The sequence below is a fragment of the Brenneria sp. g21c3 genome, assembly GCF_040240345.1.
GTDB lineage: Bacteria > Pseudomonadota > Gammaproteobacteria > Enterobacterales > Enterobacteriaceae > Brenneria.
On record NZ_JBEIAB010000012.1, the window covers coordinates 57672 to 114088 of the forward strand.

Annotated in this window: 57 protein-coding genes, 1 tRNA gene and 4 pseudogenes (1 of these 62 only partly in view); 29 read left to right on the forward strand and 33 right to left on the reverse strand. The window is 53.3% G+C overall.

All coding sequences use genetic code 11. The features are described from left to right. Positions 1-42: 42 nt before the first annotated feature. Complete coding sequence (locus ABRZ28_RS16725; RefSeq protein WP_319602274.1) at positions 43-2112, forward strand: carbon starvation CstA family protein; 2070 nt, start codon at positions 43-45, stop codon at positions 2110-2112. Between the two features lie 42 nt (positions 2113-2154). Here the strand turns inward: ABRZ28_RS16725 and araD are convergent, their stop codons facing one another. Next, positions 2155-2850 carry an L-ribulose-5-phosphate 4-epimerase gene (araD, locus tag ABRZ28_RS16730; protein WP_319602273.1) on the reverse strand — a complete coding sequence of 232 codons (696 nt, stop codon included), beginning with the start codon at positions 2848-2850 and terminating at the stop codon, positions 2155-2157. 334 nt (positions 2851-3184) lie between these two features. Here araD and osmB point away from each other — a divergent pair, with 334 nt between their 5' ends. Next, the gene (osmB, locus tag ABRZ28_RS16735) at positions 3185-3397 is read left to right on the forward strand and encodes an osmotically-inducible lipoprotein OsmB (RefSeq protein WP_319602272.1); all 213 of its coding nucleotides are present in this window, start codon (positions 3185-3187) and stop codon (positions 3395-3397) included. 59 nt (positions 3398-3456) lie between these two features. Here osmB and yciH read toward each other — a convergent pair whose 3' ends face one another. From yciH to pgpB, 5 genes are all read right to left on the reverse strand, one after another. Continuing rightward, entirely contained in the window at positions 3457-3786 is a 330-nt protein-coding gene (gene yciH / locus ABRZ28_RS16740; RefSeq protein WP_330520957.1) for a stress response translation initiation inhibitor YciH, read from the reverse strand. Positions 3787-3789: 3 nt separating this feature from the next. Then, entirely contained in the window at positions 3790-4527 is a 738-nt protein-coding gene (gene pyrF, locus ABRZ28_RS16745) for an orotidine-5'-phosphate decarboxylase (protein ID WP_330520958.1), read from the reverse strand. A 206-nt stretch (positions 4528-4733) separates the two neighbouring features. Then, positions 4734-5903, reverse strand: coding sequence for a lipopolysaccharide assembly protein LapB (gene lapB, locus ABRZ28_RS16750; protein WP_330520959.1), 1170 nt, complete (start codon positions 5901-5903; stop codon positions 4734-4736). 13 nt (positions 5904-5916) lie between these two features. After that, positions 5917-6222 (reverse strand): LapA family protein, encoded by a 306-nt coding sequence (locus tag ABRZ28_RS16755; RefSeq protein ID WP_319602268.1) that lies wholly within the window; start codon positions 6220-6222, stop codon positions 5917-5919. A gap of 198 nt (positions 6223-6420) precedes the next feature. Beyond that, entirely contained in the window at positions 6421-7191 is a 771-nt protein-coding gene (gene pgpB, locus ABRZ28_RS16760; RefSeq protein ID WP_319602258.1) for a phosphatidylglycerophosphatase B, read from the reverse strand. A 402-nt stretch (positions 7192-7593) separates the two neighbouring features. On the opposite strand from pgpB, the gene ribA reads away from it, so the two are divergent. Further along, complete coding sequence (gene ribA, locus ABRZ28_RS16765; RefSeq protein WP_319602257.1) at positions 7594-8187, forward strand: GTP cyclohydrolase II; 594 nt, start codon at positions 7594-7596, stop codon at positions 8185-8187. A 47-nt stretch (positions 8188-8234) separates the two neighbouring features. Here the strand turns inward: ribA and ABRZ28_RS16770 are convergent, their stop codons facing one another. From ABRZ28_RS16770 to acnA, 4 genes are all read right to left on the reverse strand, one after another. Further along, positions 8235-9872, reverse strand: a complete 1638-nt coding sequence (locus ABRZ28_RS16770) for an ABC transporter substrate-binding protein (protein WP_330520960.1) — start codon at positions 9870-9872, stop codon at positions 8235-8237. Between the two features lie 143 nt (positions 9873-10015). Next, positions 10016-11245 carry an OprD family outer membrane porin gene (locus ABRZ28_RS16775; RefSeq protein WP_330520961.1) on the reverse strand — a complete coding sequence of 410 codons (1230 nt, stop codon included), beginning with the start codon at positions 11243-11245 and terminating at the stop codon, positions 10016-10018. 110 nt (positions 11246-11355) lie between these two features. After that, a complete protein-coding gene (locus ABRZ28_RS16780) occupies positions 11356-12879 on the reverse strand; it encodes an FAD-dependent oxidoreductase (RefSeq protein WP_330520962.1) in 1524 nt (507 codons plus the stop codon). 569 nt (positions 12880-13448) lie between these two features. Next, entirely contained in the window at positions 13449-16124 is a 2676-nt protein-coding gene (gene acnA / locus ABRZ28_RS16785) for an aconitate hydratase AcnA (protein WP_330520963.1), read from the reverse strand. Between the two features lie 381 nt (positions 16125-16505). Between acnA and gstA the strand changes: the two genes are divergently transcribed. After that, entirely contained in the window at positions 16506-17114 is a 609-nt protein-coding gene (gstA, locus tag ABRZ28_RS16790; RefSeq protein ID WP_319602252.1) for a glutathione transferase GstA, read from the forward strand. 52 nt (positions 17115-17166) lie between these two features. On the opposite strand, the gene pdxY is transcribed toward gstA, so the two are convergent. From pdxY to anmK, 5 genes are all read right to left on the reverse strand, one after another. Further along, complete coding sequence (pdxY, locus tag ABRZ28_RS16795; protein WP_330520964.1) at positions 17167-18024, reverse strand: pyridoxal kinase PdxY; 858 nt, start codon at positions 18022-18024, stop codon at positions 17167-17169. A gap of 88 nt (positions 18025-18112) precedes the next feature. Continuing rightward, entirely contained in the window at positions 18113-19390 is a 1278-nt protein-coding gene (gene tyrS / locus ABRZ28_RS16800; protein WP_319602250.1) for a tyrosine--tRNA ligase, read from the reverse strand. A gap of 192 nt (positions 19391-19582) precedes the next feature. Continuing rightward, a complete protein-coding gene (gene pdxH / locus ABRZ28_RS16805; RefSeq protein ID WP_319602912.1) occupies positions 19583-20239 on the reverse strand; it encodes a pyridoxamine 5'-phosphate oxidase in 657 nt (218 codons plus the stop codon). A gap of 215 nt (positions 20240-20454) precedes the next feature. Beyond that, positions 20455-20763, reverse strand: coding sequence for an MliC family protein (locus ABRZ28_RS16810; protein ID WP_330520965.1), 309 nt, complete (start codon positions 20761-20763; stop codon positions 20455-20457). A 116-nt stretch (positions 20764-20879) separates the two neighbouring features. Next, positions 20880-21992 carry an anhydro-N-acetylmuramic acid kinase gene (anmK, locus tag ABRZ28_RS16815; protein WP_319602242.1) on the reverse strand — a complete coding sequence of 371 codons (1113 nt, stop codon included), beginning with the start codon at positions 21990-21992 and terminating at the stop codon, positions 20880-20882. Between the two features lie 322 nt (positions 21993-22314). On the opposite strand from anmK, the gene ABRZ28_RS16820 reads away from it, so the two are divergent. After that, the gene (locus ABRZ28_RS16820) at positions 22315-22782 is read left to right on the forward strand and encodes an outer membrane lipoprotein (RefSeq protein WP_319602241.1); all 468 of its coding nucleotides are present in this window, start codon (positions 22315-22317) and stop codon (positions 22780-22782) included. 135 nt (positions 22783-22917) lie between these two features. Here ABRZ28_RS16820 and slyA read toward each other — a convergent pair whose 3' ends face one another. Further along, a complete protein-coding gene (gene slyA, locus ABRZ28_RS16825; RefSeq protein ID WP_319602240.1) occupies positions 22918-23370 on the reverse strand; it encodes a transcriptional regulator SlyA in 453 nt (150 codons plus the stop codon). A gap of 161 nt (positions 23371-23531) precedes the next feature. Then, on the reverse strand, positions 23532-23771 hold the full coding sequence (locus tag ABRZ28_RS16830; RefSeq protein WP_319602239.1) for a DUF1289 domain-containing protein: 240 nt from the start codon (positions 23769-23771) through the stop codon (positions 23532-23534). Between the two features lie 331 nt (positions 23772-24102). Between ABRZ28_RS16830 and gloA the strand changes: the two genes are divergently transcribed. Together gloA and rnt are read left to right on the forward strand one after the other, a co-directional pair. Then, entirely contained in the window at positions 24103-24510 is a 408-nt protein-coding gene (gene gloA, locus ABRZ28_RS16835) for a lactoylglutathione lyase (protein ID WP_319602238.1), read from the forward strand. A gap of 180 nt (positions 24511-24690) precedes the next feature. Beyond that, positions 24691-25362 carry a ribonuclease T gene (gene rnt / locus ABRZ28_RS16840; RefSeq protein ID WP_319602237.1) on the forward strand — a complete coding sequence of 224 codons (672 nt, stop codon included), beginning with the start codon at positions 24691-24693 and terminating at the stop codon, positions 25360-25362. A gap of 81 nt (positions 25363-25443) precedes the next feature. Here rnt and ABRZ28_RS16845 read toward each other — a convergent pair whose 3' ends face one another. Further along, positions 25444-25794 (reverse strand): Grx4 family monothiol glutaredoxin, encoded by a 351-nt coding sequence (locus tag ABRZ28_RS16845; protein ID WP_319602236.1) that lies wholly within the window; start codon positions 25792-25794, stop codon positions 25444-25446. Positions 25795-26141: 347 nt separating this feature from the next. Between ABRZ28_RS16845 and ABRZ28_RS16850 the strand changes: the two genes are divergently transcribed. Beyond that, complete coding sequence (locus ABRZ28_RS16850; RefSeq protein WP_319602235.1) at positions 26142-26990, forward strand: C40 family peptidase; 849 nt, start codon at positions 26142-26144, stop codon at positions 26988-26990. A gap of 92 nt (positions 26991-27082) precedes the next feature. Here the strand turns inward: ABRZ28_RS16850 and cydH are convergent, their stop codons facing one another. Further along, positions 27083-27172, reverse strand: a complete 90-nt coding sequence (gene cydH, locus ABRZ28_RS16855) for a cytochrome bd-I oxidase subunit CydH (protein ID WP_319602234.1) — start codon at positions 27170-27172, stop codon at positions 27083-27085. A gap of 376 nt (positions 27173-27548) precedes the next feature. On the opposite strand from cydH, the gene purR reads away from it, so the two are divergent. Both purR and cfa read left to right on the forward strand, forming a co-directional pair. Further along, the gene (purR, locus tag ABRZ28_RS16860) at positions 27549-28580 is read left to right on the forward strand and encodes an HTH-type transcriptional repressor PurR (RefSeq protein ID WP_319602233.1); all 1032 of its coding nucleotides are present in this window, start codon (positions 27549-27551) and stop codon (positions 28578-28580) included. A gap of 350 nt (positions 28581-28930) precedes the next feature. Then, positions 28931-30091, forward strand: a complete 1161-nt coding sequence (gene cfa, locus ABRZ28_RS16865) for a cyclopropane fatty acyl phospholipid synthase (protein ID WP_319602232.1) — start codon at positions 28931-28933, stop codon at positions 30089-30091. 55 nt (positions 30092-30146) lie between these two features. Here the strand turns inward: cfa and ABRZ28_RS16870 are convergent, their stop codons facing one another. After that, positions 30147-30782 carry a riboflavin synthase subunit alpha gene (locus tag ABRZ28_RS16870; protein ID WP_330520968.1) on the reverse strand — a complete coding sequence of 212 codons (636 nt, stop codon included), beginning with the start codon at positions 30780-30782 and terminating at the stop codon, positions 30147-30149. Positions 30783-31214: 432 nt separating this feature from the next. Here ABRZ28_RS16870 and ABRZ28_RS16875 point away from each other — a divergent pair, with 432 nt between their 5' ends. Both ABRZ28_RS16875 and ABRZ28_RS16880 read left to right on the forward strand, forming a co-directional pair. Beyond that, the gene (locus tag ABRZ28_RS16875; protein ID WP_330520969.1) at positions 31215-32588 is read left to right on the forward strand and encodes an MATE family efflux transporter; all 1374 of its coding nucleotides are present in this window, start codon (positions 31215-31217) and stop codon (positions 32586-32588) included. Positions 32589-32775: 187 nt separating this feature from the next. Continuing rightward, a tRNA-Val gene (locus ABRZ28_RS16880) sits at positions 32776-32852 on the forward strand. Between the two features lie 196 nt (positions 32853-33048). Here ABRZ28_RS16880 and ABRZ28_RS16885 read toward each other — a convergent pair. Beyond that, positions 33049-33363 (reverse strand): hypothetical protein, encoded by a 315-nt coding sequence (locus ABRZ28_RS16885; RefSeq protein WP_330520970.1) that lies wholly within the window; start codon positions 33361-33363, stop codon positions 33049-33051. A gap of 257 nt (positions 33364-33620) precedes the next feature. Between ABRZ28_RS16885 and ABRZ28_RS16890 the strand changes: the two genes are divergently transcribed. Further along, positions 33621-34373, forward strand: a complete 753-nt coding sequence (locus tag ABRZ28_RS16890; protein ID WP_330520971.1) for a hypothetical protein — start codon at positions 33621-33623, stop codon at positions 34371-34373. Positions 34374-34539: 166 nt separating this feature from the next. On the opposite strand, the gene ABRZ28_RS16895 is transcribed toward ABRZ28_RS16890, so the two are convergent. From ABRZ28_RS16895 to ABRZ28_RS16915, 5 genes and pseudogenes are all read right to left on the reverse strand, one after another. Beyond that, positions 34540-35436, reverse strand: a complete 897-nt coding sequence (locus ABRZ28_RS16895) for a hypothetical protein (RefSeq protein ID WP_330520995.1) — start codon at positions 35434-35436, stop codon at positions 34540-34542. 6 nt (positions 35437-35442) lie between these two features. After that, a pseudogene (locus ABRZ28_RS16900) lies at positions 35443-35838 on the reverse strand (type VI lipase adapter Tla3 domain-containing protein); the annotation flags it as partial. A gap of 15 nt (positions 35839-35853) precedes the next feature. Beyond that, positions 35854-36201 carry a hypothetical protein gene (locus ABRZ28_RS16905; protein ID WP_330520973.1) on the reverse strand — a complete coding sequence of 116 codons (348 nt, stop codon included), beginning with the start codon at positions 36199-36201 and terminating at the stop codon, positions 35854-35856. 159 nt (positions 36202-36360) lie between these two features. Next, on the reverse strand, positions 36361-36555 hold the full coding sequence (locus ABRZ28_RS16910; protein WP_330520974.1) for a hypothetical protein: 195 nt from the start codon (positions 36553-36555) through the stop codon (positions 36361-36363). Positions 36556-36976: 421 nt separating this feature from the next. Continuing rightward, entirely contained in the window at positions 36977-37282 is a 306-nt protein-coding gene (locus tag ABRZ28_RS16915; RefSeq protein ID WP_330520975.1) for a hypothetical protein, read from the reverse strand. Between the two features lie 21 nt (positions 37283-37303). Between ABRZ28_RS16915 and ABRZ28_RS16920 the strand changes: the two are divergent. After that, positions 37304-37419, forward strand: a pseudogene (locus tag ABRZ28_RS16920) (SymE family type I addiction module toxin); the annotation flags it as partial. A gap of 685 nt (positions 37420-38104) precedes the next feature. Here the strand turns inward: ABRZ28_RS16920 and ABRZ28_RS16925 are convergent. The 3 genes and pseudogenes from ABRZ28_RS16925 to ABRZ28_RS16935 all read right to left on the reverse strand — a co-directional run. After that, positions 38105-38425 (reverse strand): type II toxin-antitoxin system RelE/ParE family toxin, encoded by a 321-nt coding sequence (locus ABRZ28_RS16925; RefSeq protein ID WP_330520976.1) that lies wholly within the window; start codon positions 38423-38425, stop codon positions 38105-38107. Further along, positions 38425-38703: a type II toxin-antitoxin system ParD family antitoxin gene (locus ABRZ28_RS16930; protein ID WP_330520978.1), complete on the reverse strand. Its 279-nt coding sequence runs from the start codon at positions 38701-38703 to the stop codon at positions 38425-38427. The genes ABRZ28_RS16925 and ABRZ28_RS16930 overlap by 1 nt, the downstream gene beginning before the upstream one ends. Beyond that, positions 38700-39020, reverse strand: a pseudogene (locus ABRZ28_RS16935) (hypothetical protein); the annotation flags it as partial. The pseudogene ABRZ28_RS16935 and the gene ABRZ28_RS16930, both read right to left, overlap by 4 nt. Positions 39021-39448: 428 nt before the next feature. Between ABRZ28_RS16935 and ABRZ28_RS16940 the strand changes: the two are divergent. The 15 genes from ABRZ28_RS16940 to ABRZ28_RS17010 all read left to right on the forward strand — a co-directional run bounded on the left by ABRZ28_RS16940 (position 39449) and on the right by ABRZ28_RS17010 (position 53291). Then, a complete protein-coding gene (locus ABRZ28_RS16940) occupies positions 39449-40564 on the forward strand; it encodes a 1-propanol dehydrogenase PduQ (RefSeq protein WP_319606423.1) in 1116 nt (371 codons plus the stop codon). A 127-nt stretch (positions 40565-40691) separates the two neighbouring features. Further along, a complete protein-coding gene (gene pduL / locus ABRZ28_RS16945; RefSeq protein WP_330520979.1) occupies positions 40692-41384 on the forward strand; it encodes a phosphate propanoyltransferase in 693 nt (230 codons plus the stop codon). Then, positions 41377-42195, forward strand: a complete 819-nt coding sequence (gene eutJ / locus ABRZ28_RS16950) for an ethanolamine utilization protein EutJ (RefSeq protein ID WP_330520980.1) — start codon at positions 41377-41379, stop codon at positions 42193-42195. The genes pduL and eutJ overlap by 8 nt, the downstream gene beginning before the upstream one ends. A 10-nt stretch (positions 42196-42205) precedes the next feature. Next, positions 42206-42952: a flavoprotein gene (locus tag ABRZ28_RS16955; RefSeq protein ID WP_330520981.1), complete on the forward strand. Its 747-nt coding sequence runs from the start codon at positions 42206-42208 to the stop codon at positions 42950-42952. Further along, positions 42939-43211, forward strand: a complete 273-nt coding sequence (locus ABRZ28_RS16960) for a EutN/CcmL family microcompartment protein (RefSeq protein WP_319606418.1) — start codon at positions 42939-42941, stop codon at positions 43209-43211. The genes ABRZ28_RS16955 and ABRZ28_RS16960 overlap by 14 nt, the downstream gene beginning before the upstream one ends. A 19-nt stretch (positions 43212-43230) precedes the next feature. Further along, on the forward strand, positions 43231-43731 hold the full coding sequence (locus ABRZ28_RS16965) for a GlcG/HbpS family heme-binding protein (RefSeq protein WP_330520982.1): 501 nt from the start codon (positions 43231-43233) through the stop codon (positions 43729-43731). A gap of 15 nt (positions 43732-43746) precedes the next feature. Next, complete coding sequence (gene tdcD / locus ABRZ28_RS16970) at positions 43747-44958, forward strand: propionate kinase (protein ID WP_319606416.1); 1212 nt, start codon at positions 43747-43749, stop codon at positions 44956-44958. A gap of 195 nt (positions 44959-45153) precedes the next feature. Next, on the forward strand, positions 45154-45435 hold the full coding sequence (gene grpH, locus ABRZ28_RS16975) for a propanediol utilization system shell hexameric protein GrpH (RefSeq protein WP_319606415.1): 282 nt from the start codon (positions 45154-45156) through the stop codon (positions 45433-45435). Positions 45436-45456: 21 nt separating this feature from the next. Next, positions 45457-46242, forward strand: a complete 786-nt coding sequence (gene pduB / locus ABRZ28_RS16980; RefSeq protein WP_319606414.1) for a propanediol utilization microcompartment protein PduB — start codon at positions 45457-45459, stop codon at positions 46240-46242. Positions 46243-46291: 49 nt separating this feature from the next. Next, positions 46292-47788 carry an aldehyde dehydrogenase family protein gene (locus ABRZ28_RS16985; RefSeq protein WP_319606413.1) on the forward strand — a complete coding sequence of 499 codons (1497 nt, stop codon included), beginning with the start codon at positions 46292-46294 and terminating at the stop codon, positions 47786-47788. A 25-nt stretch (positions 47789-47813) separates the two neighbouring features. Beyond that, positions 47814-48113: a BMC domain-containing protein gene (locus tag ABRZ28_RS16990; protein ID WP_319606412.1), complete on the forward strand. Its 300-nt coding sequence runs from the start codon at positions 47814-47816 to the stop codon at positions 48111-48113. A gap of 10 nt (positions 48114-48123) precedes the next feature. Beyond that, on the forward strand, positions 48124-48699 hold the full coding sequence (locus tag ABRZ28_RS16995) for a DJ-1/PfpI family protein (RefSeq protein ID WP_319606411.1): 576 nt from the start codon (positions 48124-48126) through the stop codon (positions 48697-48699). Positions 48700-48778: 79 nt separating this feature from the next. Then, positions 48779-51322: a glycyl radical diol dehydratase GrpM gene (gene grpM, locus ABRZ28_RS17000; protein WP_330520983.1), complete on the forward strand. Its 2544-nt coding sequence runs from the start codon at positions 48779-48781 to the stop codon at positions 51320-51322. Between the two features lie 111 nt (positions 51323-51433). Continuing rightward, complete coding sequence (locus ABRZ28_RS17005) at positions 51434-52351, forward strand: glycyl-radical enzyme activating protein (RefSeq protein ID WP_319606409.1); 918 nt, start codon at positions 51434-51436, stop codon at positions 52349-52351. A gap of 106 nt (positions 52352-52457) precedes the next feature. Further along, positions 52458-53291 carry an MIP/aquaporin family protein gene (locus ABRZ28_RS17010; protein ID WP_319606408.1) on the forward strand — a complete coding sequence of 278 codons (834 nt, stop codon included), beginning with the start codon at positions 52458-52460 and terminating at the stop codon, positions 53289-53291. A 430-nt stretch (positions 53292-53721) separates the two neighbouring features. On the opposite strand, the pseudogene ABRZ28_RS24310 reads toward ABRZ28_RS17010, so the two are convergent. The 4 genes and pseudogenes from ABRZ28_RS24310 to ABRZ28_RS17030 all read right to left on the reverse strand — a co-directional run. Then, a pseudogene (locus tag ABRZ28_RS24310) lies at positions 53722-53985 on the reverse strand (BMC domain-containing protein); the annotation flags it as partial. Positions 53986-54008: 23 nt separating this feature from the next. Beyond that, complete coding sequence (gene metK, locus ABRZ28_RS17020) at positions 54009-55187, reverse strand: methionine adenosyltransferase (protein ID WP_330520985.1); 1179 nt, start codon at positions 55185-55187, stop codon at positions 54009-54011. 132 nt (positions 55188-55319) lie between these two features. After that, complete coding sequence (locus tag ABRZ28_RS17025; RefSeq protein ID WP_330520986.1) at positions 55320-56372, reverse strand: response regulator transcription factor; 1053 nt, start codon at positions 56370-56372, stop codon at positions 55320-55322. Between the two features lie 15 nt (positions 56373-56387). Further along, positions 56388-56417, reverse strand: the 3' portion of a protein-coding gene (locus ABRZ28_RS17030; RefSeq protein WP_319606404.1) for a sensor histidine kinase. Its footprint extends 1200 nt past the window's final position; the window shows 30 of its 1230 coding nt (coding positions 1201-1230); its start codon lies off the right edge, out of view; it ends in the stop codon at positions 56388-56390.

Consider the following 56417-nt stretch of genomic DNA (forward strand, 5'->3'; position numbering starts at 1 on the left):
GTCGCGCTACACATCTTCCTGAGTAACGAAGGAGCCGTTGTTATGAATAACGTCAAGAGCATCGTGATCTGGCTATTGGTTGGTTTGGCGGGCGCCGTCGCGTTCGCCATGCTGGCCTTAAGCCGCGGTGAGCACGTGAATGCCGTATGGCTGGTTGTCGCATCCGTAGCTTGTTACAGCATTGCCTACCGTTTCTATAGTTTGTTTATCGCCAAAAAAGTCTTCGAACTGGATGACCGACGCTTAACACCGGCGGAACGTCACAATGACGGGCTGGACTATGTCCCGACCAATAAATGGGTGCTGTTCGGCCACCATTTTGCGGCCATTGCCGGCGCCGGGCCGCTGGTCGGCCCCATTCTCGCCGCGCAGATGGGCTTTCTGCCCGGCACCATCTGGATTTTGGTGGGCGTAATGCTGGCCGGCGCGGTGCAGGATTTCCTGGTGCTGTTTATTTCAACCCGGCGCGACGGACGTTCTTTGGGCGAAATGGCGAAACAGGAGCTGGGCGCCTTTGCCGGCGTGATCACCATGCTTGGCGCCCTGGGCGTGATGATCATTATCCTGTCGGCGTTGGCGCTGGTGGTGGTAAAAGCCCTGGCGGACAGTCCATGGGGATTATTCACCATCGCCGCCACCATTCCTATCGCACTGTTCATGGGCGTATACATGCGTTTCCTGCGTCCGGGGAAAATCGCGGAAGTGTCGATCATCGGTTTTGTGTTGATGATGCTGGCGATTGTCTATGGCGGCAATATCGCCGCGCACCCATACTGGGGTCCCTTCTTCACCTTAAAAGGCACCTCGCTGACCTGGGCGCTGGTGATTTACGGTTTTATCGCCTCCGTGCTGCCGGTCTGGTTGCTGCTGGCGCCGCGTGATTATCTCTCTACCTTCCTGAAAATCGGCGTGATCGTCGGGTTGGCGGTGGGGATCGTCTTTGCCATGCCGGAAATGAAAATGCCCGCCGTTTCACGCTTTATCGACGGCAGCGGGCCGGTGTTCTCCGGCAGCCTGTTCCCCTTCCTGTTTATTACTATCGCCTGCGGCGCGATTTCCGGCTTCCATGCGCTGGTTTCCAGCGGCACCACGCCGAAACTGGTGGAACGCGAGAGCCACATCCGTTTCATCGGTTACGGCGCCATGCTGATGGAGTCCTTTGTCGCCATTATGGCGTTGATTTGCGCATCGGTCATCGAACCCGGCGTTTATTTCGCCATGAACTCGCCGGCGGCGCTGATCGGCACCACGGTGGAAAACGCCTCGCAGGTCATTAATGGCTGGGGATTCGTCATCACGCCGGAAGCGCTTGCCGAGATTGCCCGAGACGTGGGCGAGGCCTCGGTGCTGTCGCGCGCGGGCGGCGCCCCGACCTTCGCGGTGGGAATGGCTTATATCATCACCGAAATCTTTAACAGCCGGGCGATGATGGCCTTCTGGTATCACTTCGCCATCCTTTTTGAAGCGCTGTTTATTCTGACCGCCGTTGACGCCGGCACCCGCGCCTGCCGCTTTATGGTGCAGGATCTGGTGGGCGTGGTGATCCCCAAACTGGCGAACAGTCATTCGTGGCTCGGCAATCTGGCGGGTACTACCGTGGCCGTCGCCGGCTGGGGATTCTTCGTTTATCAGGGCGTGATCGATCCGCTGGGCGGCATCAATACGCTGTGGCCGCTGTTTGGCATCGGCAACCAGATGCTGGCGTCCATGGCGTTGATTCTCGGCACCGTGGTGTTGTTCAAGATGAAGAAACAGCGTTATGCCTGGGTGACCATCCTGCCGACCATCTGGCTGTTTATCACCTCGATGACCGCCGGCTGGCAGAAGATTTTCCATGAACAGGCCAACATCGGCTTTCTGGCTCAGGCCAGACGTTTCTCCGCCGGTATTGAACAAGGCACGCTGATTGCCCCGGCCAAAACGATCAAGGATATGGAAACCATCGTGTTCAGCAATCAGATTAACGCTGCGCTGTGCGGTTTCTTTATGCTGGTCGCCGTGACGATGCTGATATCGGCGTTCTTCGTTATTCGGCGCGCGTTGAACAGCCAAACGCCGACGGCGCAGGAAACCGCGGTGGTTTTACGTGAGGAAACGCATACGGCCAAGTAAGCCGAGGTAACAGACTCCCCGCCGTCGCCGGCGGGGAGTTTTTTATTGTCCGTAGTACGCGTTTTTACCGTGTTTACGCAGGTAGTGTTTATCCAGCAAGGTTTGCTGCATAGCGCTGAGATCGGGAGCGAGTTGACGGGAAAAAAGCCCCATATAGGCGATTTCTTCCAATACCACGGCATTATGTACCGCATTATCTGCGTCTTTACCCCAGGCGAAGGGGCCGTGCGCATTGACTAACGCCGCCGGAATATCGGATGGCGAAAGATGCCGGGAATGAAAGGTTTCAACAATCACCTTACCGGTTTCCCACTCATAACGGCCGTTAATTTCCTCATCGGTCATTAAACGCGTGCATGGGATCGCGCCATAGAAATAATCGGCATGCGTGGTTCCCCAGGCGGGAATATCGTTGCCGGACTGCGCCCAGATGGTGGCATGGCGGGAATGGGTATGGACGATGCCGCCAATATCAGGGAACGCCTGATACAGCACGCGGTGGGTATCGGTATCCGAAGAGGGCTTTTTCGTTCCATCCATCACCTTCCCGCTCTCCAGCTCAACGACAACCATGTCATCCGCCGTCATAACGTCATACTCGACCCCGGACGGTTTAATCACCATCAGTCCGCGAGATCGGTCGACCGCGCTGACATTGCCCCAGGTAAATGTCACTAACTGATGCTGCGGCAGCGCCAGATTGGCTTTTAATACCTGTTTTTTCAGTTCGTCTAACATAGTCAGCTCCCGCGCAATGGTATGAAACCATTCTCCTTAGCGCCGACCGTCGCCGCTATGGGCTAAATCGCTAAAGATCCGGCAGGGTTCTGCTATCTGATACGCGTTTTATTTTACCGGCGCGTTTCAAAAAACCATCAATTTTACCAATTATTGCTATCAGTGTCGTAACGTAAGGGAATTAAGATTTTTTACCTGTTGCGGTTTTTCCCGAGGATTATACTACTCACCAAGCTACAGAGGCTCAGCACTATTATTTAATTTCGTAAAAAAGTCGCAGTACGATATTTCCTCACTAAAGAAAACGGTGAGGTCAGCGTGAAAAGGGGAAAATATGAAAGTGAACAAACAATTTGCCAGCGCAGCCTTAGCCATCGTCCTGACAGTTGCCTTAGCTGGCTGCTCAAATATGTCCAAGCGCGATCGCAACACCGCGATTGGCGCGGGCGCTGGGGCTGTCGGCGGCGCCATCTTAACCGACGGCGGCACATTAGGCACGCTGGGCGGCGCCGCCATCGGGGGGCTTATCGGCCGTCAGGTGGACTAATCATTCAGCGTTTTTGTGAAAATGGAGCTTCGGCTCCATTTTTACTTTCCATCATTGCCTTAACCGCCCGCCAGCTTCACCTTCATGCCTTTCGCTTCCAGCAGTTGCTTGAGCAAATCACGCTTGTCGCCCTGAATTTCAATGACGCCCTCTTTTACCGACCCGCCGCAGCCGCATTTTTTCTTCAATTCCGCGGCCAGTTTCGCCAGCGCGTCATCATCAAGTTCGACGCCGCTAATCACGCAAACGCCCTTGCCTTTGCGCCCGCTGGTCTGACGCTGGATACGGACGATGCCGTCGCCTCGCGGACGCGCAACCTTCTCTTCTTCCGGCTTGATGCGCCCGTTTTCCGTGGAATAAACCAGCCGGCTTTCATCATTACGGTTCATCGCTCACGCCTCCGCGGCCAGGGACGCCCGGATCTCACGCAGCGTTTGCGCCGGGTCGGCGGACTGGGTGATTGGACGACCGATCACCATATAATCCACCCCGGCCTGCTGGGCCTGAAGCGGCGTCATGATACGGCGCTGATCGCCGGCGTCGCTGCCCGCGGGACGAATTCCCGGCGTGACCAGCTTAAAATTCTCGTCGCACGCCTGCTTTAAACGTTCCGCTTCATGGGCGGAGCAGACCACGCCGTCAAGGCCGCAGTTATAGGTCAGCAACGCCAGCCTTTCCGCCTGCTCGGCCGGGCTGGCCGTAATGCCGAGATCGCGCAGGTCTTCCGCTTCCAGGCTGGTCAGTACCGTAACGGCGATCAAGAGCGGCGCGTCGTCGCCGAATGGCAGCAACGCGTCTTTCGCCGCCATCATCATCCGCGCGCCGCCGCCGGCATGCACATTCACCATCCAGACCCCCAGATCGGCGGCGGCGGCGACCGCATGGGCGGTGGTATTCGGAATATCGTGAAATTTCAGATCGAGGAAAACATCAAAACCACGCTGCTGGAGCGATTTTACAAACTGGGGGCCGAACAGGGTGAACATCTCTTTGCCCACTTTCAGCCGACAATCCTGCGGAGAAATGCGATCAACAAACGACAACGCGGCGCGCTGATCGGCATAATCCAGAGCCACAATGATTGGGGATGATGCAGCCAGGTTATTTTCTGTTAGATTTTCGTTTTTCACTCTTGTCACCCCTTGATTTAACAAAGCCGGTATTCGCGACTAAAATGCCCGCCGCATTCTACATGCCCCGCCGTTGAAATCCCAGCCGCCTGTCAGGCTAATGGCATCACCGTTAGCTGCTGGAACCGTATGGGTAGCTAAACATAGAGTATGTTGTAACTAAATCGGCTGTTTCTCAAACCGGCGACGGCTTCAATCGGTATTGATTATTGTCCATCTAATCCACGAATAGGTTTCATGCTGGCCCAACTGCGGCAGGAAGGACAATGCCAATATAAAGACTGCGAGGTAAAACCACATTTGCGGCAGCTATAGCGCGGTTTGGTGCGGATTTGCTCGCCGACCATATCGCGCAGAACCAACAGGCTCTCTTTCGCCCGGCCGTCTTCCGCTTCATTCAGGTGGTAATCCATCAGGCGATGGAATACGCGCATGGTCGGATGCCGCTGGAGCTGACGATTGATATAGACCTGGGCCGCTTCCGTACCCTGCTCCTGTTCAATGATGTCGGCCAGCATCAGTTCCGCCGCGGCGCCGGTATTTTCCTCGACGCAGCGCGTCAGAAACGCCGCCCAGTCCTGAGGCTGCTGTAAATACTGATAGCACTCTTGCAGCATCGACAGCGTTTCGCTGACCAGCTCTTTATCCTGTTCAAGCACCTGTTGCAGCGCGTCCACCGCGCGGGCGTATTGCTGCTGCGCCATATAGATACGCCCCATCATGATCGAGACGCGGGCGCACTGTTTATCGGCGGCGGCCCCCTTCTTCAACAGGGCCAGCGCCTTATCCAGATCGTCACTGCCCATGGCCAGCAACGCCTGCTCGCAGTAAAAGTGGGCGATGTCGGCCTTGAGCGAATCTTCCCCCATTTTAACCAGCGTTTCCGCCACATCGATGGCGTTTAACCAGTCGCTGGTCGCCTGATGGATCAGCAACAACTGTTGCAGGGCGCTGCGGCGGAAATCCTCTTCGTCCACCAGTTGTTTGAGAATTTCTTCCGCGCGGTCATACAGGCCGGCGGCCATGTAGTCGCGGCCAAGCTGTTGCACCGCCAGCAAACGTTGCTCAAAGGAAAGCGAGGTGCTTTCGGTCAACGCCTGATGAATACGGATAGCGCGATCGACTTCGCCGCGCGAACGGAACAGATTGCCGAGGGTGAGATGTGCTTCAAAGGTATTGCTGTCGTCTTTGAGCATATCGAGAAACAATTCAACCGCTTTATCCTGCTGGTTGGAGAGCAGGAAGTTTACCCCGGTGACATACTCGCGCGACAGACGGTTGGATTCTTGCTCTTTGTCCTGCTGCGCACTTCTGCGGCCCATGTACCAACCATAAGCGGCGGCCACAGGCAGCAACAGAAACAGCAGTTCTAGCATAGAAAATGATTCCTTAGTGGGTGGCAGGCTGCGCTGGCGTCAGGCTTTCTTCATTTGAGGCAGAAAGTTGTTGTTCCAGACGCTTGATTTTACGTTGCGCGCGGCCTAACGCAATGCGCTGACGCAGATAAAACAGACCGCAAATTACCCAACCAAGGACAAACCCGGTGGCAAACAGTGTGGCGAGCAGCGTCGATATACGATAATCCCCTTGCGCCAGCAGATAATTAAACGTAATCGTCTGATCGTTGTGCGCACCCAGTGTGACAGAAATGATGAATATCGCCAGCACGAGTAAAAAAATCAGCAAGTATTTCACGCTCTATTTCCTGTGGTATCCCATTAACCAAATGAATTATGCCAAATTTTGGCGATAAACCCCATAAAATTCCCATTTCCCCGGCAGACAGGGAAAGTTTAGCGTCCCGATCCCGGTGTTCATTCATTGATTTTGTCAACAGCCTGACGGATGACATAACGTCATCCGCAGGAAAAAATAAGGCAGGCGAGTATTAAGTCAGTTGCGGGCCGCGTCGTCTTCCGCGGCCTGCTGTTGAATCTCTTCGCGTTGCAATGTCAGCGGACCGCACCAGCGCTGCGCCAGCCAGCAGGCGACCACCACCAGCAGCCAGCTTATCAAGGTCGCCACAACCAGATCGCGCGGCCAGTGCATGCCCAGCACCAGACGGCTGCCCATCACCGATGTCGCCCACAGCATTAATACCGCGACGGTTTTGTAATGCCGGCGCGACCACAACAGCCCTACCCCCAGTAACGCCCAGGTGGCGGCGAACATGGTATGCCCGGACGGAAACGCGAATCCGGTTTCCGCCTGCCAGTGACTGCGCAGCCAGCCGGGGATCTGCGCCTCATCGTGCAACTGCTTTTTGACCAGTTCGGCGCGTTCTTTACGCGGCAAAGAATAAAAGTAGCTATCGTCAATCTGGTGATTCTTATCCAGCCAGACGACGAACGGACGGGGTTCCTGCACCAGGCCTTTAATCGCCGATTTCGTTCCCTGACCAATCATGACCGTAATGATCATGATGACCAGCACCCCAAGCGCGGGTTTGACCCGGAAACGCAGGCACCAGAGAAACCAGAGGCCCAATATCGCGCTGGTTAAAATACCCCATGGCGATGTCACGGTTTCGGTTGTCCAGAACAACATGCGCAGCCATAGCCCCTGCGATCCCGGTTGCCATTGCCAGCCGCTGGCCCAAATAATCAATGGCATGATCAGTAAAATTACCGCGCCGATAGCGGTTCGTTTGACGATGTCGTACATCTTTTCTTCCTATAATTCAGCGTGCTGACTGCAACAATATTGTCACAATGCTAGCAAAAAAAACGACATAAGGAGTCAGTATGGCGTAAAATAGCTCTCGTTTCAGTCAATGAGCGGCCGATCGTATCAAGACGTCAGAAGCCGTGAGACGCGCTCGGCAAGTGCAATAACCTGATTTTGTTATGCCGCGGATCCGCCCGTTCACCGCGATGTCCGCCTGCTTAAGTTACCCGACCGGGTTTTGGCGTCGCGGCAGGCAGGTTTGCCGCGCTTACCGCTCGCCCTGGCAACCTGTCGGCCGCCCGGTGAAATCGTTGGGATGCGGCAATGTTTTTTGCTGGTCAAGGCCCGTTTACGGCAGTAGGATGCGCGTCAGCATTTTTGTTTTTTTTGGAGAATAACATGCAGCTAAAACGGGTGGCGGAAGCCAAATTACCCACCCTCTGGGGCGATTTTCTGATGGTGGGATTTGAAGAATTAGCCACAGGACATGATCATCTCGCATTGGTTTATGGTGATATTTCCGGCCCGACGCCAGTTCTGGCGCGTGTTCACTCTGAATGTTTGACCGGCGACGCCTTATTTAGCCTGCGTTGCGACTGTGGGTTTCAGTTGGAAGCCGCGCTACGGCATATCGCCGAAGAAGGACGCGGCGTGCTGCTGTATCACCGACAGGAAGGCCGTAACATCGGTTTGCTGAATAAAATTCGCGCTTATGCGTTGCAGGATCTGGGCGCCGACACGGTCGAAGCCAACCATCAGTTGGGCTTCGCCGCGGACGAACGCGACTTCACGCTCTGTGCGGACATGTTCAAACTGCTGGGCGTGAATGAAGTCCGGCTGCTGACCAATAATCCGCAAAAAGTAAAAATCCTGAATGAAGCGGGCATCAATATCGTTGAGCGGGTGCCGCTGATCGTCGGCCGCAACCCGCAGAATGAACGCTATCTGGAAACCAAAGAAGCCAAGCTGGGACATCTGCTGAATATGAAGTAACGCCCCATCATGGTGAATGCCAGGCGCCCCCTGGCGTTCATCCCCTCTTAATGCTTAATGATATACATATCCTTGCTGTATATATCCGCCTTCTGGTCGGGCTTGAACCCGCCGACATAAGGTTTCACCAGCTGCGCGCGCACATAATAGTAGATGGGTATCAGCGGAGCCTGCTGTTGAAGAATGTTTTCCGCCTGATGATAGTCGCTGTTACGCGCCGCCGCCGAATCCGCGTTGACCGCGCGATCCAGCAAGGCGTCGTATTCGGCATGGGTGAATTTACCCTGATTATTGCTGTTGCCGCTGCGTAGCATATCAAAATAGGTGGAAGGCTCGTTATAATCCGCCGCCCAGGACGATCTCACCAGCTCGAAATCGCCGGTCCGCATGGTGTCCAGCATGGTCTTCCATTCCTGATTTTTCAGCCGCGCCTCCACGCCCAGCGCCTGCTTCCACATGGAGCCGGCGGCGATGGCAACCCGCTGATGCGACTCGGACGTGTTGTACAACAGGTCGAACTTTAACGGCCGCTGCGCGCTGAACCCCGCCTCGGCCAGCAGCTTTTTCGCCTCGGCGTTTCTCTGCTGCTGGCTCCAGGCCGCCCATTCGGGCTGTTGGCTGGTATAACCCGCCATACCCGGCGGCAAAATGCTATAGGCGGGTACTTGTCCCATGCCCAGCACCTTTTCGGCAATCACCGTTTTGTCCAGCGCCAGATCCAGCGCCCGTCTGACGCGCGGATCGTTGAACGGCGGTTTTTGCGTGTTGAATTTATAGTAGTAGGCGGACAACTGCGGGTTCACCTTAACCTGTTCGGGCAATTCCGTTTTGAGCGCTTTGAACAGATGCGGCGGCAGCGTAAAAGTCACCTCCACCTCGCCGGCCTTGTAGCGATTCACCTCCGCCGTGTTTGACACGATGGGCAGATAGGTCACCTTGTTGAGTAGAGTATGGGCATTATCCCAATAATAAGGGTTGCGTTTAGCGACAATGCGCTCGTTGACCACCCACTCGTCGAGGGTAAAAGGACCGCTGCCGACGAAATGGCCGGGCTGGGTCCATTTATCGCCGTACTTTGCAATCGCCGCTTGCGGCAGAGTGACGACGGCGAAATGGTCGACCATCGCCAGAAAATAGGACAACGGCCGATCCAGCTCGATTTGTACCGTGCGTTTATCCAGCGCCCTGATGCCCAGCTCGCTGGCGGGCTTCTTCCCTGCCGCGATATCCGCCGCGTTGCGCACATGCATATTGGGGATATAGGACTGATAGGGAGAAAGGGTTTGCGGATCGACCAGACGCCGCCAGCTAAAGACGACATCGTCGGCGGTGAGCGGCGTGCCGTCGGACCACTTCAGATCCGCACGCAAATGAAACGTCCAGATCTGATGGTTCTGCTGTTCCCACTTTTCGGCCAGGCCGCCGGAAATGCTGCCGTCATCATGCACCGCAATCAGTTTTTCAAAAAAATCATGAATAATATTGGCTTCGACATCGCTTTCCACTTTATGCGCATCAAGCGAGGCGGGTTCGGAACCGTTGCCGCGCACCAGTTCCTGTTTTTCCGCCAGTTGCACTCCCGCAGGGACTTGCGCCGCATACAGGGCGACCGGCGTTATTGAACAAAGTGGAAACAGCAACGCGGACAAGACTTTTTTACTGCCGACGTTCACCATGAAATTCATACCCTCTCCTTATGCATCGCAGCGTTTAATTTCTGGTGAGTAATACCGCGCAAAGACCCTGCATGGCAAGGCGATCTCGGGTTAATCGCAATATAAAACCCGGCGCGGACATCCGGCGCCGGGTTTTCATCGGTAAACCGTTATTAAGTATTTCCGCCGAGAGTAAAGCGATAGCGGAGATAAACCCGCAGGTCGTCGAAATTCTCGCCTTTCTCCGCATCGATAAACGCGTAGCGCAGACGCACGCTGAATCCGTCCAGCGCGCCGGAAAAATCGTACTGCACGCTGAAATCGGTCTCGCTGACGTCTTTTGCCTGCTGGGTGGAGTACTGAAGCCGGTCGGTATCGTAATAGGCATGGAACAGATAAGCGTTAAGTCCTTTAACGCCTATCTGCGCGAAATCATAAGCGACTCTCAGCGCATAGGCCGTTTCATTGGCCCGTCCGGCGGCATTAATCTGCTGTATGATGACTTTTTCATCGCCCCACGGCACATAGAGTTCATCGTCGCCGGTTTTAGCGTAGAACGCCGTGACATGGAAACCCTGAGCCTTGAAGCCGGTATTGAAACCATATTGGTAGGTGTCGAATTCCCTGCCGCCCAGTTCCTTGCCGATCGACTTCTGAAACAACACCGACGGCGCGAAAAACAGTTGGTAATCGCCGACGTCCTTCGTGACCTGCGCTTTGAAAAAGCCGGTGTCGAAGACATCGTCCATGTGATAAAGCCAGCTTTGGAGACGAACATCGGCGAAATCGACGGGGAGTCGGTATTTCACCCCGCCGGCGACCAGATCCCGGTTAACCTCTTTGCCATTCACCGAGATCAGCGAGGTGAATCGATCGTCCCACCAGCCTTCGAACGCCGTAATATAGTAGACGGACAACGCCAGATTCTCGATGCCGTTATTCACCACGGAGAGTCCCCGATAGGTCTTAGGCAGCAGCCTGATATCATGACCGCTCATAAACGGGGTATTTATCTCCTGCGCGCCGAATTTTATGCGGGTATCGAACCAGTCGCCCTGAAGATAATATTCCTGAAGACGCGAGAAACTCTGATGCTTATTGGTGCCGACGCCCTGAACCAGACCGTAGACCTGATGACGGTCGTTGCTGCCGATATCGTTGGCGCTGGCGAAAGCGGCGCCGGCGCTTAATCCATTAACCGCAGCGGTGTTGTAGTAAAATAAAGCGCCGGCGGCCAGATCGGCTCTTTTTTCGCTTTTATCAAAATCCCTTTCGAAATAATAGCCTCGCAATTCGCCTTTCAGCGTTCCCTGTTCAAAGGCCTGTTGCAGATTGTCCGCGGCAAATGCGGCAGGATTTGATATTAATAATATCGATGATAGAAATAGCGCAAAATTTTTCATTTTGCTTCCCTCTAAAAAAGAGAAAATACCCGCCGTATACCCGCCATACTTCAAGCTGCAACTCGAATTATTTAGGGTATATATAAATACGGCGAGAGAATCGCGGATATTTATTTTATATACTTAACCGCATTTTCCGCGGCGATCCGACCCGCGTTCAGCGCGAAGGCGAAGCTGGCGCCGCCCATTTCCAGGTCGTAGCTGTCGCCGTACATACCGCCCGCATCAAGCCCGCCCGCGTATAGTCCGGCAATGGTTTTTCCCTGCGCGGTCACGACCTCCGTTTTCTCGTTGATTCTTATGCCGCCGAACGTCCCCAGCGCCCGCGGCCGCAGTTTCGTCACATAGAACGGGCCTTTTTCCACCGGACGCAAAAAGTCGGCGTTTTTAAAGAACTGTTCGTCCTTGTGGATGGCCGCCGCGTGGTTGTTATCGGCAATGGTTGCTTTCAGCACCGCGGGGTCCGCGCCGATTTTTTGCGCCACCTCATCCAGGGTGTCGCATTTGAAAACGTTGCCGTTGCTTTTGGCCAGTTCTTTATTGAACTCCTCGTCAAGTTTATCCAGCTTAGTGCCATAGGTGACCCATTCGCCTAAAGCCATCTGAATCCCCTCATTAAGAAACAGCTGTCGTGTCTGCTCGTCATAGATGGAGTAAGCCACGCCGCCGATACGCTCCAGCGCGTTGCCGGAGAACGGCCACTCGGCGATATTGTGCTCATCGGTATACCTTCTGCCGTTGGGGTCGACATAAAGATAGGGCTGAACCGCGGCTGCAATAAGGTGCGAGGTGGTGGAAAAATCAGGCAGGCCGGGCCGATAAGAGATCATGATCTCCGCCCCCTCTTCGCCCGCGCCGGCCTCCCAGGCCATCTGAATGCCGTCGCCGTCCTTACCCACCTGACCGACCATGATCACGTCGGGGAATCGGGAGTATTTCTTCAGCATTTCCTTGTTGTTGCCGTATCCGCCGGTGCCGATGATCACCGCCTTGGCGTTGACGATGACTTTTTCGCCCGCTTTATTGACCCCTTCAACGCCGACAATACGGTCATCCTTTATAATCAGCTTTTTACCCGGCGTCTGTAGCAGAATCGTGCCGCCCAGATCGCGAAATTTCTTGCTCAACGCGGCCATTACCGCACTACCGTGGTGGTAACGTTTGCCGTCAATCTCAAGCTCGCCCACCACGTGCCAGGTCAGCGGGCCGCCGAAACCGCCCACGCCGATAAACTCATAATTGACGCCGAACTGTTGCAGCCATGCCAGAGTTTCGGCGGATTTGAGCACAATCGCGCTGACCAGCGGCGCGTTGGCCCGCCAGTGGCTGTAATTCATGATCGCCTGGAAAGCGAATTTCCTGGATACATCAATGCCCTGCCTTTTCTGCATCGCGCTTTCGGCGGCGAAAATACCTTCGGCGAAATTAGCCGAACCGCCGGTAATGGCCTGTTTTTCCAGTATAATGACCTCAGCGCCGAGCATTTTTGCCTGTACGCCCGCGGCAAGGCCGGTTCCTCCTGCGCCGACGACGACAATATCGGTGTCGTACACCTTGTCCGCATAAGCCGGGAGCGAGAGCAACGCGCCAATCAGCGCGGCAAGCCATGTCCTGATAGACAATAAATGTTTCATGAGACGACCTCTCTTGATAGATATGATGTAGCTTCCTGTTACCGGCGCTTGACGCCTGTTCAGCCTTTATTTTTCAGCCGCTGCGGCGTTGGTTTATTTCATTAACCCTGCAAACGTCATGGAAATATATCCGGCGCCATATCGTGATATGTCGAAGTCTATTGCCGTAGTTATTGATGGTTTGTGGTGTAAAAAGAATGAGATTTATATCTGGCTGGCATCAAAAGGAAATGGACGATTGAGAGCGGAGACATCCCTGTTAAGTGGTGTACAGGCGCGCTATCGTCCTAAGACTATCCTGCCGACATCCGACAGCCAGTGCGCCGAGAGGCTTCAGGCCCCGCATCAGCGTGAGAACAGACTCGCCGCGCTATCACGCAAGATAACCAACTCTCGTCGGGGATCACCTTAGCGCAGCGCAAAAAGGGGAACTGTGAACAGGGTCATTAACCCCGTGAAATACCCGACACGAAATGATCGGAATTTGATCCAACGCGGATGTTCCCGCATTGTCTGCCCGCCTGCGCCGCGCTAGCGGGCCTAACCGCCAGCGCAGTCTGAACACGCATTCACAGCATATTGCGGATCACATAATGCAGAATGCCGTCATTCTGGTAATAGGTCAGTTCATTGCGGGTATCGATGCGGCAGCGGGTGTTAATCACCTGACTTTGCCCTGCATTATTCGTCATAACGACCGCCACCGTCGCGCCTGGGGTTAACTGCGTCAATCCGCTAATGGATATTTGTTCCTCTCCGGTCAGCATCAGCGTCTTACGGGTTACGCCTGGCGGAAACTCCAGCGGCAGGATGCCCATGCCGATAAGATTGGAACGGTGAATACGCTCAAAGGATTCGGCGATAACCACGCGCACGCCCAGCAAGCGCGGCCCTTTCGCCGCCCAGTCGCGGCTGGAGCCCGAACCGTATTCTTTCCCCGCCACCAATGCCAGCGGCACGTTTTCATCCTGATAGCGCATGGCGGCGTCATAGATCGTCATTTCATTTTGCGACGGCATATGCCGGGTATAGCCGCCTTCCTTGCCCGGCACCATCTCATTGCGAATACGAATATTGGCAAAGGTGCCGCGCATCATCACTTCGTGATTGCCGCGCCGGGAGCCGTACGAGTTGAACTCCTTGGTTTCCACGCCGCGATCCAGCAGGTAACGCCCCGCCGGACTATCGCGTTTGATATTTCCCGCGGGCGAGATATGGTCGGTGGTGACCGAATCGCCCAGCATCGCCAGAATGCGCGCGTGATGAATATCCCGCACCGGTTCCGGCTCTTTTTTCATATCGAGAAAAAACGGCGTATGGCGGATATAGGTCGACTCCTGCGGCCATTGATAGGTGGGGTTGTCATCGACCTCAATCTCTTTCCACTCCTGCGTTCCTTCGAATACGCCGGCGTATTGTTTATGAAACATATCGGCGCTGACGTTCAGGACGGCCTCGGCCACCTCTTTTGCCGAAGGCCAGATATCCCGCAGGAAAACCGGATGCCCCAGCCGATCCTCGCCCAGGGGCTCACGGGTAAGATCGATATTCATATTCCCCGCCAGCGCATAGGCCACCACCAGCGGCGGCGAGGCCAGCCAGTTGGTTTTTACCAGCGGATGAATGCGCCCTTCAAAATTGCGATTGCCCGATAGCACCGCGCCGACCGTCAAATCACCGGCCTTAATCGCCGCTTCGATCGGTTCAGGCAACGGCCCTGAATTACCGATACAGGTGGTGCAGCCGTAGCCCACCAGATCAAAACCCAGCTCGTCAAGATACGGCGTGAGCCCGGCTTTGGCGTAATAATCGGTGACCACCCGCGATCCCGGCGCCAGCGAGGTTTTCACCCAGGGTTTGCTCTTCAACCCGCGTTTTACCGCATTTTTCGCCAGTAACCCGGCGGTCATCAGCACGCTGGGATTGGAGGTATTGGTACAGGAAGTGATGGCCGCGATAACCACCGCGCCCTGATACAAACGATGCGTCTCGTCGTCCAGCGTAAACGCTTCATACTCCGAACGGTTTTTCACCGCATTGATATCCAGTTCCCGGCTGGCCTCGAATGCCTGCGGCACGCCGGCCAACGGCACCCGATCCTGCGGGCGCTTAGGGCCGGCCAGGCTGGTTTCGACGCTATCCAGATCCAGCGCCAACTGGCTGGTGAAAACCGGTTCATCGCCGGTATTGCGCCACAGACCCTGCCGCTTGCTGTAGGACTCCACCAGCGCAATCTGCTCATCGCTGCGGTTGGTCAGGCGCATATAATCCAGCGTGATTTGATCGATGGGGAAAAAACCGCAGGTCGCGCCGTATTCCGGCGCCATATTGGCGATAGTGGCCCGATCGGCCAGAGGTAAGTGATCCAGACCGTCGCCGTAGAACTCGACGAATTTGCCGACCACGCCGTGCTTGCGCAGCATCTGAGTCACCGTCAGCACCAAATCGGTCGCGGTGATCCCCTCGCGCATTTTACCGGTCAGTTTCACGCCCACCACATCCGGGATCAGCATGGAGATGGGCTGGCCCAGCATCGCGGCTTCGGCTTCGATCCCGCCGACGCCCCAACCCAGCACGCCGAGACCATTAATCATCGTGGTATGCGAATCCGTGCCGACCAGCGTATCAGGATAGGCCATCAGCTTATCCTGCCGCTGTTCAAACCACACCGCTTTCGCCAGGTACTCAAGGTTAACCTGATGGCATATGCCGGTTCCCGGCGGCACTACCCGGAAGTGACTAAACGCGGATTGCCCCCAGCGCAGGAACTGATAGCGTTCGTAGTTGCGCGCCATTTCCAACTGGGTGTTGTCCGACAGCGCCTGGTCGTCGCCAAAGCGGTCGACCGTCACCGAGTGGTCGATAACCAGGTCGACCGGCGACAGCGGATTCACTTTATTCACATCGCCGCCCAGGCGATCCACCGCCGCGCGCATCGCGGCAAGATCGACGACGGCGGGTACGCCGGTGAAATCCTGCATCAGTACGCGCGCCGGACGATAGGCGATCTCGCGCTCGATGTGTCCGGTTTTCAACCAGTCGGCCACGGCCTGCAAATCGTCTTGCCGGACGGTCTCGTCATCCAGATAACGCAGCAGGTTTTCCAACAATACTTTTAATGACTTGGGTAAGTTATCAATCTCGCCTAGCTGACGGGCCGCCAGGGACAAACTGTAATAGTGATAGGTTTGTTGCCCTACTTTCAGCGTATCCAGACACGTATCGCGAAGAAAATGAGATGGCATGCTTCCTCCCAAAGTGAGCTGATTAATCATTATTTTTGTCGATCCGCTGTTCAATACCCGGTCTGAACATGCGGTCTTGTTTAAAGATAACACAAACAAAAAATAACGTTTTTGTAACAACAGAGATAAACGTAATGATAGCTATAGGCTATTGATCAGGGCCTGGAAGAGGAGTTTTAGCTGGTGATAAATTAAGTAAAGTTAGCGGCCGTTTTGGCCGATAATAAAAAGGCTAACCGTTAGCTGTTTGCGGCAACGAATGTTTAGCTGAACGCCTCACAACCTGATATTGCGATATGTAGTCAACGCCAACGAACCGTTTATTTTATAAACTACAGCCCATTCTTGGGTGGATAAAATAATAATATCAAGGGGTTATGTATGAAGCTGTTTTACAAGCCTGAAAGCAGTTCTCTCTTTGCTCATATTGTCTTACTGGAGTCCAAGTTGGACTTCAAACTTGAAAAGGTGGACCTCAAATCCAAGAAGACCGAGCGCGGTACGGATTACCTGTCAATCAACCCCAAAGGGCTTGTACCGGCTCTACAGCTTGACGATGGGAGCGTGCTGACGGAAGGCGTCGCCATTGCTTTGTATGTGGCCGATAAGGTTCCGCACTGTAATCTTATCGCGCCGGTGGGCAGCATGGCCCGCTATCACACTATCGAATGGCTGAATTACATCTCGGCCGAGCTGCATAAAAGTTTTTCCCCGATCTTCCGACGCAGCACGCCTGAAACCTATAAAGAACTGATTATTGAGTACTTGCAGGTAAAATTCCGCTATATCAATCTCGTGCTGAGCGAACAGAAGTATCTGACGGCCAATCGTTTCAGTATTGCCGACGCCTATTTGTTCACCGTGATGCGCTGGGCGCAGTCATTGAAGCTGGACATGTTCCGCTATCCCGCCCTGTCCGCTTATCTTGAGCATATCGCGGAACGGCCTTCGGTAGTGACGGCGCTGAAGGTGGAGAGACTGAAAGGCTAAACATAAAGAGCGCGGTAACGCCGCGCTCTCTTTTGTTCTCATCGCTGAGCGCTTATAAGCGCACCGCCTGGAAATGATGGCGCGGATGCGCAATACCGTCCTGAGCCGCCACCAATTGCAGCTCGTATTCATTCATTTCTTTCGTCATCAGCATCACGTCGTAAACCGCTGCGGTGGTATGCTCCAGCGCTTTATCCAACGCGACCCCTTTCAGTAAATTCACCAGCAATAACCCGCTGGTCAGATCGCCAACGCCGACGGGCTGACGATCAAACTCAATCAGGGGACGGCTAATGTGCCAGGCATCCGTCGGCGTCACCAGCAGCATTTCAAAACTGTCATCACGATAAGCCGCGCGGCTCAGGTGTTTAACCAGTACGATTTTCGGTCCTTGCGCGCACAAGGCTCTCGCCGTTTCCACGGCTTCCTGTACATTATGTACCGCATGGCCGCTGAGCTGCTCTAATTCGGGTAAATTCGGCGCAATCACATCCGCCGCCTGCAAGGACTGACGGCAATGAAAGTCCGATACCCCCGGCGCGACGATACAGCCTTTCTCCGGCGATCCCATAACCGGATCGCAGAAATACAGCGCCTGCGGGTTCGCCGCTTTAACCTGACGAACGATGCCCAAAATATGTTCGCCCTGTTCAGGCGAGCCGATATAACCGCTCAGCACCGCATCGCAGCTGTTCAATTTACCGATATCCGCAATCCCCTGCACAATCTCGGTCAAATGCGCGGCCGGCATGACGCATCCCGTCCAGTGACCGTACTGCGTATGGTTGGAAAACTGAACCGTATTCAGCGGCCAAACGTTTGCGCCCATCCGCCGCATGGGAAACTCCGCCGCGCTATTCCCCGCGTGTCCAAAAACAACATGTGACTGAATGGATAGTATATTTTTCATTAGATATGACTCAAATCCTTGCCGGCGCAGTTGCGCGTCAATAACCGCTAAACGAAACAGGGCGCTGGCGCGCCCTGCATATCTGAACTTAGGCTTTCCAGCAAATCAGGCAGTAGTGCTTTTTACCCCGACGCAGCAGGGTGTAACGCCCGAACAGGCGATCGCCGTCGCTAAAGGTATATTCCGCGTTGGCCTGTTTTTCACCGTTGACCGTCACCGCGTTGGAGGAAATCATGGTGCGGGCCTGGCCCCGTGACGGCACCAGCTCCGCGCTGACCAGCGCCTGCTGCAAGTCCGCGTTTCGCTCCAGCTCCACCATCGGCACGCCATCCTGCGCCAATTGGGCGAAATCATCCTCGGTCATAGCCTGCAATGAACCGGAGAACAGGCTCTGCGTAATGCGGCGAGCCGCGGCCAATCCCGCTTCGCCGTGAACCATACGGGTCACTTCCTCAGCCAGCACATATTGGGCGCGCGGCGCCTTGCCGCTGTTTTTATCCTCGTCTTCCAGCGCGTCAATCTCGTCCAGACTCAGGAACGTGAAGAATTTCAGGAAGCGGTAAACGTCGGCATCCGCGGTATTAATCCAGAACTGATAGAACTTGTAAGGACTGGTTTTACTGGCATCCAGCCAGATTGCCCCGCCTTCGGTTTTACCGAATTTAGTGCCGTCGGACTTGGTGATCAGCGGCACGGTCATACCGTAAACCTGCTTCTGGTTCATTCTGCGGGTTAAATCAATACCCGAGGTAATGTTGCCCCACTGATCGGAACCGCCGATTTGCAGTTCGACATTATGCTGTTTGTTCAGGCAGGTGAAATCATAACCCTGCAACAGGTTGTATGAAAATTCGGTGAAGGAGATGCCGACATCGTCACGGTTCAGACGCTGCTTAACCGCTTCCTTATTAATCATCTGGTTAACAGAGAAGTGCTTGCCGATGTCACGCAGGAATGTCAGCACATTCATTTCACCGAACCAATCATAGTTGTTGGCGGCGACGGCGCTGTTTTCACCACAGTTAAAATCGAGGAAGGGCGAAACCTGACGACGGATCTTCTCAACCCATTCCTTGACGGTGTCGGTGGTGTTCAGTTTACGTTCCGTCGCCTTGAAGCTGGGATCGCCAATCAGACCGGTGGCACCCCCGACCAACGCCACAGGCTTATGCCCCTCAAGCTGGAAACGTTTCAGGCAAAGCAGCGGAACCAGATGCCCCAAATGCAAGCTGTCAGCGGTGGGATCGAAACCGCAATACAAAGCAATTGGCCCTTGCGCCAGTCGCTCCGCTAACGCTTCCTCATCCGTCACCTGGGCGATCAAGCCCCGCTCTTGCAATTGTTTAACCAGGTTACTACTCGCCATCGATAACTCCATTTGTATGCAAAATATCGTGTTATATGCAAGGCAAGCTAACTTGCAGTTGCACTTAAAATTGTTTTGTACCCGTCATCTTGGCGATTGCAGCATGGTTGTCCGCAACGCAGATGGCGCGAAATGACATAGGATAAAGCGCTCACCGCGGGAGCGCCAGAGTTTAACGAGGATAATTCAAGATTAGGGCGCTAAACGATCAACTTGCCAGCCGTCGCCCTGTCGTTGGTAGAAAAACCGGTCATGCAGGCGGTGTTCCCCGCCCTGCCAGAATTCCATGGAGTCGATGGCGACGCGAAAACCGCCCCAGAAACTCGGCAGCGGCACCTCGCCGCTTTGGAATTTCTGTTTTAGCTCGAGAAATTTGCTTTCCAGAATGCCCCGGGTCGAAATACGACTCGACTGTTTGGAAACCCAGGCGCCGATCTGGCTGTCTTTCGGCCGGCTATGAAAATACTTCAGCACATCCAACGCGGGCAGCTTTTCGGCTCGTCCCGATACCATCACCTGCCGATCCAGCATATGCCAGGGAAACAGCAGGCTGATTTTCGGATTATGCATCAGATGCCGCGCCTTACGACTGCCCATATTGGTGTAAAACACCATGCCTTTTTCATCATAATGTTTTAACAGCACAATGCGCTGATACGGCTGGCCCTGTTCATCCACGGTCGCGACCGACATGGCCGTCGGATCCGCCAGTTTCGCTTCGCAAGCCTGTTTAAGCCAGCGCTCAAACAAATCCAGCGGATTATCCGTCAGGTCGCTGCGGCGCAGTCCTCCACGGGTATACTCGCGGCGCAGATCGGCGATATCGGTTTCCTGCAAGGGAGGGGTCATATTTGAAGGGGTGCTTTCCTGTGTCATAGTGTCATGATGTCCTGCGGTGGCGATAACGAGTCCGAAAAGAAAGAGAATGATATTATTCTGCTCCCCTCCCTGGAAAATCTCAATCAACGGCGACGCGAATAACCCATTGTCAGGTCAGCGACAATTCATGCGCCAGCGAGGAAAGTCATGGGCTGAAACCCGGTCGCCCTCACGCCAGAGCGGCCCTAGCGCAAAATACAATCATCCACAATCACCCGCTCCCCGCGCTGAATAAAAGCTCGGTCGCCTTTGCTCCAGAAGGTATAGGCGCCATCGCTGTATTTCGCCCCTGAAGCGGAAACCGTCTGCGGCAAAACATGGCGATCGCCATCAAGAAGAAAACTGACCTGAGAGGACGATTTGCCGTCCTGTTGCATCGTTACCGTAAGCGGCATCGTGCCGCACTGGTAAGACAAGATTTTAACCGGCTGTTGATGACTGAAATAACCGCAGCCGCTTAATAACAGCGCCGCCCCTGCCAGCAGTGGTTTCATTATTTTTCTCCCGTTGTTCCGATATCCGCGAAATCCGCTTCGCCTGACTCGCGTCATACCCTTCCCTGACATCAGTTTAACAACGGGTTGATTAATCAAATGTAAGTAAAATCCGATTAGTCCGTTATTACCGGATAGATAGCGCCCAGCACGGTCTCCTGGCTCGCCCCCGTTACCGACGGCAAATTCCCCGGTAAACCGGACAGCGTACGCGCCGCCAACCAGGCGAAAGCCAATGCTTCCATGTCATCGCCGCTGACGCCGAACTCATCCGTCGTGCTGACCTCAATACCCGGCAGCAATGCCGAAAGTCGCGACATGATCAGCGGGTTGCGCGCGCCGCCGCCGCATACCAGCAAACGTTCGCAGCCGCCGATTAACAGCACCTGATCGGCGATGCTGCGCGCCGTCAGCTCAACCAGCGTCGCCTGCACATCCTGCGGCGCTATCGAAGGCAGGCCGGCCAGCATGTTCTCCAACCAAGCCAGGTTAAAATATTCACGCCCGGTGCTTTTCGGCGCGCGCTGCGAGAAATAGGGATCGGCCAGCATACGGCGCAACAGCGGCGGATTCACCTGCCCGGATAGCGCCCATTGGGCATCCCGATCATAGGGTTGGGCGCAATGACGCCAAATCCAGGCGTCAGATAACATGTTGCCTGGTCCGGTATCATAGCCGCGCGGCACGACGCCCGGCACCAACAGCGACAAATTGGCGATGCCGCCGATGTTAAGCACGATGCGCCGCTCAACCGGATGCAGCAATAACGCATGGTGAAATGCCGGCACCAAAGGCGCGCCCTGCCCGCCATAAGCCAGATCGCGGCGGCGAAAATCCCCCACGGTGGTAATCCCGGTCATCGCCGCAACACGATTGTTATCGCCAATCTGTAGCGTACAAGGCGCCTCGCCATTCGGCTCATGCCAGACGGTCTGCCCGTGGCAGCCGATCGCCGTGATATCGCGCGCGCTCAGTCCCGTTTCTTTCAGCAACGCCAGAACCGCTTGCGCGAACAGTATGCCCAATTGCGTATCTAAACGCCCGAATGCGGACAGCGTGACCTTCTGTCCCTGGCACATGCCCAGTACGGCCTGTTTGATTGCTTGCGGTATCGGGTGACTGTAGCTGGCCTGCTGCGCAACCGTATGATCATCAATCGCCGCCATCACCACATCAATACCGTCGAGGCTGGTGCCTGACATTACGCCAATGTATCTGCCTGATCTCATCTCACGACCTTTTCCGCTGAGGGATAAATAATACGGTCACCTGAAAAGCCGACCAAAATCAAAATAGCATTTTAAGGCACTGAAATATTATATTTTTTGTGTTTTGTTATCGCGGTTGTCATTTTGTTAAAATATGACCCGTGGTTGCGATTTAAACAAATCCGCTTCTCTGTTTATGGTCTATGTAAGAACACTATTATATTCTGCAAAAAAGAGTAAAAAGAGTGGAATGGAACGTCAAGCCAGACCATACTTTATAGGTATATATTCGTCGGCCGAGGGTGAACCAACCCGACATATCGCCATTACAGGAGTGTTAATTATGATGAAGCGTTTGCTTGTGGTTACGCTAGCGGGTGTCACACTGGCTGGCTGCGCCAATACCAGTACGCTTTCAGGAGATGTTTACAGTGCCTCCGAAGCCAAACAGGTCCAGACCGTTACCTACGGTACGATTGTTTCAACGCGTCCGGTACAGATTCAGGCGGGTGAGGATTCCAACGTGATTGGCGCGCTGGGCGGCGCGGTTCTGGGGGGATTCCTGGGTAATACCATCGGCGGGGGCAGCGGTCGCGGACTGGCGACGGCGGCGGGCGCCGTTGCGGGCGGCGTCGCGGGTCAAAGCGCGACGGGCGCGCTAAATCGGACTCAGGGTGTCGAGCTGGAAATTCGCCGGGATGACGGCACCACCATCATGGTCGTGCAAAAACAAGGCGACACGAAATTCAGCGCCGGCCAACGTGTGGCGATGGCGAACAACGGCCGCAGCATTACGGTCTCCCCACGCTGATACGTAATAATAATCACCACCCGCGCGGTGGTGATTACTATCAATAATCAGACCTCTTCCCCAATAGCCATCAGCCATCAACTGAATAATAATACTGGGATTTATTATTTTGCCTCAACGCGACCCAGGTCGCCGTCAAGGTTGACTCTCTGTCGTCTGGCTCTCATGTAATGCCAGTATATTGTGCTCCAGGCGCGAGATCAGCAAAGCTAATTCATCGACCTGCTCCGGCGTAATGCCGAATAGAATTTCGTTGCGCGTATGGTTAATTACGCCATTGACCGCTTTCATTATCGGCTCTGCCGCATCGGTAAGCACGATGCGCTTTGCGCGCCTGTCGTGTGAGCATATGTGCCTGGTAATCAATCCCTTATCTTCCAGTTGATCCAATGTTCGGACTAATGACGGCTGCTCGATCCCTATAGCTTTAGCCAGCTGAATCTGTGATTGTCCCGGCGGGAGGTGATAGATGTAGTGTAGAGTCACCCAATGCGTCTGCGTCAATTCCAGTGGTTTTAACCGATGATCAATCAAGGCACGCCACACGCGCACTAGACGAGCTAAATCAGATCCTAATGGCAATTCCATAAACTCTCCTTATAATTAGCATGCTAAGTTATATCCCTGGATTGCAATCAATTCTGATTTATAAAAAATAGAAAAGTGTCTTTTATTATTTTGAAAAAAAGGATTCTACCAAATTAAATTCTTTTAAAAATGATCTTAATACTTATTTTATTCAGCCAACGTTAAAATAAAGTCGGCTGTTGAGGTTCTACCGGCTGCGTTGTCTTCTCCATACGCTGCTGACGCCTCATTCTTTGCCTGCACAAGCGTAGGACATCCTGTTTCTGCGCATCGCTCATTTGCCCCCAGGTAAAGCGCTCGTTTCGGCTGCGAAAACAACCACGGCAAAAGCCGCGATCGTCAGCCTGACAAACGCCACGACATGGGTTAGGAACAGCAAAGAGTTCAAGTTGCTCAGGCACTGTACCTCCGTCTAGCTCTGTTTATTGAAGCCTTGTTCTTCCCCGCTGGCAAGCCTTTGCTAAAGCGAACGACAAAAATATCAGCTAATCTTTGTAATTTCAGATGATTCTCCTGCGCTATCCGCTAATGTCTCCTTATAGATTTGTCTATTTTTAATCCACTGGGGTCAAATTCGCTCATGTTTACACCCATTCGGCATCAAAACCTACTGGCGTGACCGCGCGGCCAATAACTTGGACTCGCTATAAGCGCAACGTTATAATTACATTCTGACAGATTTTTTCACCCGGTTTGCAGTCAACCACAGTAGCCAATGAGGAAATTGAAATTATGCGCTTACTTCACACCATGCTGCGTGTTGGTAATTTACAACGCTCTATCGATTTTTATACCAACGTATTGGGTATGCGTCTGCTGCGTACCAGCGAAAATACCGAATATAAATATACGCTGGCTTTCGTCGGTTATACCGAAGAAAGCGAAGGCGCCGTCATAGAATTAACTTATAACTGGGGAGTGGAGAGTTACGATTTAGGCAACGCCTATGGCCATATCGCGCTGGCCGTGGAGGATGTCGCCGCAACCTGCGAGAGCATTCGCCAGGCGGGCGGCAACGTGACCCGCGAGGCAGGGCCGGTAAAAGGCGGCACCACCATCATTGCATTCGTTGAGGATCCGGATGGTTATAAAATCGAACTGATTGAAAAATCACAGTCCGGTCAGGGGCTTGGTCATTAATGTGCTTCGGGCGGCCTGATTGATGCCGTTAGCGCAAAGATCAGGAGAAAGATGGTGAGAGATTCCACCGCGGCGCCTCTCACCGCGGATGCGGGAAGCGGCGGCTTTTCTCCGCTTACTGCATCTCCCGCCAAAATTTGCCATAATACGCGCTGCATTTTGCTAAAGATTAAGAGACTAATGGCTGATAAAAATGACCTGAACGCCCTGAGTGGTCGTTTCCGTGGGTTTTATCCGGTGGTGATAGATGTCGAGACCGCCGGGTTTAATGCTAAAACCGATGCCTTACTGGAAGTTGCGGCAATAACATTAAAAATGGACGCTGATGGTTGGTTACAGCCAGATGAAACTCTACATTTTCATATTGAGCCGTTCGAAGGCGCCATATTGGAGCCCGCCGCGCTGGCGTTTAACGGTATTGACCCCAGCAATCCGCTGCGCGGCGCGGTCAGCGAATACGAAGCGCTGCATGAAATTTTCAAAGTGGTGCGCAAGGGCTTAAAAGATCAGGGATGTAACCGCGCCATCATCGTGGCGCATAACGCGACGTTTGATCACAGCTTTATGATGGCCGCAGCCGAACGTTGCAGCCTGAAGCGCAATCCTTTCCATCCTTTCGCCACTTTCGATACCGCCGCGCTGAGTGGTCTGGTATTGGGCCAAACCGTGCTGGCCAAAGCCTGTATCACCGCGGGCATCGATTTTGACTCCAGTCAGGCGCACTCCGCGCTTTACGATACCAACCAGACGGCGCTGCTTTTTTGTGAGTTGGTCAACCGTTGGAAACGCATGGGCGGCTGGCCTATCGTTTTTAATGAAAATCAATTAGAGAAAACGTCCACCGCGGACTAAGCCGAACGCGCAAAAAAAAGGGTGACTTTCGCCACCCTCTTTATTTCTCTTGCAGAAAACGGTTATCCGCTACGCGTCGGATTATTCCTGCCCTTCCTGCTGGGATTTGTATTTATCCGCCGTTTCTTTGATCAACTGCTGCAATTCGCCACGCTGATACATTTCAATAACGATATCACAGCCGCCGACCAATTCGCCGTCGACCCACAGTTGGGGGAATGTCGGCCAGTTGGCATATTTCGGCAGTTCGGCGCGGATATCCGGATTCTGTAGGATATCGACATAGGCAAAACGTTCGCCACAAGCAGACAACGCCTGTACCGCCTGAGCGGAAAATCCGCAGCTAGGCAATTTAGGTGAACCTTTCATATACAGCAGGATCGGGTTTTCAGCGATCTGGCGCTGAATTTTTTCAATTGTCGTTGTCGTCATTCTCTTGCTTCCTTAAACCTTTAGGATGGCTAACGTCATGTTCATTAACCACGAGCATCTATCAGATGAGCCACTACAGCGCCATCCACTCAATGATATTGTACCGATGGCGGCGACCACAAAAAAACGCTATTTTTTGTGTGGGTATGCCTTTACCCTATCACAAACGACAAATGATGAAACTCACAGTAGAAATCGATGACAAATCGAGCAGGGCAAAACCCCCCATTAACTTTTTTTCACTATTCTGTTCGAATAAAGAGGCCGCGCCCACTTTTTTATCATGTGGTTTTCGGGAATACTGTGCGCACTCAGTGAGTTAATAACGATGAACGACCACGGCTATCATGCGCTTGTTTATTACCCTTTTTATCCTGTTTTTCAGTAACCTATTCCTGAATATCGCCCAGGCGGCGCCGCATACGCCGAATTTACCGTCACGAAAGGCCAACGTAAACATTGAGGACGATCACAAAAAAAATCCGCAGGCGAAGAAAAATAACCAGAAAGCGTCCGGCGCGGCAAAAGTAAAAAAAACCAAAACGGATAGCGGCAAAACAAACGCCGCCACGAAAAAAGTTAAAGTCATCCACCTCGCCAGGCACAAACAGGCGCCGACCCCATCGCGCACGAAAAGCGACACGCCGGCGTTAGTCAGGAAAAATCTCAAAAAATTGCATTTGGCAAATGAAGCCCGTTATGCCTCCTCGCGCGCCAAAGTAAAAGTTGGTGTAAACGGCGACGGAACGGAAAAAGCGTTAACGCTGAGCGAGGCGCATAAGAAACGTTATCAGCACGCCAAATTAACCGCGATGAATAAGCTGATGGACCAAGTGGGTAAACCCTATCATTGGGGCGGCGCATCGCCCTTTACCGGATTCGACTGTAGCGGATTGGTTTATTACGCCTACAAGGACGTGGTAAAAATCCCCATCCCCCGCACCGCCAATGAGATGTACCATTTGCGCGACGCGGCCCCGATCAAGAAAAGCGAACTGGAAAGCGGCGATTTGGTTTTCTTCCGCATCAATAACCGCGGCGCGGCCGACCATGTCGGCGTGTATGTAGGTAACGGGAAATTCATTCAGTCGCCGCGTACCGGCTCAGATATTCGCATCAGCAAACTGAGCGAAGATTACTGGCAGGATCATTATGTCGGCGCGCGTCGCGTCGTCACCCCGCAAACCATTCGCTAAGCCGCAACGACGAAACGATCAGAAGGAAATCGGGCGCGTTTTCCGTTGAAAACGCGCCCGATCGGATGGCGAAAACGAACGCTTGGTTTCAATTAATTCAATACGGCGGCAAAACTAAATACGACAACCAGCAACAGCGCCCCAACGGTGGCCAGCAGCGAAATCTTCAGGTCGGCATCCATCGGTATCTCCTTTGCGTATAAGAATTATCAGAAGAAAATATTGACCCTCTTTAGCGCCTTGCATTCAACATCGGGCTAAAGCGGCATCTTGTATAACAATAGCCGCTGTTGCCGGGTTTGCCCGAAAAAACTGAGGGCGGCGTATCACTAATAATATAAATTACTGCTTTCACTTTTCTGTCAAATCGGACAAAATTCGCTGTTTGACGACACGCCGCGTATTGGTCGAGAAAGTCCGCCTTGCCCCTTCAGGTATAACATTCGGCATTCTCCTTCTAAAATTCTGTTTTTTTATCTGGAAAGAGAACGTTAAACGCAGGCAAACGATTAACAATATATATACGACTGTAATGAGTCGGTTAGGAGTCACTTTTACATGGCAACGATCAAAGATGTGGCAAAGCGCGCAGGCGTTTCGACCACAACCGTATCGCATGTGATAAATAAAACACGTTTCGTCGCCGAAGAAACCAAAGCCGCCGTCAGGGCCGCCATCAAAGAATTACACTATTCGCCCAGCGCCGTGGCCCGCAGTCTTAAAGTGAATAATACAAGGACTATCGGTCTGTTGGCGACCTCCAGCGAAGCGCCCTACTTTGCGGAAATCATTGAAGCCGTTGAAAACGGTTGCTACGCCAAAGGCTATACGATGATTTTGTGTAATTCGCATAACGACATCGATAAACAGCGCGCCTACCTTTCCATGCTGGCGCAAAAGCGCGTCGACGGATTGCTGGTGATGTGCGCGGAATATCCGCCCGAACTCCTTGCCATGCTGGAAGACTATCGCAGTATTCCGATGGTGGTGATGGATTGGGGACAGGCTCACAGCGATTTTACCGACACCATTATTGATAACGCGTTTGAAGGCGGTTATATGGCGGGCCGTTATCTTATCGAACGCGGTCACCGGGAAATCGGCGCCATTCATGGCATTCTTGAGCGCAATACCGGCAGCGGACGCTATCTTGGCTTTTTAAAAGCGCTGCACGACGCCGATATTCAGATTCACGATGAATGGATCGTACGGGGCGACTTTGAACCCGAATCCGGCTATAAGGCGATGCACCAGATTCTGGCGCAGAAACATCGTCCCACGGCGGTTTTCTGCGGCGGGGATATTATGGCCATGGGCGCTATCTGCGCGGCGGACGAACTGGGGCTACACGTTCCCCAGGATATCTCGGTCATTGGCTACGACAATGTTCGTCATGCCCGTTTTTTCACCCCGGCGCTGACCACCATCCACCAGCCGAAAGAACGGTTGGGACAATCGGCCTTATCGATGCTTTTGGACCGAATTACCAGTAAGCGCGAAGACGCCCAGGTTATTGAGGTTCATCCTTCGCTGATAGAACGTCGTTCCGTCGCCGATGGCCCATTCCGCGATTACCGGCGTTATTCCTGAGCACCCACGCATTTATCTGCCGCTATACCCTCTAGCCGCTACGCTGCTTCAGCCAATTTATGCTTGTACCCTGGCTGAAGCAGTCCTAAACTGATCAGCAATTCGACGACAACAACCATATTAATCTCTTTATTCACTATCCTTATATAGTGTGAGCGCATATTGGATGTGCGCGTTTATTTTAAGGATGAGTGCCTCTACGTATTTGCGTACCGGCTTTTTCTCTTCATTTTCCTCTTGTTATTCAGAGGGTAGACGATGGGTGATACCCACCGATGCCGATAATGGGTAAAAAATTGTCTATGCTTTCCTTGCAGTTTTCACCGTGAGCGGCAAGGTAGGGAGAAATTATGAGTTCATCGTGTATAGAGGATGTAGAAGGACTGGAGAGCCATGGCAACTCCTGGTTTCAAATTGTGCGTGAAATGCTGGACATGGCCGATATCAAAATCAACGGCTCCCGCCCTTTTGATATAAAGATTAAAAATCCCGATTTTTTCAAACGCGTGTTGCGTGAAGGCTCATTAGGATTGGGTGAAAGCTACATGGACGGATGGTGGGAATGCGAACGACTGGATATGTTCTTTCACCGCATATTACGCGCCGGTCTGGATAAAAAAGTCCCCCATCATATGAAAGACATTTTGCGCGTTGCCGCCGCAAGACTGATCAATCTGCAATCCAAAAGACGCGCCTGGATTGTCGGCAAAGAGCACTACGATTTGGGCAACGACCTGTTTTCGCTGATGCTGGATCCTTACATGCAATACTCCTGCGGCTACTGGAAACAGGCGACCACTCTGGAGCAGGCGCAGGAAGACAAGCTGCAAATGATCTGCGAAAAACTCCAGTTGCAACCAGGAATGAAGCTATTGGACATTGGCTGCGGTTGGGGCGGACTATCCGAATTCGCCGCACGTCGTTATGGCGTGTCCGTCATCGGCGTCACCATTTCCAAAGAACAGCAGAAACTGGCCCAGCAACGCTGTCAGGGTCTGGACGTCGAGATTTTATTACAGGACTATCGCGATTTGGATTTGCAATTCGATCGGGTGGTGTCCGTCGGCATGTTTGAACACGTGGGTCCCAAGAATTACAAGACCTATTTTCAGGTCGTTAATAAGAACCTTAAGTCCGACGGATTATTTTTACTGCACACCATCGGCGCGCAAAAAACCGACTCTAAAGTCGATCCCTGGATTGATAAATACATATTCCCCAACGGTTGCATTCCCTCCGTCCAGCATATCGCGCGCGCCAGCGAACCCTATATGGTGATGGAAGACTGGCACAATTTCGGCGCCGATTATGATCGCACGCTGATGGCCTGGTTCGAGCGTTTCCAGCAGCATTGGCCCGCGCTTGCCGACCGTTACTCCGCGCGTTTCCGCCGGATGTTCAGCTACTACCTGAATGCCTGCGCCGGCGCGTTCCGCGCGCGGGATATTCAGCTCTGGCAGGTACTTTTCAGTAAGGAAGGCGTTGAAGGCGGGATACGCGTTCCGCGTTAATCGTTTGGCCCTCGAACCGCCCGCGCAATACGCCGAGCGGTTTTTTGTTGAGCGCTTATTCTTCGCTGGACGGCTCGCTAACTCCTCGGTCGGCCAATACCCGTTCTACCGTATCCACCACGGCCTGAGTTTGCGGGTCGATTTCGATATTCACCCGCTGCCCCAGTTTCTTTTGTCCCAGCGTGGTGCGATTTAGCGTTTCGGGGATCAGATGAACGCAGAAACGGCTGCGGGTGACGTCACCGACAGTCAGACTGATGCCGTCAATGCCGATAAAACCTTTATGCAACACATACTTCATCAGCGACTCGTCCGCCAGGCGGAACCAGATCTGATGGTTGTTCTCCGACACCAGGATCTTCACCACTTCCGCCGTGCAGATGATATGACCCGACATAACGTGTCCGCCGATCTCGTCGCCAAACTTGGCCGCCCGCTCAAGGTTAACGCTGTCGCCTTCGGTAATATCGCCCAGGTTGGTCAACCGCAGCGTTTCCTTCATCAGGTCAAAACTAACGCGATCGCCATTGACCGACGTTACCGTCAGACAACAACCATTGTTGGCCACCGAAGCGCCAGGCACCAAGCCCGGCAATAACTCAGGCGGCAATTGAAGAACGTGTGTGCGAAAATTGACTTTTTCATCAATAGACACCACCGGCGCGGTGCCTTGAACAATACCGGTAAACATACGGCTTGCCTCTCAAAGAATGCTGTAAAAGAAATGAGTGCTAAGCGATACGGGTAACAACTCATTGCTGATTAATATTCACCCAATAAATTCAAGGTGCGGGCAGACGACCATCGAACGAATGCCTAGACGCTTACGCAAATAAACGCCGCGGGTGAGCGAGAGCAGTCAATACACCGGCAACCTGAAAAACGGCGGGTATAAATGGCTATGATGCAGTTTGCCCCATATTAAGAGGAAAACCAAACCTGATTGCCATCGCCGGTTCGCATTTAAACCATTCTTGAACCTTTGATTAATTTATTTTCCCGCAAGCTGATTTACCTCCGGCAAGCCGTTACAATGAGGCGCTTATTGCTATTCGTGATAGCAGCGCGTTTTTTATCCACGTTTAATCATCCCGCTAAGTTCGTCAATTCAAGGTAGGTGTTTGTGCAGAAGTATCTGTCAGAAGCGCGTAAATTATCAGCGCTCGCGATCCCTGTCATCATCGCGCAAGTGTCCCAGACCTCCATGGGGGTGGTTGATACCATCATGGCAGGCGCATACAGCGCAACGGATATGGCGGCCGTCGCCGTCGGCACGTCAATCTGGCTACCGGCCATTCTTTTCGGGCATGGTCTGTTGATTGCGCTTATTCCGGTTGTGGCGCAGTTAAATGGATCAGGCCGCCGAGACCGTATCGCACATCAAATTCGACAATCTTTCTTTCTGGCATTGATCGTTTCCGTGCTGACCATGCTGGCCCTCCATCAAGGGGAGCGGATTATCCGACTGATGAATGACGACTCGCCAGAGCTGGTGGAAAAAGCCGTCGGCTATCTGCAAGCGCTCCTTTGGGGCGTGCCAGGCTATCTTTTTTATCAGGTTTTACGCGGTCAAAACGAAGGGCTGTCAAAAACCCTGCCCGGCATGATCATTGGTTTCATCGGCTTAGTAATCAACATACCGATCAACTATATCCTGATTCACGGTAAATTCGGTATGCCGGAGCTAGGTGGGGTCGGCTGTGGCGTCGCTACCGCTTCCGTTTACTGGATCATGTTTCTGCTGATGGCGGCCTATAGCAAAAGAGCCGTCTGGCTGCGCGACATCAAGCTACAGCAGCCCGGATTTAAACCCGACTGGCCGGTGCTGAAACGGCTATTCACCCTGGGTTTGCCCATCGCTTTGGCGCTGCTGTTTGAAGTGACGCTATTTGCCGTGGTGGCGCTACTGGTGTTGCCGCTTGGCGTGGTTGATGTCGCCGGTCACCAGATTGCGCTCAACTTCAGCTCGCTGATGTTCGTGCTGCCGCTTTCTATTGGTATCGCGACCACCATCCGTGTCGGCCATCGTCTGGGCGAAGGGTCGGTCGAGAATGCGCGAATCGCCTCCTATACCGGCATTATGTGCGGCGTGGCGCTGGCATTTTGCACCGCGATGTTCACCGGCCTGCTGCGCGAACCGATCGCCCGGCTGTACAATCAGGAGCCCGCGGTTGTGGCAATGGCGTCGCAACTCATGTTGCTGGCCGCCGTCTATCAAATATCGGATGCCATACAGGTTATCGGCAGCGGCGTGCTGCGCGGTTATAAAGATACCCGCTCGATCTTCTATATCACCTTCGTCTCCTACTGGGTACTGGGGCTTCCCGGCGGCTACCTGCTGGCGTTGACCGATTATCTCGTTCCCCGCATGGGGCCGGCGGGATTCTGGTGCGGGTTCATCATCGGCTTAACCGCCTCCGCCATCATGATGGTCGCACGCATTCGTTTTCTTCAGCGCCAGCCGGCCGCGCTGATTTTAGCGCGATCAGCGCATTGATATCGCGCTGGCGCACGCCACGGACGGCGAAAACGGATGAAAAAAACAGCGGAATGCATAGAAGCGCAGCAATCGCACCGTACAGGGCCACAAATTTGCATTTTCCCCCTTGCCAGCGACAAGAGCGACCGTTAATATTCGTTCCCGTTGTCAGGCAGACAGCAAGTTTTAAAAACTTTTCCTGAATGCGTTCTTAGCTCAGTTGGTTAGAGCACCACCTTGACATGGTGGGGGTCGATGGTTCGAGTCCATTAGAACGCACCATTTATTGTTTCAAAAATGCCTACAGGTCTTTGAAATAACAGATAAAACCACCCTTTCGCATTTCAGCGGTTTCCTATTTATTTTCAATCAGCACAGATACCCGACTTCCAGCAAACATCTCCTTCAAGGCGCCACTTAGTGAAACTAATTCACCACTCAATTCTTCGGCTTTAATAAATGCTTGAAATGATAAAAATCAAGTAAACATATTTATATCATCAAGGGCATCTTCAGCTATTGATGCCAATGTTTTATTAGTGCTATTCATCTTTTCCTTCAAAAACGGAATAACAATTTCCTTACTAATTCGCCCATTGATTCTTGCTATGTGACCTAAGCAAGTCAATGCCAACCCACTAACATCTTCCTTTGGGTTATTAGCCATCTCCATGACTTTCTTTTCAGCCCATTCAACATCATTGATGTTGTGAGCGATATAGAGAAGCGCCTCCGATATCTTAGCAATATCATTAGATTTGAGCTGCGCTTCTAAATGAGATTTACTATCCACAAGCTTTTCCTTTTGACGAAATCAGCATCAACCAGCAAGAGGCCGTGCAAACAGCACATTACTGCCGACATGTTTTGGATGTAATTGTCATGAATCAATTCAATCAATTCAATCAATTCAATCAATTCAATCAATTCAATCAATTCAATCAATTCAATCACCGGTATTTTTCATCAAGTCTCATTTCAGCAATTAAAGTTTTCCCATCAGCTTGCCGATAGTAGATTAAAGTTTAATCAATACCATCGGAGAACGATATGGAAATCAATTCATTGAGTACATCAATAGCGACTTGGCAGAGCAGACTGGCTGCTGCCGGACAATCTGCCGACAAGCTTCAGCCTACGGTGCTGGAAGACAGCAGCGTGGCCAGCGCAACCATGGACGCCGAACGCCCCTCGGTAAAAGACACGTCTGTGCCGGCCGACCCAGGCAACTTTGATGTCTATCAGAAGGTCTCCAGGCCCGGGGCCGGCACTGTTGTTTACCGGCCGACCTCTGAGATTAGTAAAGATCTGGCAAATGCATTCGATGCTTTGACCGCGAGCTATGCTTCTTTTCAGAAAGAATTCGCCACCACTAATCCACAGTTAGCCGAGAAATCATTTGGCTTCAGTGTGGGGGAGAACGGTCGGCTTGTAGTCATCGACTCGCAAGGCACCTTGGATACGGCTCAGACAAAACTGGTGGAACAGTCATTAAATGCATCCAGTGCGTTGGTAAGCGCTGCCAATAAAGTTGCGCAGTTGCAAATGGAATACGTCGAAGCCAGCCCCGTCTATAGCTATGGGAAATTCCATCTGGACCTGGACAACTATGCCCAAACCATCGATCTCGGCCGTGCACTCGGCGTCGGCGTGAAAGACGGCCAAGAGAGGCAGAACAGCCATTGGGACGTTCAATTGTGGCAGAAAGGAGAGAAACGTTACGATGGCTGGGAAAAACTAGTGGATGGGAAGTGGGTTGCCGCGCCGGAATACCAACCTCAGAACATGACTACATATGCTTGAAAGCGGTGCCGGGCGCCACGGACGGCGCATCTTTTGCCGGCGCCGTACCCCGGGGATTGCCAACTATCTTGGGCTATGGAGATGCCGCCTATTCGCGCGGCGTACGCACCAACGATCACCTGGCCGCCATGACTGTAGCGGTCACCGACCACGACGAGTTTGCGGGTTATGGCATCTCACCCTCGCCACCTGGAACATGAGCAAGGAAGGGATTCTTACCGCGACGCTTCGTGTTTTCTTCCTTGCTTGCCGCATCCGGAGGGCTGACCATCACAATACCGGCGTAACCATCAGGCGTAAGGTTAACCGTAGCACTGGTGCGTCCGTCCTCGTAACCCCCCTGCACCGCCAGACCGATCTGGACGAGTGCTGAGCTGACGCCGGTATTGCCAAGACGTCGGCCGATGTCGTAACCCTCGTGCCTGTCGTCCAGATCGATGCCTTCACTATTGCCCTGCAAGGCCTGGGTGAGCGGGATCACCCATTCACGATCCTCGGTTGTATCGTAGAAGACCCGCGAAGGCTTGCCCGATTCCGGCAGCGTAGCCACCGATCGTTGCCAGCCTTCTCGCAATGCTGCAATCTGTGCGGTTCGCTTGAAAGGTTTGCCTTCCTTATCCGTTAGCGGCACCCGGACAGGGCGATGGATGTAACCCAGCAGAGGGGCGTCATCGAACTGCCTGACCTGCCAATCTGTCCAGCGCACAGGCAGATACGGGCTGGGCTTGAAGTCGCCGGGCCCCTTATTGCTGATTTGCTCCCACAGTTCAGGCAATTGAGCGATCCACCAGTCTGCTTTGGGAACACCCGGAGCGTAGGACATTTCGATGCCCTTCGCTTCCTGTTCCGCTTCGTATTGGTCGCCGAAAGCAGTGCGCTTCTCCCAGAAGAAGTTCCATAGCTTGATAATGTCGTACTGAGTGTCGTTCTTGTTGATGTTTTCGTCTACCTGGACGGCATAAGGACGAACCAGCTTATCCACTCTGTCACTACGTGACACGAGCAACGCCGTCATACTTTCTGCCACTAAAGGCACATGGACACCTTCTGGCCACGGAGGCATACCTGGCGTATTCCAAATCCGATAGCGAGTGCCCTCAGAATCGTTGCTAACCAGTAACACTTCAGGCACATCCGGATGTTCATCGAAAAATTTGAAAAGTCGTTCCAGGATTGGCTGCGCGCTCGCAGTATTTGCATCGTCCTGCCAGAGAAAGAGTGAAAGACCCAAACTTTCCTTCTGACGATAAAGGGCAATTCCAGACGCCATCGTGCCATCCTGGCGTGCCGTCGGTGGACCTATAATGATGACTGGGACAGGCCAGCGTTCTACTGCTTCCTTCGCAGCCGAACCAAATGAGTTGGAAGCGGCTAAAGTAGCTGATCCCATTCGTACGTTTGGATCGTAATAGGCAGGATCTTGAGGAAGAACCGATTTGAAAGGATCATCATCTTCGCGAATAGCCTGCCAAACTGTCTGCTAGTAGTCCCCTACCGCCAGGCCCAGCCCACGTACCTCAAGCACGAAACGCTCGTCATCGCCGGCAAGCATGGACTGCTTGGTATTAGCGGGAAAAGTCGATTTACCCTCTCCTGCAAGCGCAGATGACGCCTGTGCAGATGCTGAGACTGTGGGCATAGCACTTGCTGAAGCCACACTTCGAGCCTTCCACAACCAATGCCCGGAGAACGTCAACAATAGTAGACCTGTTATTACCAGCACGCCGTTTCGGATGTCTTTGTTCAAACCAACTGCCTCCAGACCGTTTGTATCCCACAACTGATAATACCCAAATACAACAAAGACACTCCACAATAAAGCAAGCATTATCCAAATTTTGACGTAAGACTAGACACTCGGCCGCAACACGCGAATCATTCGCTGGGCGCCTTTTCCGGCCTGCTGGATCTGGCGAAGATTACAGATAATAACTGATCGATAATAAAAAAGCCGGAAAAATGTTAGAGATCGCCCGCCGCCGGTTTTTTATAAAAGCACTAATGCTTTATTTATTTTTTCTTTCAATTCAACTAAATTATCAGCGTTACCGGAATATATTGGCGAATGCAAATCATAACCCTTAATTAATATGCCATGGAACTTATCATCAATTTCAAAACAGGGTATTAAACCGACATCTAATATATACTCTTCAGGGAATTCAACTTGCTTCGCATTCATATCCAATAATATTTATCTGTAATTTAACCTCATCGTTAAAAAACATCATTATTAAGCCCTCTTGGTTTAACTTCTCCTATCGCACTACATTCCGTCAGCCCCAGCGGATCGATCTACGTCAACGGATTCGGCTCATAAGCATACAGGCTCTGCCAGTGCTTTATAGTGCGTCACACGGTTGTGGTACTGGCAAAATTGCTCCTCGTCCAGCAGAATGATCGGTATCCAGCAGGGAATCTTTCTGTGCCAACAGTCGCCCGGCGGCATCGTAGTGATAGTGTGACGATAGGTAAACGGGTTGGCGTTGTGTTCCTCACTGCATAGAGATCTACTTGACAATACTTAGAACGGAGACACGACTCGTTTGAATAAGCGTATAATGTAAAATCCGGAAGAATTCCAGAGAACACTTCCAGCGTTATTACTTATCTCTTATTATGTAATCATCCGGTCCCCGCCACGAAATCTCTTTATATGTAAAGTTTATTTTCCCTTGTTCTTTTAAGTATTCCATTACTTGAGATGGAGCCCAACCTTGGCCATAAGAAAAAAAAGCACCAATACCAGCCAACTTTTCAATTAAAAATAATTGTCTTTCTTCATTTTCAATGAAAATGGAGTAAGAACCTCCGTTTCTGGAAAAACCGAGATTTAATAACTCTATATTATCTTTATCCTCATCGACTTCAACAACAATTCTGTTTGGATCTAAAATCGTCACTAACATTGTTTATTCCTATTTTCCTACAATAAAGCAGCTAAAACAGAACGTTACTACACTGTGGGATACGCCCCGCAAAACGGCAGGCCCAACGGCCGTCTGCCATCAACCTTAACAGCCGCTGGCTCGAAGAGCCAGGGTTTATCAAGCGGAATATATTCATCCTTTAATCCTAATATGTTATGAGTTCTTTTCAAATCCAGATCGTAATCTGAATTTAAGATAAACCAACCAAGCTGATATATTTCTTTCTGGCGACTATAAAAAGTGGGGGAATCTTCAGCGTGAATATAAAATTCATATATATCAGATGATTGATTTATACCCAATTTACTGAGTGCATTCTTATAATCTTCGGATACGTCATCAAACCACCATCCTTGATTCTTAAGATATTCTTTAACCTTCTGAGATAACATATTAACCTCTACACTTGGTTTTTAAGCTTCGCCTATGTAGTTCACTTTCATCCCGCTGTCGCCAGTAACTATCACGATCATTATTGAAGCTGTTTTCTATTCACAGGAATCGATTGCTTGCTGGTAAACAGTGTGCGCACTACCCGATGGAGCATGGAATACCGATGATGTAAAGAAGTTACTTAAACCTAACGAGTCGATTCACTTCAGCGGATTCGGAGCGTATGGTAATTGTTTAACCCATCAAGTGCCCTATCGGATCATAGGGATTATCTGGTACTCGCCGTACTTTTTAATGCGCCTAACTCGCTGATGCCAATGTTTTTTTAAAGCGCGCCCTTTACAACATTCACAGCATGTTAACCTAACAGTCCCGACGCGCACAGCAGCAGCGCCCGCCGCTGCACTCTCAGTCTGTTTCATACGGCAACAGGTCGCTTTCATAGTCCCGCCCGCCGTGCCAGATACCCAGCACCGTTAGGGTCTCTTTATCCTCCTCCACGATGAAGGCAATAACCGTTCTTTTACGGTAGTTCGTCACGCGCAACCCCGGCAGGATATCATCACGCTGATTTCCTCTCTCCGGAAACAGTTCAAGCGACTCACAGTAGTCAACCACGCTTTCCGTATAGCTGAGTGCCGTTTTTGGTGTCGCCGCTGCTGCGATATAGTGATACAACTCTGCCAGTTGCGCTTCCGCCTCTGGTGCGAACACCACCCTGTAAACCATTATTCCTCTCCGGTCGCCTTCTTGTGCTCGGCTTTCAGTCTGTTTCTGATGTCGTTACCGCTGAGGCTGTCCGTTTCACCGCGTTGCAGCGCATTCCATGCCGGTACAACCTGTTCCTGCAACCATTTCTCCACCGCATTATCACGTGCCAGCAGCGCCCGAAGCCCCTCCCGGATAACCTCGCTTTCCGACGCATACTCACCGCTGGCAACACGCGCTTTCACCTGCGCCGCCATCTCATTCGGCAGCGTGATACTCATCTGCTGTGTCGTTCTCATCGATAACCCCTTTCTTCCGCCAAGTAGGATTTAATCATACTCATTCTTTTCGCTCTTGTCAGGGTCTGCCCGGGTTGCTTTCTCCGTCGCTTGCGCTCCGCCGGGTGTGTTTTTCCATGCACCTTCTGTAAGTGGCCGATGGCGACCCGCGTGTGGACCTGCGTTGTCTCCAGCTTCTCATACCCCAAGATGGCCTGCATGTGTCTCGTGTCCGCGCCGTTTTCCAGCATCTGCGCCAGCGTCGCCTGTGACAGCCCTGTCCCTTTGTGGCTGATAAACAGGTGGCCGCCGTCATCGAGTTTCGCCAGTTCAGGCCGGCATGGAGCAGCAGGTTCGCCGCATCCATGCGCCGGATACCCGTACTCCACAGCACTTCCCGTATCGCCCGGTTGTTTACCATTTAAGTCTTGCCATATCTTTATTGCTGGTAAATCAGTGGGTTTAAGAGTAGTAACCTACCGCCATTCCAGCGTCATAGTGCAGCAAATCACGCACGCTACTGCCCGTCGACGAGAATATAGGCGGCGAGGGGTTCAGCCGGTTTCATTGCATCGCAGGAAATATTTTCTGACGTCCCCGCCCCGCTGCATTTTTTTGTCGGCCAATAAATCACGACAGCAACATAATCCTGGCAAAGCACAAACATAGATAGCGGCTTTCCCCCTCCCCCATGACACCATGAAATCTCTTTTTACGCCCGGCGTTCGCGTGCCGGTCATTTGTTTAAGAAAAAGGTAGTTGATAAATGGCGAGCTCTTTTTTTTCCATTCCTAAAGTCTATTTTGGCGAAGACTCGATCGGTACGTTGCGCAGACTAAACCATAAAAAAGTCGGGATCGTCACCGATAATTTTATGGCGACCTCAGGGAAGACTCGCTATTTGATCAATGAGATGCCCCACGCCTCGGTCTCTATTTTCAGCGACGTAAAACCCGACCCGAGCGTTGAAATCCTGCTGGCAGGCGCCGCACAATTTAAGTCCTTCAAACCGGACGTGATTATTGCGCTCGGCGGCGGTTCGTCGCTGGATGCCGCCAAAGGGATTAAGGTCACGCTGCAAGAGTATTTACCCGGTCACGCCATTGAACTTATCGCCATCCCGACCACGAGCGGTTCGGGGTCGGAAGTCACCGCCTATGCCATCATTTCCGACCCGCAAAATGGGCGCAAATATCCCCTTATCGCGGATGAACTGGTGCCGGATTGCGCCATTCTGGATCCTAATCTGGTGCTCTCCGTCCCCCTGCACGTCGCCGTCGATACCGGGATGGATGTGCTCACGCACGCCATTGAGGCGCTGGTCTCAACGGGGGCCAATGATTTTAGCAACGCACTCGCGGAAAAAGCTATCGCGCTGACCTGGCAGCACCTGCCGGAGATTTTCCGGGACGAGAAAAATGTTCAGGCTCGCGCCCATATGCACAATGCCTCCTGCATGGCGGGCATGGCGTTTAACTCCGCGGGGCTGGGACTGGTTCATGGTATGGCGCACGCTATCGGCGGCATGCTGCATATTGCTCACGGCAAAATTAACGCCATGCTGCTGCCGCTGATTATTGAATACAACGCTGAGCATTCCCCTTATGCGATGGCGCGCTACCTGAAATGCGCCGCCATTATGGGCATCCAGGCCGCGACCCCGCAGCAAACGCTGCACGCGTTGATAAACAGCATCCGCGAGATGAATCGCCATTTTGCCATCCCCGCCACCCTGACCGAACTGGGCAACAATCCGGCTGATTTCGAGTCCTTACGCAAACCTCTTATTGCGGCTGCGTTGGCGGATGGCTGTACGGCATCGAACCCCTGCCAGCCCGACGCCATTGATATAAACCGGCTCCTGACGCGCATCGCCGGATAAATCTGGACAAGATTGTCCTCAGCCGACCGGTCGGTCAAAAAAGTCCTGCGTAACGGCAAAAAGCGCAGCGCGGGACTGAATATGCTAAATCCGCTCCACTTCATCACTTATTCAGGTCGTTAATGTTATGAATGACAACCAACAGCAAGCCGAATTGATCACCAGACAAATTATTCAGGAGTTGGCGGCTCATGGCTCACGCGCCCTCTCCGGCGCGCTTCAAGCCCCGCAGACGCTGGATATTCCGGTCGGTATTTCCAACCGTCACGTGCATCTCAGCCGGGAAGATATGGACGTTCTGTTTGGCTACGGCTCCACGTTAACCCGAATGAAAGCGGTGAAACAACCGGGCCAGTATGCCGCGGAAGAAACCGTAACCCTGCGAGGCCCGAAAGGCGATCTGAGTAAAGTGCGGGTGCTCGGGCCATTGCGCAGCGCTACCCAGATTGAAATCTCCATCGCGGACGGCTTTGCGCTGGGCGTAAAAGCGCCGGTACGGATGTCCGGCGACTTACAGGACTCGCCGGGCATCGACATTATTGGGCCGTGTGGGCGAGTGACAAAGCATGGCGGAACGATTGTAGCCTGGCGTCATATCCACATTTCCCCTGACGAAGCGGAACAATTCTCCCTGCGTGATGGGATGGAAATCGATGTGCGCATCGACGGCCAGCGCGGCGGCATCCTTAGCCACGTGCTGGTACGCGTCAGCGCCGACGCCGTGCTGGAAATGCACATTGATGTGGAAGAGGCGAACGGATTCGGCTTGCGCAACGGCGACTGCGTAAGACGGGTGATAACGGAACGCCAATATGGCTGAAGGCGCGGAAATCAGGCGGTTGAGGGAACTGGCTGCGTTGGTGAAAAGCGGCGAATGCCGCCCCTGCGCCGGAGCGCTAAAGGTGGGTGTCGATCCGGGTACCGCCAATATCGCCTTGATTGCGCTGGATGAACAAAACAACCCCGTGGCGGGCGTCAGTCACCCTTCCCGCGCGGTGAAGGACGGCGTCGTGGTCGATTTTCTCGCCGCCAGCCGCGTGGTTATCGGCCTCAAAGACATTCTGGAGCAACGTCTCGGCAGAACGCTGCACGAAGCGGCGACGGCCATTCCGCCGGGGATCTCAGCAGGGAATACGAAGGTTATTGTCAATATGGTCGAAGCCGCGGGATTCGCCGTGACGCAAATTGTGGACGAACCCGTCGCCGCGGCGTTGGCAATGAACATTCGCGACGGCGCGGTAGTGGATGTGGGCGGCGGCACGACCGGCATTAGCATTCTACGCGGCGGTGAGGTCTGTTTTAGCGCAGATGAACCCACCGGCGGCAACCATATGACATTGGTGCTCTCAGGCGCGTTGAACATACCCATTGCCGAGGCGGAAGAGATGAAGAAATCGCCGGAACATGAAGATCAGGTCTTTGCGTTGGTGCGCCCGGTAGCGGAAAAAATGGCTTGCCTGACGGCCGGCTGGCTGGCGCGCTACCCGGCTGACGATGTCTATCTGGTCGGCGGCGCCAGCAGTTTCCGGCAATTTGCCGAGGTCTTCCGCAAGGCCACGGGTAAACGCGTCATCCAGGCGCCAGAGCCGTTGCTGGTCACGCCGCTTGGCATCGCCATGCACAGCCGCTGAGGAGCAACTTATGGATCAACAACGTTTATCGCAATGGCTGGACGCCAGCATTGATGAGCTGCTGGCGCGTCGACAACGGCGTCTGCAAACACACCGCGTAATGCGTGTGGTGTTAAGCGGCGAGGATCTCTCCACCCTGCCCGAGACGCTGGATTGTTTCACCGCGCTGAACCGCTGCGGTTATTTGCTGCTGCTGACCTTCTCGCATAGCGCCGCCGAGTCGTCGCTGCAAACAGCCTGCCTGCAAGGCCTTGTCCAACGCGGCATCGACGCATTATGCGATAACCGCGATCCCTGCCGCTCATCGGACGAATATTGCGGGCTTTACCTGCCGGCCTTGTCCAGCAACAGCATGAGCAAAATAGCGCTGGGGCTACGCGATAACCTGGTCTGCCGCTGGGCTTGCCATGCGCTCAGTCAGAATAAACAGGTCATCGTGACGCTCAACGCCGAATGCCGTGAATCATCGGCCTGCACATTGCCGCCGGCCTTTCAGGCTCGTCTTTCGCAGTACGCGCAAACCCTGATGGAATACGGCTTCACGGTCATTGGACACCCCGTCGCCGGCGACACCGTCATGCAATCGGCCGGCAGCGAAAAGGCGCTGATTACGCTCAGCGACGTGCGCCGGACGCCGGCCGGGCAACCCATTTATATTCGTCGCGGCACGCTTATCACGCCCGCGGCCCGGGATGAAATCCGGGATCGCGGCATTACCATCATTCAACCTCCGCGGAGGGAATATGTATCTGGCTAAAGTCACAGGGGCGCTGGTTTCGACCACCAAGCACGCCTCGCTTAACGGCGCAAAATTACTGATTGTCGCCCGTCTCGATGAACACTATCAGCCCACGGGCATGGCGCAAGTCGCCGTCGATTTTGTCGGCGCAGGCAATGGTGAAATTGTGATTATTACCACCGGCAGCTCGGCGCGGATGAGCAACAGCAAGGAACATTCGGTTATCGATGCGTCCGTTGTCGGCATCGTCGATTCGCTGGATTTCAACGGTCAGTAATCCGTCCGGGAGGAATATCATGCGTCACGATCTGCATACCGAACTTGACCGCCGCATCAGCAACGCCATTGCCCGTCAGTTATCGCCCCGGCGGATATCGCTGAGCCTGACGGACGCCGCCTCGCTGGCGCAATATGCCAGCGAGGCGGCGGATGACTGCAATGTTCCGATCGTTTTCAGTCTGGTGGATGCCTGCGGTCAGCAGCGCTACTTCTTCAGCATGGATAACGCCTTACTCATCAGCTATACGCTTGCCGGTCAAAAGGCCTGGACTGCCATCGCCTTGAAAAGGGCGACTCATGAGCTCGCGGCTGAAGTCCAGCCGGGCGCCAGCCTTTACGGTTTACAGCACGAACCGGGCATTTGCTGTTTCGGCGGCGGGCTGCCTTGCTGGTCCGATGGCGTACTGCTCGGGGCAATCGGCATCAGCGGCGGTACCGTTGAAGAAGATATTGCCATCGCCAACGCCGCGCTGGCGCGTTTTAGCCGCGAGCGCTTTCCTCTCACATCACACACCTGAAAGACTGGGGTCATCATGTCGTTAGCTTCACTGGTTCTGGTGATTAACTGCGGTTCATCATCACTTAAATTTTCAGTATTCCCGCGCAATGAGGACGCGCCGTTGCTGTCCGGTCTGGCGGAAAAACTGGGTCTGCAAGATGCCTGTATTACGTTTAAAGACGCGGCGGGCAACAAAACCACCGAGTTACTGAACGAAGCCAGTCATACCAGCGCGCTCAAAGCGCTCTTTACCCGGCTTGATAGTCTGGCCCTCCTGCCGCGCCTGTGCGCCATTGGACACCGCGTGGCGCATGGCGGCAGTGATTTTAAACAGTCGGTGTTGCTCACCCCTTCGGTTATCGCTCGCATACGGGAACTGTCCGCGCTGGCCCCTTTGCACAATCCAGCCAACCTGGTCGGCATTGAAGCGGCCATGTCGCTGCTGCCGACGCTGGCCCAGGTCGCCGTGTTTGATACGGCTTTTCACCAGACCCTGCCGCCCGCAGCCTACACCTATGCCATCCCCCTGGAATATCAACAACAATATCAGGTCAGGCGCTATGGTTTTCACGGCACATCGCATCGTTTTATCGCCGCCGAGGCGGTCGCCCGCCTGAATCTTGACCCCAAAAACCACGGGATCCTGATTGCCCATCTGGGCAATGGATCGTCGGTATGCGCCGTCAAAAATGGCGAAAGCGTCGATACCTCAATGGGCATGACGCCGCTTGAGGGGCTGGTGATGGGAACACGCTGCGGCGATCTGGATTTCGGCGCCGCCGCCTATATCGCCCACACCACCGGGCAGACTCTCGACGCCCTGTACAAAATGGTGAATAACGAATCCGGGCTGCTGGGTCTTTCCGGCCTTTCCAGCGATTGCCGAACGTTGCAGGAAGCGCGCAGCAACGGCTGTTCGCGTGCGACCCTGGCCATCGACGTCATGGTTCACCGGCTCGCCCGCCATCTTGGCGCGCACCTCGCCTCCCTGCATCGCTTTGACGCCCTGATTTTTACCGGCGGCATCGGAGAGAATTCGGCGCTGGTGCGCGAGTTAACGGCCCAACGGCTGGCGGTGTTCGGCGTTCGGCTCGATACGGCGAAAAATGCGCACGTCTTCGCCGGTCGGGATGGGGTCATTTCATTGCCGGGTTCCCCTATCGTTGCCGTGATCCCCACCAACGAAGAAAAAATGATTGCGCAGGATGCGGCGGCGATTTCATCCGCGATGTCAGCGGTCGCCTGATGCGTCATCCCTGCTCTGAGGGAGGAATTTATTGTCCCGCTTCATAGCGAAAAACAAGAAAGTCTCTTTATCGGGCAAAACATTTTGTCCTTAGCGCAATAACATCGTAGTGCATGAATTAATAAGTAGATGGAGTTAACCCAGCGGGTTATTTCATTACTTGCTTTTACTCTTACCTGAAATATTGAGGTCATTATGCAACAAGAAGCATTAGGTATGGTTGAAACAAAAGGGCTGGTATCTGCAATTGAAGCGGCGGATACCATGGTTAAATCCGCAAATGTCACCCTGGTCGGATATGAAAAAATCGGCTCAGGGCTGGTGACAGTCATGGTTCGTGGTGATGTCGGCGCCGTTAAAGCAGCAACGGACGCGGGCTCCGCATCGGCAAGTAAAGTGGGTGAACTGGTATCCGTGCATGTTATTCCGCGCCCGCATATCGAAGTGGAAAAAATTCTGCCGAAAGCTGTCAGTTAATAAAGCCAGAGGATACTGACCATGAGAGATAATCTTGTTGAACAGATTATATCTGAAGTAATGAATAAACAGACTGATGTGAAAACAAATAAAAAAACGGCGGCCGATATCACTGGCTGCGGTTTAACTGAATTTGTCGGCACGGCCCTCGGACACACGATTGGGCTGGTTATCGCCAACGTCGATCATCAGCTCCACGAAGTCATGAATATCGACAAGAAATATCGCTCAATCGGTATTCTTGGCGCGCGCACGGGAGCGGGCCCACAAATTTTCGCTGCCGACGAGGCGATTAAGGCCACCAATAGTGAAATCCTCGCGATTGAACTGGCGCGTGATACAGAGGGCGGCGGCGGACATGGGTGCTTAATCGTCTTTGGGGCGTCGGATGTATCCGATGTGCGTCGCGCCATTGAAGTCGCGCTGTCTGAAATTAATCGAACGATGGGCGATGTCTACGGTTCTGCGGCGGGTCATCTGGAATTCCAGTACACCGCGCGGGCCAGTTATGCCCTGAACAAAGCGTTTGGCGCGCCGGTAGGTAAAGCCTTCGGTATGACCTGCGCCTGCCCTGCGGCGATTGGCGTCGTGGTGGCCGACGCCGCAGCCAAAGCCGCCGTCATTGAACCGGTGGGATACGCCAGTCCGGCAAACGGCACCAGCTTCAGCAATGAAGTTATCTTCACCTTCGCCGGGGATTCCGGGGCAGTTCGCCAGTCGGTGATCGCAGCAAGAGACGTCGGTATGCAACTGCTGTCAACGCTGGATCCCACACCACTCAAATCAACGACGACACCGTACATTTGATGGCGCGCAGACACATGCGTGAAGCGATGCGAAGTAAGGAATGAAGAGCATGAACGATCTTGAAATTTCTCAGGCCGTCTCCCGCGTACTGAGTAAATACACGAAAACAGCGCCGCAGGCTCCAGCGCCGAGCGCGCCGGTAGCGGAGCATGTCAATCTTGAGGCGATTGTGGCCAGCGTTCTGGCGAACCGGGCTCGACCGGAACCGCTCGACGCCGGCACCTCGGACGACGGTGCTTTCGCGACCATGGATGAAGCTATTGCCGCCGCACAACAGGCGCAGATCCAGTATCGCCACTGCTCAATGCAGGATCGCGCCGGTTTTGTCGACGGCATCCGCAAACTGTTCCTACAGGATGACGTTTTGCAGGCCATATCCCGAATGGCGGTAGAGGAAACCGGGATGGGTAACTATGCGGATAAACTGGTGAAAAACCGTGTCGCAGCGCTGAAAACGCCGGGGGTTGAAGACCTGACGACCGGCGCGTTAAGCGGCGACAACGGTCTGACCCTGACGGAATACTCAGCGTATGGCGTGATTGGTTCAATAACGCCCACCACCAACCCGACGGAAACCATTATCAACAATTCCATCGGTATGCTGGCGGCTGGCAATACGGTGGTCTTCAGCCCTCATCCGCGTTCACGCGCCGTTTCACTGCACTGCGTCGCGTTGATTAACCAGCGACTGGCGCGGCTGGGCGCCCCTGCCAACCTGGTGGTCACGGTAACGACCCCTTCGATTGCTAACACCAATGCGTTAATCAACGATCCTCGCGTCAACATGCTGGTGGCGACGGGCGGCCCGGCCATCGTCAAAACCGTGATGTCGTCGGGTAAGAAAGCGATTGGCGCCGGTGCGGGCAACCCCCCTGCCGTAGTGGATGAAACCGCCAATATCGAGAAAGCCGCCCGCGACATTATCAATGGGTGCAGCTTCGACAACAACCTGCCGTGCGTGGCGGAAAAAGAGGTCATAGTTGTTAACGAAGTGGCGGATTATCTCATCCATTGCATGAAGAAGAGCGGCGCCTTGCTGTTGTGCGATAGGACGCATATCCAGCAACTGCAATCGCTGGTGCTCAACGACAAAGGAACGGGGCCGAACACGGCGTTTGTCGGCAAAGACGCCGGCTTCATTCTTCAGCAACTCGGCATCAGTACGGCGGAAGAGGTCAAAGTCATTTTGATCGAAACCGAGCGCGACCATCCGTTTGTGATACATGAATTAATGATGCCGATTCTACCGGTCGTGCGGGTGGAAAATGTCGACGAAGCGATTGAACTGGCGATAAAAGTGGAACATGGCAATCGGCATACCGCCATTATGCACTCCACCAATGTCGAAAAACTCACCAAGATGGCGCGTCTTATTCAGACCACCATTTTCGTGAAAAATGGTCCGTCATATGCCGGAATCGGCGTCGGCGGCGAAGGTCACGCCACGTTTACGATTGCCGGCCCCACCGGTGAAGGGCTGACCTCGGCACGCACGTTCGCCAGAAATCGCCGGTGCGTGATGGTCGAAGCGCTCAATATTCGCTGATAAACGCAGAACGGGTAACCCATTGATGAAAAAACGCATTATCAACGCACCGACGCCGGAAACGCTGGCCATGTTAAAACGGCGGATGCCTTCCGAGTCACGCAACCGACTGGAGATGGTCCGTATCGATGCCATCGGGTTGATTATGCTGCCGGTGCCGGATCTGTACTTTTACGCCGATCAGGCCAGTAAAAGCGCACATGTCGCGGTATCGGAAATCTTTGGCAGTTGCCCGCAACATATCACAACACTGGCAATATTCGGTGAGGTCGCCGCAGTAAATGAAGCCATGCGCGTCATTGAGGAGGATGCCAGTACATTCTGAGAGTTCGCTTATGAAAAAAATCTTGCTTCTCGCAGGCGATTTCTCTGAAGACTATGAAGTCATGGTGCCATGGCAGGCGTTACGCATGTTAGGTTTCAGAGTTGATGTGGTTTGTCCGGGAAAAAGAATTGGGGAATATATTAAGACCGCTATTCATGATTTCAAAGGCGATCAAACATATACCGAAAAACCCGGTCATTTATTTCGACTAACCGCGTCATTTGATGAAATTAAAATACATGACTATTGCGGCGTTTATATTTCAGGCGGTCGAGCGCCCGAGTATTTACGCCTTAACAAATCCGTATTGAATATTATTCATTACGCGATGAATTTTTCACTACCCGTGGCGGCTATTTGCCACGGCCCGCAAATTCTGGCCGCGGCCGGCGTATTGCAGGGAAAAAGAGTGACGGGTTATTTCACCATTCAACCCGAGATAGAAATGGCTGGCGGCATTTGGGTAAATGCCGCAGACGATGAGGCCGTGCAGGATGGCTCGCTGGTTACCGCAACCAACTGGATGGGGCATCCGTCATTATTACGCCACTTCAGCAGCTTAATAGGTATCAGCATTATTCAATAGTGTACCCGGCACTGCCGTGAGGTTAAACAATTCAGGCGTGGTGACGACACCGTGCCAATATCATTTCGGGAGTTATTATATGTTAGAGAAAGGCTTTACTCATCCGACCGATCGTGTTGTAAGACTCAAAAATATGATTCTGCACGCAAAACCTTACGTAGAATCTGAACGTGCCGTGCTGGCGACCGAGGCTTATAAAGAAAACGAACATTTACCCGCAATTATGCGCCGCGCAAAAGTCGTTGAGAAAATATTCAATGAACTGCCGGTGACAATCCGTGCCGACGAATTGATCGTGGGGGCGGTCACCATTAATCCGCGTTCAACCGAAATTTGTCCCGAATTCTCCTATGACTGGGTCGAAAAAGAATTCGATACCATGGAGAACCGTATTGCCGACCCCTTTATTATCCCTAAAAAAACCGCATCAGAACTGCATGAAGCCTTTAAATACTGGCCTGGGAAAACCACCAGTTCTCTGGCGGCGTCTTACATGTCAGAAGAAACCAAAGAAAGTATGGGTAACGGCGTCTTCACCGTCGGCAACTACTTCTATGGCGGCGTCGGCCACGTTAGCGTCGATTACGGCAAAATACTGAAAATCGGTTTTCGCGGCATCATTAACGAAGTCACCCGCGCGCTGGAAAACCTTGATCGCAGTTCATCTGATTACATTAAAAAAGAACAGTTCTACAACGCCGTGATCCTGAGCTATCAGGCCGCGATCAATTTTGCGCACCGCTACGCTCAGGAAGCGGCTCGCCTCGCCCGTGAAGAGCGCGACCCGACGCGGCAACGCGAACTGGAGCAAATCGCCCAAAACTGTACCCGCGTACCGGAATACGGCGCGACCACCTTCTGGGAAGCCTGCCAGACATTCTGGTTCATTCAGAGTATGTTGCAGATTGAATCCAGCGGTCACTCTATCTCCCCCGGCCGCTACGACCAGTATATGTACCCTTACCTGGCCGCGGATAAATCCATCAGTAAAGAGTTTGCCCAGGAATTGGTCGACTGTTGCTGGATCAAGCTGAACGACATCAACAAAACGCGTGATGAAGTTTCCGCCCAGGCGTTTGCCGGCTATGCGGTATTCCAAAACCTGTGCGTGGGCGGTCAAACGGAAGACGGTCGCGATGCCACTAACGACCTGACCTACATGTGTATGGAAGCGACGGCCCACGTGCGCCTGCCACAGCCGTCCTTCTCCATTCGCGTCTGGCAAGGCACGCCGGATGAATTCCTGTTCCGCGCGTGTGAACTGGTTCGTCTGGGACTCGGCGTGCCGGCGATGTACAACGATGAAGTGATCATTCCGGCCTTGCAGAACCGTGGCGTATCGCTGCGCGACGCGCGCGATTACTGCATCATCGGCTGCGTGGAGCCGCAGGCTCCCCATCGCACGGAGGGCTGGCACGACGCCGCCTTCTTCAACGTGGCGAAAGTGCTGGAAATCACCCTGAACAATGGTCGTTCTGGTGCGAAACAGCTTGGGCCGAATACTGGCGAGCTGACGCAGTACACCAGCATCGATGACTTCTTTACCGCCTTCAAAAAACAGATGGCGCACTTCGTTCATCAACTGGTTGAAGCCTGTAACAGCGTTGATATCGCCCACGGCGAACGCTGCCCGTTGCCTTTCCTGTCCGCCATGGTGGATGATTGTATCGGTCGCGGTAAATCGCTTCAGGAAGGCGGCGCGATTTACAACTTTACCGGCCCGCAGGCCTTTGGTATCGCCGACACCGGTGACTCCGTCTATGCCCTACAGAAACAGGTTTTCGAAGATCGCCGGTTAACGCTGCAAGAGTTGAAAAACGCGTTGGATGCGAACTTCGGCTATCCGGTTAACGGCAAAGCGCACGCTGCGCCGGCTAAATCCTCTCTGGATGAGCAGGAAATTTACAACGTGGTCAAACGCATCATCGACGAGCACGGCTCGCTGAATCCGGCCGCGATCAAAAATGAAGTTTATCGCCAGTTGTCCGACACCAGCGCTACGGCGTCTACCGGTAACGCGCGCTATGAAGAGATTCGCCATATTCTGGAAAACACGCCCTGCTTCGGTAACGATATTGACGAAGTCGACCTTGTCGCCCGTAACTGCGCGCTGATCTACTGCCAGGAAGTGGAGAAATACACCAACCCGCGCGGCGGACGCTTCCAGGCGGGTATCTATCCCGTTTCGGCGAACGTCTTGTTTGGCAAAGATGTGAGCGCGCTGCCGGATGGACGTCTGGCTAAAGAGCCGCTGGCGGATGGCGTCTCACCGCGTCAGGGCAAAGATACTCTCGGCCCGACCGCTGCGGCGAATTCTGTCGCCAAACTCGATCACTTCATTGCCTCTAACGGCACGCTGTATAACCAGAAATTCCTGCCGTCGTCGCTAATGGGGGAAAAAGGGTTACATAACTTCGGCGGTCTGGTGCGTAACTACTTCGATAAGAAAGGTATGCACGTCCAGTTCAACGTTATCGACCGCAACACCCTGATCGAAGCCCAGAAAAATCCGCAACAGCATCAGGATCTGGTGGTGCGCGTCGCGGGGTACAGCGCCCAGTTCGTCGTGCTGGCCAAAGAAGTTCAGGATGACATTATCAGCCGTACCGAACAGCAATTCTGATTTTGATCCTGCCTGCGGGCCATGCCGGTGTGCATGGCCCGCTATCAGACCCGATTTTTGGCGGCTGACGCGTTTACAGCCCAATGGCCGCTTTTATTGATGAGTGATGTTATGAATAGAGTCGAATACGGTATGGAAGGCGTTTTATTCAATATTCAGCGCTATTCCCTGCACGATGGCCCGGGTATCCGCACTATTCCATTTTTTAAAGGTTGTCCGCTGGCCTGTAAATGGTGCAGTAATCCGGAATCACAGCGCCCACAGCCCGAGCTAATCTACAAAAAGAACGAGTGCATTCGCTGTGGGAAATGTATTGATGTGTGCAAACAGCAAGCCCTTTCGACCAGCAATCCCTTTTTTATCGATCGCGAGCGCTGCATCCAGTGCGGTGATTGCACCCGCGTTTGCCCGACGCAGGCGTTGGAAATGAAGGGGAAACGGATGACGGTCAGCGATGTTATCCGTGAACTACAGAAAGAAGAGAATCTGTTTCGTCGTTCCGGCGGCGGCGTCACCCTATCGGGCGGCGAACCGCTGGCGCAGCCGGAGTTTGCGCGCGAATTATTGAAAGCCTGTAAATCCAAAGGCTGGCACACCGCCATTGAAACCACGGGCTTCACCAGCAAAGAGGTTATCGAGGATGTCTTCCCCTGGGTTGATTTAGCGTTAACCGATATTAAAGCGATTAACCCGATCATCCATGAAGCGAATACCGGCGTGAATAATAGCCGCATTCTGGAAAATTTGATCCGTATTTCATTTATTACGAAAGTGATTGTCCGTATTCCGGTTATTCCCGGCGTAAATGATAACCCTGATGAAATTCGTGATATCGCGGAATTCGCCAGGCTGATGTCCGGCGTGGATACCATTCATTTACTGCCCTATCACAGCTTCGGGGAAAATAAATATAATTTGCTGGGAAGAATTTATCCGATGGGTGATACGCAGTCTCACCCGGAAGAAAAAATGGAAAGTCTGAAAAAAGTCGTTGAATCAATGGGCTTCCATTGTCATATCGGCGGCTAATCAGTACCAATAACAATGATGTTATTTTATTTATTATCAACCTCCTCTTGTACTCAACAATTCATTAAGTGATGAGCCCCTGCATCACTTGATACAGGAAAATACTATGAGTCACTCTCTTGAATCAGTAAAAGGCGCCTGCATTGCCGAATTTCTTGGCACCGGATTATTTATCTTTTTCGGCACCAGCGTGTTATGTGCGGTAAAACTGGCGGGCGCCGGTTTCGGTCTGTGGGAAATTTGTGTGGTGTGGGGGCTGGGGATCGCCCTGGCCGTCTACCTGACGGCCGGTATTTCTGGCGCCCATCTCAACCCGGCGGTGACCATCTCGTTATGGGTATTCGCTTCCTTCAGCGCCAGAAAGGTGGTGCCGTACATTCTGGCGCAGATAGCCGGCGCCTTTTGCGGGGCGGCGCTCACCTATTTGCTGTATCACAATCTGTTTGCCGAGTATGAACAGGCTCACCAGATGGTGCGCGGAAGCCCCGACAGCCTGTTCCTGGCCAGCATATTCTCTACCTACCCGGCATCATCCATCAGCGTAGGGCTCGCCGTACTGGTGGAAATTATCATCACCTCCATTCTGATGGGGCTGATTATGGCGCTCACGGATGACGGCAACGGCGTACCCAAAGGCCCGCTGGCGCCGCTTTTGATTGGTATTCTGGTCGCCGTGATTGGCGCGTCTACCGCTCCGCTGACCGGGTTCGCCATGAATCCCGCGCGTGACTTCGGCCCGAAACTCTTTACCTTTTTCTCGGGCTGGGGACAAATTTCCATGACCGGCGCCAGAGATATTCCCTATTTTATCGTGCCGCTGATCGCGCCGATTATCGGCGGACTCCTTGGCGCGGGCATCTACCGCTATTGCATCGTCCGCAACCTGCCCGCGACCAAAGCCGCCAACGCCGCCAAAACCGCGAAGACTTCCGCAACCTGATCGCGATCGCGCTGAAAAAATCCGCGCCGCCGCAACGGCGGGCGGATTTTTTCAATGGTAAAAAAAAACCACCCGAAGGTGGCTCCCGTCTTACCTGATGCAATTATTTCCGCGTGGTTTTCCCCCGCGTCCGCAACGGCTTTTTATCGCCCTGCTCGACGTTTTCAACCGCAACCGATTCAACCTCAACATCCCGTTCCTCTGCGACTTGACGCCGTACCTGTTCGCCCGCCGGCAATGGTTGATTCACCGACGCGACAAAGCTCACGTCACTCGCCACATCGGCACAGCCGGACGACTGCGCAACGGGCTCGACAGTGACGACCGGGATCGTCGGCGCTTTTGGCACAGAGACTGATGGCGCTGCGTCAGCAGGCTCGGGGGCAACGGGTTGCAAGGGAGGCACGCCGCAGGTTTCCTGTGAGGCAATCAGGTTATCGATGCCGGTTGCGGTACGCGCAATGACCTTCCAGGCGTAAACATCGCCGATGCGGCTTGCGGCCGCAACGCCCGCCGCCACTGCGGCGTTTATGGCGCCCACTTCTCCCGTTAACTTCACGGTTACCAGCCCGCCGCCTTTGGTCAACTCATAGCCGACCAGCTCGACATTTGCGGATTTCATGGCGGCATCGGCGGCCTCGACCGCCACCGCTAAACCGACGGTTTCAATTAAGCCTAAACTCTGCCCGGACATAACGTTCTCCTGTTATTTTCAACTCAATGGGTAACCATAAGATGGCGCAAGGCAAGGGCTGTAGCGTCACGCAGCAGCGCGGCCTTGTCGGTGAGTTCCCATGGAAATATTTCCCGGCCGAAGTGGCCGTAACATGCCGTCTGGCGGTAGCGCGGCGCGAGCAAATCAAGCTGTCTGATGATGCCGTAAACGCTCAGGTCAAAATGCTGCTCAACCAACTGCGTCAGCGATTTCGGCGCAAGCCGGGCCGTGCCGAAGGTATTGATGCGAAGAGAAACCGGGCGAGGAAGCCCAATGGCCCAGGCTAGTTGAACTTCGCAGCGCGTCGCCAGCCCTGCCGCGACAATATTTTTGGCTACGTAACGCGCCGCGTACGCCGCCGAACGATCGACTTTTGAGGGATCTTTGCCTGAAAAAGCGCCGCCGCCATGACAAGCCGCGCCGCCATAGGTATCCACAATGATCTTTCGCCCGGTCAACCCGCAATCCGCCGCCGGGCCGCCGTTAACGAACCGACCTGCCGGATTAATCAATAAACGGGTGTTAGCCGTTAGCCAGCGTGCGGGGATAACGGGTTTGATGATCTCTTCAATCACCGCCTCTCGCAGCGCGGCAAGCGAAATATCCTCACGATGCTGCGTGGAGATAACGAGGGTATCGGCCTCGACTATTTGATCGCCGCGATAGCGCAAAGTCACCTGACTTTTGGCATCCGGCAGCAAACCGACAAGCTGCTGCGTTTTGCGCAGCATCGCCTGACGCGCCATCAATCGATGCGCATAGAGTAAAGGCGCCGGCATAAGCTGCGGCGTCTCATTGCAGGCATAGCCGAAGGTAATACCCTGATCGCCGGCGCCGAGCGCCGTCGGGTCGTTGGCATGTATGCCGTTCGCGATATCGACGGATTGCCTGCCCAGCATATTGACGACGGCACAGGTAGCGCCATCAAAGCCTTTCGCTGAGTTGTCATAGCCGATGGATTTGACGGCGGCACGCACAATCGACTCGATATCGACATTCGCGCTGGAGGATATTTCTCCGGCCAGAATCACGGCGCCGGTTTTTATCAGACATTCGCAGGCCACTTTGGCCCAGGGATCGTTAAGCAGGTAAGCATCAAGAATGGCATCAGATATCTGGTCTGCCATTTTGTCCGGATGCCCTTCGGCAACCGATTCAGAGGTAAAAAGATAATCGTCCATGGCAGGGCTACTTTATTATGGGAGTTTCTTATCTTAGCGGCCCTGACTTTTTTGGTGAGTACACTATCTTGCCGGGATGGCGGACTTTCTTGCGCTCGCGTTCACTGCAAGCGCAAAAAATCCCCTGCGGCATTAACACGCCTCTGCCGAAACTATTCTGCGGTAATCGGAAGGGGCGATACCCGTCTCTTTTTTGAAGATACGGCAAAAATAGTTGGCATCCTGCCAGGAAAGTTCCAGCGCAAGGGTATTCACTTTTAAGTCACTGAACTGCAACAGTGATTTTGCCATGCTGATTTTGCGGTTGGTGATATAGCTGGAAAAACCGCTGCCCGTACTTTTCTTAAACGCGCGGCTCAAGTAGCAGGGACTGACAAATACTTTTGCCGCGATATCATCCAGCGTCAGATTGCCGAGGATATTTTTTTCAATATGAAATTGCGCCCTGGCCACAAAATCCATACTGCCGCCGGACTGTTTAAAAGCCCGATCAAATATATTTTCGCTGATGCTCAAAAGCCCGTTCAGTACCCGCCAGTAATGGTTCGCCGATAGGCCCTGCTGGCGAATACTCTGCACCAGGTCGCCGATTTTATCCCGACTGTCCATATAGCCATCATCCAGACCGGCGAGATGTTGTTGAACGAGTTCCAGCATGTCGGTGACCGTTGCGGAATGAGAGTCACCCAGCGACTGCCCTGCGCATGCCGCATCAAGAATGCTAAAAACAAAAGTGTGCCAGCGCGGATAATCACAGCTACTTATCATCTCGCTGATGTTCTGCCGCAGCTCGCGCGTTGCCGATAAGGCCTCTTCGTCTACCTGTAGCGTCTTGCGAATCGTATCGCTCAGAATACTTTGCTTAACCGGTTTCAAAAGATAGTCATCCACTTTCAGGCTGAGCATATGGCGAACGATTTCAAAGTCGTCATTGGCTGTGGTGACGATCACTTTGGTATCGGTATTTTTTTGCTTAAGGTACTCAATTACCTGATTGCCGTTGGGCAACGGGATATTGATATCGACGAACATCATGTCGATTTGACTGAGCTTATCAATAAGTTGGATGGCTTTTTTCCCGGTTGACGCCTCATGAATGACGGCGTTCTCGACGCAGCGGGAAATAATGCGTCTAAGAGACTCCGACTCAATGTATTCATCTTCAACAATAACGATATTATACATACTCACACTCCAGACTCAGGCTGGCACCATAGGGAACCGCAGTTT

Excerpts from the sequence above, each read along its gene's own strand:
- ABRZ28_RS16725 (WP_319602274.1), top strand. The coding sequence starts at position 43 with ATGAATAACGTCAAGAGCATCGTGATCTGGCTATTGGTTGGTTTGGCG.
- araD (WP_319602273.1), bottom strand. The coding sequence starts at position 2,850 with ATGTTAGACGAACTGAAAAAACAGGTATTAAAAGCCAATCTGGCGCTG.
- osmB (WP_319602272.1), top strand. The coding sequence starts at position 3,185 with ATGAAAGTGAACAAACAATTTGCCAGCGCAGCCTTAGCCATCGTCCTG.
- yciH (WP_330520957.1), bottom strand. The coding sequence starts at position 3,786 with ATGAACCGTAATGATGAAAGCCGGCTGGTTTATTCCACGGAAAACGGG.
- lapB (WP_330520959.1), bottom strand. The coding sequence starts at position 5,903 with ATGCTAGAACTGCTGTTTCTGTTGCTGCCTGTGGCCGCCGCTTATGGT.
- pgpB (WP_319602258.1), bottom strand. The coding sequence starts at position 7,191 with ATGTACGACATCGTCAAACGAACCGCTATCGGCGCGGTAATTTTACTG.
- ribA (WP_319602257.1), top strand. The coding sequence starts at position 7,594 with ATGCAGCTAAAACGGGTGGCGGAAGCCAAATTACCCACCCTCTGGGGC.
- ABRZ28_RS16770 (WP_330520960.1), bottom strand. The coding sequence starts at position 9,872 with ATGAATTTCATGGTGAACGTCGGCAGTAAAAAAGTCTTGTCCGCGTTG.
- ABRZ28_RS16775 (WP_330520961.1), bottom strand. The coding sequence starts at position 11,245 with ATGAAAAATTTTGCGCTATTTCTATCATCGATATTATTAATATCAAAT.
- ABRZ28_RS16780 (WP_330520962.1), bottom strand. The coding sequence starts at position 12,879 with ATGAAACATTTATTGTCTATCAGGACATGGCTTGCCGCGCTGATTGGC.
- acnA (WP_330520963.1), bottom strand. The coding sequence starts at position 16,124 with ATGCCATCTCATTTTCTTCGCGATACGTGTCTGGATACGCTGAAAGTA.
- gstA (WP_319602252.1), top strand. The coding sequence starts at position 16,506 with ATGAAGCTGTTTTACAAGCCTGAAAGCAGTTCTCTCTTTGCTCATATT.
- pdxY (WP_330520964.1), bottom strand. The coding sequence starts at position 18,024 with ATGAAAAATATACTATCCATTCAGTCACATGTTGTTTTTGGACACGCG.
- tyrS (WP_319602250.1), bottom strand. The coding sequence starts at position 19,390 with ATGGCGAGTAGTAACCTGGTTAAACAATTGCAAGAGCGGGGCTTGATC.
- pdxH (WP_319602912.1), bottom strand. The coding sequence starts at position 20,239 with ATGACCCCTCCCTTGCAGGAAACCGATATCGCCGATCTGCGCCGCGAG.
- ABRZ28_RS16810 (WP_330520965.1), bottom strand. The coding sequence starts at position 20,763 with ATGAAACCACTGCTGGCAGGGGCGGCGCTGTTATTAAGCGGCTGCGGT.
- anmK (WP_319602242.1), bottom strand. The coding sequence starts at position 21,992 with ATGAGATCAGGCAGATACATTGGCGTAATGTCAGGCACCAGCCTCGAC.
- ABRZ28_RS16820 (WP_319602241.1), top strand. The coding sequence starts at position 22,315 with ATGATGAAGCGTTTGCTTGTGGTTACGCTAGCGGGTGTCACACTGGCT.
- slyA (WP_319602240.1), bottom strand. The coding sequence starts at position 23,370 with ATGGAATTGCCATTAGGATCTGATTTAGCTCGTCTAGTGCGCGTGTGG.
- gloA (WP_319602238.1), top strand. The coding sequence starts at position 24,103 with ATGCGCTTACTTCACACCATGCTGCGTGTTGGTAATTTACAACGCTCT.
- rnt (WP_319602237.1), top strand. The coding sequence starts at position 24,691 with ATGGCTGATAAAAATGACCTGAACGCCCTGAGTGGTCGTTTCCGTGGG.
- ABRZ28_RS16845 (WP_319602236.1), bottom strand. The coding sequence starts at position 25,794 with ATGACGACAACGACAATTGAAAAAATTCAGCGCCAGATCGCTGAAAAC.
- ABRZ28_RS16850 (WP_319602235.1), top strand. The coding sequence starts at position 26,142 with ATGCGCTTGTTTATTACCCTTTTTATCCTGTTTTTCAGTAACCTATTC.
- cydH (WP_319602234.1), bottom strand. The coding sequence starts at position 27,172 with ATGGATGCCGACCTGAAGATTTCGCTGCTGGCCACCGTTGGGGCGCTG.
- purR (WP_319602233.1), top strand. The coding sequence starts at position 27,549 with ATGGCAACGATCAAAGATGTGGCAAAGCGCGCAGGCGTTTCGACCACA.
- cfa (WP_319602232.1), top strand. The coding sequence starts at position 28,931 with ATGAGTTCATCGTGTATAGAGGATGTAGAAGGACTGGAGAGCCATGGC.
- ABRZ28_RS16870 (WP_330520968.1), bottom strand. The coding sequence starts at position 30,782 with ATGTTTACCGGTATTGTTCAAGGCACCGCGCCGGTGGTGTCTATTGAT.
- ABRZ28_RS16890 (WP_330520971.1), top strand. The coding sequence starts at position 33,621 with ATGGAAATCAATTCATTGAGTACATCAATAGCGACTTGGCAGAGCAGA.
- ABRZ28_RS16895 (WP_330520995.1), bottom strand. The coding sequence starts at position 35,436 with ATGCCTCCGTGGCCAGAAGGTGTCCATGTGCCTTTAGTGGCAGAAAGT.
- ABRZ28_RS16905 (WP_330520973.1), bottom strand. The coding sequence starts at position 36,201 with ATGCTTGCTTTATTGTGGAGTGTCTTTGTTGTATTTGGGTATTATCAG.
- ABRZ28_RS16910 (WP_330520974.1), bottom strand. The coding sequence starts at position 36,555 with ATGAATGCGAAGCAAGTTGAATTCCCTGAAGAGTATATATTAGATGTC.
- ABRZ28_RS16915 (WP_330520975.1), bottom strand. The coding sequence starts at position 37,282 with ATGTTAGTGACGATTTTAGATCCAAACAGAATTGTTGTTGAAGTCGAT.
- ABRZ28_RS16925 (WP_330520976.1), bottom strand. The coding sequence starts at position 38,425 with ATGGTTTACAGGGTGGTGTTCGCACCAGAGGCGGAAGCGCAACTGGCA.
- ABRZ28_RS16930 (WP_330520978.1), bottom strand. The coding sequence starts at position 38,703 with ATGAGAACGACACAGCAGATGAGTATCACGCTGCCGAATGAGATGGCG.
- ABRZ28_RS16940 (WP_319606423.1), top strand. The coding sequence starts at position 39,449 with ATGGCGAGCTCTTTTTTTTCCATTCCTAAAGTCTATTTTGGCGAAGAC.
- pduL (WP_330520979.1), top strand. The coding sequence starts at position 40,692 with ATGAATGACAACCAACAGCAAGCCGAATTGATCACCAGACAAATTATT.
- eutJ (WP_330520980.1), top strand. The coding sequence starts at position 41,377 with ATGGCTGAAGGCGCGGAAATCAGGCGGTTGAGGGAACTGGCTGCGTTG.
- ABRZ28_RS16955 (WP_330520981.1), top strand. The coding sequence starts at position 42,206 with ATGGATCAACAACGTTTATCGCAATGGCTGGACGCCAGCATTGATGAG.
- ABRZ28_RS16960 (WP_319606418.1), top strand. The coding sequence starts at position 42,939 with ATGTATCTGGCTAAAGTCACAGGGGCGCTGGTTTCGACCACCAAGCAC.
- ABRZ28_RS16965 (WP_330520982.1), top strand. The coding sequence starts at position 43,231 with ATGCGTCACGATCTGCATACCGAACTTGACCGCCGCATCAGCAACGCC.
- tdcD (WP_319606416.1), top strand. The coding sequence starts at position 43,747 with ATGTCGTTAGCTTCACTGGTTCTGGTGATTAACTGCGGTTCATCATCA.
- grpH (WP_319606415.1), top strand. The coding sequence starts at position 45,154 with ATGCAACAAGAAGCATTAGGTATGGTTGAAACAAAAGGGCTGGTATCT.
- pduB (WP_319606414.1), top strand. The coding sequence starts at position 45,457 with ATGAGAGATAATCTTGTTGAACAGATTATATCTGAAGTAATGAATAAA.
- ABRZ28_RS16985 (WP_319606413.1), top strand. The coding sequence starts at position 46,292 with ATGAACGATCTTGAAATTTCTCAGGCCGTCTCCCGCGTACTGAGTAAA.
- ABRZ28_RS16990 (WP_319606412.1), top strand. The coding sequence starts at position 47,814 with ATGAAAAAACGCATTATCAACGCACCGACGCCGGAAACGCTGGCCATG.
- ABRZ28_RS16995 (WP_319606411.1), top strand. The coding sequence starts at position 48,124 with ATGAAAAAAATCTTGCTTCTCGCAGGCGATTTCTCTGAAGACTATGAA.
- grpM (WP_330520983.1), top strand. The coding sequence starts at position 48,779 with ATGTTAGAGAAAGGCTTTACTCATCCGACCGATCGTGTTGTAAGACTC.
- ABRZ28_RS17005 (WP_319606409.1), top strand. The coding sequence starts at position 51,434 with ATGAATAGAGTCGAATACGGTATGGAAGGCGTTTTATTCAATATTCAG.
- ABRZ28_RS17010 (WP_319606408.1), top strand. The coding sequence starts at position 52,458 with ATGAGTCACTCTCTTGAATCAGTAAAAGGCGCCTGCATTGCCGAATTT.
- metK (WP_330520985.1), bottom strand. The coding sequence starts at position 55,187 with ATGGACGATTATCTTTTTACCTCTGAATCGGTTGCCGAAGGGCATCCG.
- ABRZ28_RS17025 (WP_330520986.1), bottom strand. The coding sequence starts at position 56,372 with ATGTATAATATCGTTATTGTTGAAGATGAATACATTGAGTCGGAGTCT.